This is a genomic window from uncultured Thiothrix sp., assembly GCF_937876535.1.
Lineage (GTDB): Bacteria > Pseudomonadota > Gammaproteobacteria > Thiotrichales > Thiotrichaceae > Thiolinea.
The window spans coordinates 57,672-114,025 of record NZ_CALFHZ010000019.1 but is presented as its reverse complement, the minus strand read 5'-3'; the positions used below and the strand labels follow the sequence as shown (position 1 = coordinate 114,025).

The following is a 56,354-nucleotide window of genomic DNA, read 5'->3' as shown; positions in this document are numbered from 1 at the left end:
CAAGTGTTACGAGTTATTAGGTACTGCGCAAACACCATCTGCGCAAATTTCACCCTGCGCATTAGCTGCACTTAAGGGCTGGTTGGCTACTTTTTCTGCGACCATTTGCTTTAAGGTTTCGCGGAAAGCTTCGCGCGGCAAAGCGCCCGGAATTGCGACTTTTTCCTCAAATACAATAAACGGCACGCCGCGAATTTTTAATTGTTGCGCCAAATATTCATCATCACGCACTTGTTTGGCGAATTGATCCGACTCTAAAATTTCCCAAACTGTTTTTTCAGCCAAACCAGCTTCAATCGCGAGTTTCGCAATCACCTGCACATCGCCAATCGCTTGGCCTTCAGTGAAATAAGCGTGCATAAAACGTTCATCCAGCGCGGTAGCTAAGCCTTGGGTTTGTGCGTATTGCAACAAACGGTGCATATTAAACGTATTGCCCGGTTTGGCTTGCTGCCATTGGAAATCAATTCCTTCTTCCGCCGCTGCTTGAGCGGTACGAATCTCGGCTTGGATCGCCTGCTCGACACTCATGCCATAGCGTTTGGCCAATAATTCTGGTAAGGATTCTTTATATTGTGCTGCACCCTCGGGCATTAATTCATAGCTATGCCAATGAATATCCAGCTCAATACCTTCCTGTGCTGCAATGTGTTCCAAACGCTTTTTGCCGATATAGCAATACGGGCAAATAATGTCCGACCAAATATCAATGCGTAAACTCATGTCATTTTCCTAGTAATAGTTTGCCTAGCTGTGGGCTAATACGCTATTTGGCGCTGGATAGCGTATATTCAAGCTGAGTCGAAAATTTTAAGGAGCTGTTATGGCACGCACGCCGTCCAACATGTTAGCACTGGGTACATCTGCGCCTGATTTCACTTTGCCCGAACCCGCGACCGGCAAAACCGTGGCACTCAAAGACTTTCAAGGCAAGCCGCTGCTAGTGGCCTTCATCTGCAACCATTGCCCTTATGTACTGCATATTCAAACCGTGTTTGCGCGCATGGCTGAGGAGTATCAAGCGAAAGGCATTGCAGTAGTTGGAATCAATGCGAATGATGTGACGAATTATCCCGATGACAGCCCTGAGAAAATGGTGCAACAAGTCAACGATGTACCTTATACCTTCCCCTATTTATTCGACGAATCCCAGCAAGTTGCGAAAGCCTATCAAGCCGCTTGTACACCTGACTTCTTCTTATTCGATGCGAATCACCAGCTTTATTATCGTGGTCAATTTGATGATGCCCGCCCACGTAGCGATGTGCCAGTGACAGGGAAAGATATGCGGGATGCGATGAATAGCTTATTAGCGGGAATGGCAGCACCGGAGAATCAAGTGGCTTCGTTGGGGTGTAATATTAAGTGGAAGGCGGGGAATGAGCCGTGGTATTTTGGGGGATAATACCCATTCACACAACACTCTTAGCAATGACTTGAATGGGTAAAAACATAGGCAGTGGTTCGGGTCTACTGCCTAATTCGCCGCTTAGGGCTTCTAAAGCTGTGAAACCTAATTGAGTATAAAAACTGATAGCTTGCGGCTTAGCATCTATCACCACCCCCACACATCCAGACTGCTCTCGTTGTTGTAAAGCTAATTCCAACATGGCTTTGAGTAGTTGTTTACCAATCCCTTGTCCTTGGAAGGCTTGGTCAACCGCTAAGCGGGCGATACGCAGAATAGGTAAAGGATATTCAGGCAAGCGTTTACGCAGAGTCGTGGCTAAATGTTCAGCCGTGATTTCTCCGCTACTAACGGTGATATAGCCTGCAATTTGTGTTTGGTATTCGGCGATATAGGTAGTTCCAATATAATGACGAAACTGATTTTGTCCTGCGAAACGTTGGAAGAAGCGATCTAATTCAATATCACCGCTGCTAAATTGACTGCGCTCATCCTGCGTTGTCAAACGCCGAATCGTGATCGTGAGTTTAGTCAATTAGTGAGCTGCCATTAAAGACTTTAATGCGAGAGTGGGTTCTTCATCGTGATCTAAGCGCTCTGCTAAATAGTTTAGGCTAGTTTCAGATAGCACCAAACGAGCAGGAATCACCAGATCTTCGGGCAGTTCGCGCAGTGCTTGCAAAAAATGTTGCAGCGCATTCTCAATGAGAAATGCTTTAGTGACGCCCTTGCGCCGAACATAGGACTCCATTTGGCTTTTAGTTTCTTCAGAAATATAAGCAGAAATTTGAGTAGGTGCGGTGTTCATATTCTCTCTCTACAAAATTGTAGAATCTATAAAAGAACTATAGTCCTGAGCGTAAGGCATTGCAAGACTAAGCTTTCAAGGCTGGTGTATTTAATAGGCTGAAATAATTTTCGTGAACCATGTTCAGTTCTTCTATAGAAAGGTTTAAAAGCAGCAAGTTCTACAAGGTTCAATACGTCTAATGCATTAGCAGATAGTTCTAAAAGTCAGGTTAAAACGAGATTCATTAACTTTTGCTCTTTTAGGTACAGAGTGTTGCCAAAAATGTTGTAATTCTCCTTTCATGATTAGCAATGTGCCGTGACTCAAAGGAATTAAAATTTTTTGTGACTTGTCATTTTTTCTGATAAGAAAATCTCTGGTAGCACCGAAATTAACGGATGCTATAGTTGGGTTTTTGCCCAGCTCTTCTTCGTCATCGGCGTGCCAATTGAGATAGTCCTCTCCATCTCTATACCAGTTCATTAAAACGCTATTGAATTCAGTACAGGCTACTTCTTCTACCTTTTCTTTAAAATAAAGTAATCCCTTATTCCACTCATTAGGCTCTGATTTTATACCCGAATAAGTATAGTTTCTTCCTTTATCTCCATACCACGAGGTGTATCTTGGCAATGGAATAGTTTTGCCATATAGTTTAATGACATCATGTTTCCATTTTATGTTTTTGAAGTTGATTTTTGAAAAATCTTCGTCAAGCATATTACGCCAATCTACTTTATATAAAGGGTTTGTATTAGTGTTTTCTAGAAAGTACTCTACGGCTCTATCACTTATTTTCTTACTAAAAAAGTTTTACTATAAAATAGCTCGCCATGAGGAATTGTTATAAAAAAACCATTTAATTTATCGTCCCATATTACCGAGTAACCTTCGTCCTTAGGTATCTCAAAAGGCGGGATGTGAAAGTTATTAGTAGCGAATAATTCCATCGTTAGACTTCCACTTCAATATTAAAACATATGGCGGGCATGCCATTACTACAGTTGAATCTTCTGATTTCTGACTTAATTTCTTTAAAGATATGAGCATTGCTTTTGCAATTAAAAGCGTTATACAGTCCCTCTAGTCTTGGTGCTCCCCCGTCAAAATTTCTATCATGGCTAACCGCCAAGAATAAATGTCTACCACTATTGCTTAGTATTTTTCTAAAAAGATCATAAATGTCAAATGTATCTATATCTAGGATATTGGAAAAAAGATGAATAGTTATCATGTCATCAAAAGTTACTAAGTGGTCATCTTGTAAATCATCAATTTTCAAATTTATGCAATCAATAAAGTAATTTTCGTCATAGCATTGCACGACCTCAAGAGTCCTTCTTAATGCTATACTTGAAGGCTCAATTAGTTTTATTTTATTAACTATTAAGCGATTTTTTTCTAAAAATTAATCAAGGAATAAGCTGCATCCTAGTCCTTGCCCACAAGCATAGTCAATTATTTGGATTTCGGTATCTGGCAAACTTACAGGAGATAAGGCATTTTTCCATTGACTTTTTATCATAGGGCCATAAGTATGTAAATATTGATTTAATTGATCTTGAGATTTTAAAATTGCTTTCTCCCAATTTAGTTGTTCTTTTATGCCATTCTCTTCTTTTGCATGCCCTCTAATCAAATCAAAATTGATATTGCGCTTATGTATTATCCCTTGTTTTATTTTGCTAATTAGCTTGTCGTTGATTAACCTATTTTCATTTTTTTCCAAAACAAGTTCATCGTTCATGTTATCTAGTTATTTTTATTTAATTGGGGATTTAAAAGCTAGCATGAATACTTTGGCTGTGAAGTTTGATCTGATATTTGGTATGGTCCCATCAGATAAGTGAATGGTTTTTAAGATTTTTAAGAAGGTATTTATTAAAAAATAGTCTCTCAGTGTTCCTAGATATTGATCTAACACCCAGTTTATGTAAAGGAGATTTATTTTTCGTTTTTATAGCTCAATACAACATCCCAAACATCCACAAAGGTATGCGCCGCCCCTCACCCACTACCACATCATCCAGTGCCGCATAACTTTGTGCTTGCCCCTTGAGCTGCTTGAGGCTTTTATTCGCACCGCCAATTTCAAAAATCCATTGCTCATCAACGCTAAAATCGCCTTGATCATGGTAATGCACTTGGTGTTGATAGTTGAGTTGCGAAACAAAAAAGCTTTCGCGTAAAGAGCCGCTATTGGGTGAGGCACAGAGCACTTGAAACAGATTAGCATTATCCAATAATAGTTTATCTGGCTTATTTACCGTGCGCATGCCAGAACCAGCCCGCACTATATGAATTAGATTACCGGCTTGCATCCGTTCTAAATACTTCGCTAAAGTCGCCCATGATGTACCAACCGCTGCACTCAATTTAGAAATATTCAATTCCACTGGATCAGTACTACAGATCATATACAGCAGCTTTTTTAATTTATCGAGCTTACTGGTTTCAATTGAATAAATGCCTGCTAAATCAGAGTCAATGGTTTGATTAATGACTTCTAATAACTTGCGCGGGTAATTATCCAAAGACTCACGATAAAAGGGATAAGCACCGTAGTTTAAATATTTTTTAAATTGCTCAATCGGGCGAACTTGACGCATTATCTGCTGCGCTAGATTAACATGCTGTTCTAATAGTTCTGTCAAACTGACAGAATCAAATACCTGCCCTGTTTCCATCTCCATAAACTCGCGTAAAGATAATACGGGCAGGTCATAAACCACCGCCCGCCGCGATAAATCGCCTAACTCATGTTCTAGGCGCAAAGCAGAGGAGCCTGAAAAAATAACTTTTAAGTCAAAAGTATCGCGAATAGCTTTAAGATGAGCTGCAAAGTTTTTGCTTTTGTGAATTTCATCGAATAACAGCAACTGCCCACCTTCTTGGTAAAAGGTCTGCGCCAATTCATACAAACTTAGATCTACTATCGCAGGATGATCGCAAGCAATATACAACACTTGTGCAGGTTCAAGCTTAGCAGCCCTAGCGTGTTGTAGTAACAGCGTAGTTTTACCGCAGCCCCGTGCCCCTTTGATGCCAATTAAAGCTTCATTGAAATCAATTTTTTGATGCAAGAAACGCTGATAACTTGGTTGCGGGCGAGCCAGAATGAAAGCTGAAGCTTGGCGTATAATGCTCGGGATCATAATCGGGTTTACTCTAAAAGCTATGAAGTAGAGTTTAGAGTAAATTGGTTATTGTTAGTATGTCTGTTTTATAGAAATCAGGATTTTCTTCTCATTTTAGGAACTGATACAGCTCATCAACGCTCACATCCAAACCCACAGACTCCAAACGCACAACCTGTCCTGTGGTAAAATACTCCAATTTCCATTGATTTCTTCGCCTATAAATTTCTAGGTAAGGTGAGTCTTGCGAGCACAATACATATTCTTGCAAGGCTGGAATCAGTCGGTAACCACTTAGCTTTTCAGACCGATCTTTTTGAACAGTACTGACTGATAAAACTTCGATAATTAAACAAGGCGCTTTATTGGCGTAAGCATCACTTTCTTCTTCGCAGCTCACTTGCACATCTGGATAGTAAAAGCGCGTATCGCCCAAAGTTTCGATAGCGACTTTCATATCGGATTGGAAGACTTGGCAACGGGTATTGCGCAAATGTATGTAAAGTTGGGCAAATAAAGCACCAGAAAGCAGGTTATGATTCCGACTTGCACCCGCCATCGAATAAATCTTTCCATTGTTATATTCGCAGCGCGTACCATCATCGGCACGATCATTTTCTAGGCGTAGATATTCCTCAGGGGAAACATAATTGGTTTGTGGTAACGCACCCATTGGAAAATATCCTTTTCTAACCAGCAACGTTTAAGGGATCCGCCGAATTTCTCCAGCAGTGGTTTGTTGAATTGCTTCATTCAGGGCGTCTTCTAAATACAGCAAATCTTGGAAACGATTACTCACTGACCGAATAGTAATTGTACCAAAGCTTCGGTTCTTAAAATTTTGTTGAAATTCTAAATTACCGTCAATCGCAATAAAAATATCAATCTGCAATTCTTCTAGTTTAGCTAATAGTTCTTTGTCTTTAGTTCCTGCCAAACCTAATTGAGGTACCGTTTTAACATCCGCTTTCTGAATAAGTTTAATTAAGCGTTTAGGCAAACACTCATCAATGACTATTTTCATGCTTAAGCTGCCATTTTCTCAAAGGCAACTTCAGCACCTTGTAAAACATGGCGTACTTGCTCAAACGAGACTGTTGGAAAGTCTTCTAAAAAATCCTTCACACTATCGCCCGCTAATAAGTAATCAAACAAGTTTCTAACAGGAACTCGTGTCTGACTAAAGACTAAGGTGCCGCCTAAAATCTCAGGGTTGCTGCTGACCATAGACATACTGGATTTCCTTATAAAGCTTGGTAGGTGTTAATGATTATATCAAAGATAGCGGTGTGCTTAGCGTGACTATTAGGGATTTTCCGACAAAGCTTATAGAATAGCTCCCCTATCTCCCACTCCCAACAACTAGACCTGCAATCTGGTTAAGGAACTAACATGAAAAAGCCGGAATTACTCGCGCCTGCGGGTACATTAAAGAATATGCGCTATGCCTTTGCTTATGGGGCGGATGCGGTGTATGCGGGGCAACCGCGTTACAGCCTACGTGTGCGCAATAATGATTTTCAGAACGATGTACTCGCCACAGGCATTCGCGAGGCGCATGTGTTGGGTAAACAGTTTTTCGTCGCTGCTAATACCATGCCGCACAACTCCAAGGTCAAAACTTTCCTACGCGATATTGAGCCAGTGATTCAAATGCAGCCCGATGCGCTGATTATGGCTGATCCCGGCTTGATTATGATGGTGCGCGAAACCTTCCCCGAGGCGGTGATTCACCTCTCGGTGCAGATGAATACTGTGAATTACGCGAGTGTGAAATTCTGGCAAAAATTGGGTGTGAAGCGGATTATTTTATCGCGTGAATTATCCTTGGATGAAGTCGCTGAAATCCGTCAAGAATGCCCCGACATGGAACTCGAAGTATTTGTGCACGGTGCTTTGTGCATTGCCTATTCCGGGCGCTGCTTATTGTCTGGCTATTTCAATCACCGTGATCCGAATCAAGGCACTTGTACTAATTCTTGCCGTTGGGAATACAAAACTTCTGAAGCAGCCGAAACACCGGATGGCACGATTGTGCCACGTGAGGCTGTGCTATCGATGGATGCCTTCAATAAAGTCGCAAGCACCGCTGATTGTGGCAATCAAGAGCGTCATCCCTTAGCGGATCGGGTGTATTTCTTGGAAGAGGCCAGCCGTCCAGGTGAGTTATTGCCGGTGATGGAAGACGAGCATGGCACTTATATTATGAATTCCAAAGACTTACGCGCGATTGAGCATGTGCAGCGCTTATGTGAAATCGGTGTAGATAGCCTGAAAATCGAAGGCCGCACCAAATCACATTATTACGCCGCCCGCACCGCGCAAGCCTATCGCCAAGCGATTGATGATGCCGCTGCTGGTAAGCCTTTCGACGATAAGTTATTAGGTATTTTGGAAAACTTGGCCAATCGCGGTTATACCGATGGTTTCTACGAACGTCATCATACCCACGAATACCAAAACTATATCTATGGTGCTTCCCAAACCCATAAGCAGCAATTTGTCGCAGAAATGACCAGCTACGATGCTGCAAATGGCTGGATGGATGTCGAGGTGAAAAACCGTTTTAGCGTGGGTGATCGTTTAGAGTTGATTGTACCGAATGGGCAGAATCAGGAGTTCACTCTGGAAGCGATGCGCAATAAACATGGCGAACCCATTGAAGTCGCACCCGGTAGTGGGCATTTTGTAAAGATTCCCGTGCCGAATTTACATACCGATAAAGTGTTGATTAGTCGGTTTATGTAACCTTGCTATGGGATAAGAGCTTAGCTCCTAGGCTCTTATCACCGCAACCCCTAAAGCCTCAAGCTTAGCCGCTAACTCCCACGAAACCTCGCGATTAACCATCACACTGCTCACCGCATGCATCGCACAAATGGTATAAGGTGAAACCTTATCCAATTTTTCCGACGACGCGAGCACAATAGTTTCTGCGGCTTGCTGGCTAATCGCACGTTTCATCGTAGCCTCTTCCAAATCACCTGTAGTTAAGCCATAACTTGCATGTACACCAGTGACGCCCATGAAATACAGATCAACTCGCAATTGGTGAATCGCCTCCAAAGCGCTTGCACCCACAGTAACAATAGAATGTTTGAATAATTTGCCACCGATCAAAATGACTTCAATATTTGGATAAGCGACTAAATCCAAAGCAATCGATGGACTATGGGTGACCACAGTTAAAGTCAAATCTTTTGGAAGCTGGCGTACCACTTGCTGAGTGGTCGTGCCGCCATCTAAAAAAATGGTTTGTCCTGCTTGAATCAAACTGACAGCCGCTTTAGCAATTTGTGCCTTTTCCTCACTGCCAATCTGTAAACGTGTATTGAAATCCCCCAGCGCAGGCGAAATGGGCAAAGCGCCACCATGCACACGTTGCACCAAGCCTTGCTTTGCTAATTCGCGCAAATCACGGCGGATCGTGTCTTCCGAAAGCGCCAATTCTTCCGCAATGGTTTTAGCAATCACTTGGCCTTGCTGTTGTAGCAAATCGAGTAAGTATTGGTGGCGTTGTTTAGTTAGCATATTTTTGCACGAATTTTCTTGAATTTATTAGTTTAACATGAAAATAATGTCTGAATATTCTTATTTAAGCTAGCAATGAGGAGCAAATATGAACAATCGTGTAAAAATCCACAGCATCGATGTACTGTCAGACAATTGGTATATCCTGCGTAAAGCGACCTTCGATTATTTACGCAATAATGGTGAATGGCAGACCCAAAGCCGTGAAGTTTATGATCGCGGTAATGGAGCGACGATTTTGCTGTATAACTTGGCGCAGCAAACCGTCGTGCTGACGCGGCAATTTCGCTTTCCTGCCTTTACCAATGGCTTGGAGAGTGGTTTATTGATTGAAACCGCTGCCGGTTTATTGGATAGCGCTAGCCCCGACGAGCGGATTCGTTTGGAGGCTGAGGAAGAAACCGGTTATCAAGTACAAACGATTCAGAAAGTGTTTGAAGCGTATATGAGCCCTGGCTCAGTCACGGAAAAACTGTATTTCTATGTCGCCGAATACACTGCCAACGATAAATTAAATGCAGGCGGTGGGCTAGCTAGCGAAGGGGAGGATATTGAGGTTTTAGAGTTACCATTTAAGCAAGCACTGGAAATGATAAAAACCGGTGAAATTCAGGATGCGAAAACCATCATGCTTTTACAATATGCTGCCTTAAATGTGTTCAAACATTAAGAGTTAGCAGCATTCACAAGACCATAAAGAACCATTACTATGAGGCAGACTGACTAAATTTAACAGACAGTGACACAAAAGTATTTTCTCAATAATTAAAAAAATTACTGGAGACTTTGCATGAGTAGTATGGATATTGTTGACTATCAAATCTTTGGGCAGGATTCTCAATATGTAGAAATCGAACTGGATCCAGGTGAGGCCGCAGTGGGCGAGGCAGGTGCGATGCTCTTTATGGAGCAAGATATTCTCATGGAGACTGTGTTTGGCGATGGCTCCGCTTCGAATCAAGCGAAAGGTTTCTTTGGTAAATTGATGAAGGCAGGTGGTCGTTTGGTCACAGGTGAGTCACTGTTTACCACTGTCTATATGCATCAGGGGCGCATGGGTAAACGCAAAGTCGCTTTTGCTGCGCCTTATCAAGGGCAAATCGTGCCGATGCATTTGAGTCAATTAGGTGGCGAGCTGATTTGTCAGCGTGATTCTTTTCTCTGTGCGGCCAAAGGTGTGTCTTTGAGCATTGCTTTCCAAAAGAAAATTGGTACGGGTCTATTCGGTGGCGAAGGTTTTATAATGCAACGCTTACAAGGGGATGGTTTAGCTTTTGTACATGCCGGTGGCACCTTAATTGAACGTAGTTTGCGCCCGGGTGAAAAAATCCGAGTTGATACCGGTTGTTTAGCCGCTTTGATGCCAACGGTCGATTATGACATTGAATATGTCGGTGGCTTAAAAACAGCTTTCTTTGGTGGTGAAGGTTTATTCTTCGCTTCACTCACTGGCCCCGGCAAGGTTTGGCTACAATCTTTGCCACTGTCTCGCTTAGCAAATCGGATTGTACGGGCGGCTCCAGGTGGGGTGGGTGAAACTTCGGTTTTAGGTGGTTTGGGTGGGGCAGTGATGGGGGGATTATTTGGGGATGATTAGTGCTAAATAGCGATACAGTGATTCGCGGACAGTTTTTTTCACCAACTAGCCCCATTCAAGGCGAGCCAATTACTGCCTATAGTGAATCTACGGATTTGGTGATTGCTGGGATTAAAAATAGTAGTGAGCTCTTACGGTTGCCTTTAATAGCTTTAAAGCCACGTTATGGTGGCTTTAATCGTGAGCAGGTCTATTTTGATTGGGAATCACCACAAGGTGAGGTGTGTTCAGTCTGCTTTAGTGCGAAGGATGCTGAGCTATTAATGGCTCAAGCTCCTGCTACTGTAGTTCAGTCTTATCAGCAAGTTCACCATGAGCAAACTAAGCGCAAGCGCCGATCCAATATCGGTTTAGGTATGCTGTTGTTCTATCTAGGATTGCCTTTCTTGTTGCTGCTTGTTTTGTTCTGGAAGTCCCATCAAATCGCAGCTTGGATAGCTGATTATGTATCGATTGAACAGGAACAGGCACTGGGTGAACTGGTGTTTGCAAGTGCTACCGATGGCATGAAGCTACGGCAAACCGGTTATGACTATGAAGTGCTCAAACGTATTGGTGAGCGTTTAACCCAAGGTTCGGCGTATCAATATCATTGGTATATTGCAGATACTGCTGAAGTGAATGCTTTTGCTGTGCCGGGTGGGTATGTGGTAGCCAATACAGGTTTGCTCAAAGCAGCTGATTCGGCTGAGGAGGTAGCAGGTGTACTGGCACATGAGGTGCAACATGTTGAGCAACGCCATACACTAGAGGACATTATTTACCGCTTAGGTTGGCAGACCTCGATTGCTTTGATAGTAGGTGATGTGTCTTCGCTATGGGTTACTCAAGCGGCGACCCAATTGAATAGTTTAAAGTTTAGCCGTGAGTTAGAGGCTGAAGCGGATTTGAAAGGTTTGGAGGCTCTACATAAAGCAGGCATTGCCCCACAAGGTTTAGTGAGTTTCTTTGAGAAATTAGCTAAGGACGAAGCAAACTTAGGCATTCCTGCTTTTTTATCTACACATCCAGCTTCCGATCAACGCAGCACTAATTTAAAGAATGCCATCAAACAGCAAGAGGGTTGGTCAACGATACCTTTACCATATGATTGGGAACAAGTTAAAGCTGCGCTTCCGGCTAAATAACTAACGCCTATTCAACAAATTGTTATAAAACCAGATAAGATCGAACTTCTTAGCTAAGCTAGTGAGAAAGTCTTTCTATCAACATGTCTAGGTATAAACCCATGCAGTTAGCCAAGCCGCCTAGAGTATTAGAGCTGTTGCAGTGGCAGTCTGAGCTGCAAGCGGTATGTGGTCATTTTCGCACCGTTACCGCAGCGCCCAGTATTCTTGGGCACGTAGAGGTAGTGCAAAAAGGACACGCTGATTTTGCGTTAGTGCAGCATAATGCCCAGCAAATCGTGCGCAATTATCGCGATATTGCTCAAGATGGACATGCCTATTATTTCCTGATTATCCACCTTACCGGACACGCAGAATTGCAGCAGGGTAAAGCGCGTGCGGTGCTGCGTGAACAGGGTGATATGACCCTGATCGACTCCTTGCAACCTAGTATTTTCAGTTATGACCCGCGTCTCAATACCAGTCAACTCTCTTTGCATTTGCCGCGTGAGCTATTACATCAACACAATCCGAAAGTGAGTTTTGATCCCGCGACTTTAATCAGTGCGAGTAGTGATTACGGGCAGTTGATTAATGCGCAGGTAAAAATGCTACTCAACACGCCTGAGCATAGCCCTGCCCAAGTACATTTATCCAACAGCTTATTGGAGTTACTCTGTGCTCAATTTGCTCGTGCCTCGCATGCTGATGAACTAGCTGCGAATCAAAAAGCTTTGCAGCAGTTGATGGCCTTGCTGCATGAACACGCTTTGGAGGATGGCTTTAATGTGGTGCGCTTGGCGGACTTATCTGGTTTATCCACTCGTACTATTCAACGTTTATTTGCTGAGGCCGGTTTGCAATGTGCGGAAATGATTCAACAAATTCGTCTGCAACGTTTTGCTAAACGCCTCGAAACGACTCAGCGTCAAGGTGGTAAGTTGCAAATTGCTGCATTGGCTTATGAGCATGGCTTTGGTGATGTATCAACACTCAATCGCTTGTTTAAAAAGCAATATGGTGTCTCGCCTAAACAATATACTAGCGCAGCAAATCCCTAAACTTTGGCGCTAACTGCATAGACTCTGGCGCAGCCTGCCAAGATTTTTCGCCTATGCTATGAAATGCTAGGCATGAATCATAATCAGGAGGAGTTTATGAGCGCGAGTTACACCAATACTTGTAATGGGCAAGCCGTTACATCTGCATCAACCTTTGAATCTTATAATCCTGCTACTGGCGAAGTTTTAGGTTTAGTTCCAAGTTCTACTCAAGAACAAGTTCAAGCAGCCGTCGCGGCCGCTAAAACAGCACAACCAGCCTGGGCTGCTTTAAGTGATGAAGCACGTAAAGGCTATTTAATGCAAATGGCGAAAGTGCTAGAAGACCATATTGATTATCTCTCTAGGCTGGTTACCCAAGAGCAGGGTAAACCTCTGGCAGGTCCTGGCTCAGTGTTTGAAATTCAAGGCTGTATTGGCTGGACGCAAGTACCTGCAAGTCTTGAATTGCCTGTTGAAATTGCCTTTGAGGATGATACCCGCCGCGATGAAATTCATCGCACCCCCATTGGGGTGGTAGCAGCGATTGCACCGTGGAATTGGCCGCTGCTAATTGCCACATGGCAAATTATGCCGTCCTTACGCACAGGTAATACGGTGGTGATTAAGCCTTCTGAATATACCTCAATCTGTACGTTGGAGATGGTGCGTTTACTGAATACTGTTTTACCAGCAGGTGTTCTCAATTCAGTATCGGGTGGGGGTGAAGTAGGGGGGTGGCTTACTGCTGCTCAAGGTGTGGACAAAATCATGTTTACAGGCTCGTCGTCCACTGGCTCGAAAATCATTCAAGCCTCCGCGAAAAACTATGCGCGCGTCACTTTAGAGTTAGGAGGTAATGATGCAGCGATTGTCTTGCCGGATGTTGATCCTGCCAAAATTGCGCAAGGTTTATTCTGGGGTTCATTCATTAATATGGGGCAAACCTGCGCCTGTATTAAGCGCCTCTATGTGCATGAAGCGGTACACGATGCGGTGGTGGATGAGTTGAATAAACTGGCCGCAGTTATGCCGATGGGTAATGGCTTGGAAGAGGGCATTGTCCTCGGGCCAGTGCAAAATCGAATGCAGTTTAGCAAGGTTGTAGATTTAGTGGAGGACGCTAAACAGCAAGGAGCGACTTTTGTACGTGGTGGCAATGCACTGCCAGGTGCAGGCAATTTCTTCCCGATTACTTTGGTCACTCATATTGATAATGCTGCACGTCTGGTACAAGAGGAGCAATTTGGCCCGGTATTGCCGATTGTGAAATACAACAATCTCGATGAAGCGATTCAAATGGCCAATGCAGTGGATGTCGGTTTAGGTGCGTCGGTGTGGTCAAGCAATCCTGATCAAGCCCGTGAAGTTGCCAATCGTATGCAAGCAGGCACAGTGTGGATTAATCAGCATGGCACTATTCATCCAATGGTTCCGTTTGGGGGAATTAAGCAGTCTGGTTTTGGGGTTGAGTTTGGCGTCGATGGCTTAAAAGCGGTTACGCAGCCGAAGATTATTAGTATTAATAAGGCTTTAGCTTAAACTAGAGTCACACACGAGGAGGAGAGACTATGAAAGCATTCAATGCTTTATCCTTGAGCATTGCCTTGGCGTTGGGCAGTGGCAATATTTGGGCGGAGTCAGCTAGTACGGAAACTAAAAAGGCTGAGCCTGCTATCGAGGCGGCTAAAACAGAGGCTGCTAAACCTGCTGAGACTACGGCGGTGCTTAGCCCGCAAGATGGGCTAACTGCAGATGAGTATAAGCAAATTACTACCCTGTTAAAGGCAAATGGTGGCGCAACCGATAAAAGCCTCTACCCCTTAATTGAATTGGTGGAACCAGCTAAAGCCGAAGTTTTAAAGTGGAAAGCAGACAAAACCCCAGTCACGCGCCGCGCTATGGCACAATTCACCACTGATAAAGGAATGCAAGAGGCCATTGTTGACCTAACGAATAAAAAGGTCGAAAGCACTAAACCCCTTGATAAAGAAACAATGGTGACCTTTACTGAGTTTATCTCGGCGATGGATGTCGTGCTGAAAAATGAGGACTTTACCAAAGCCCTCGCCAAGCGCAATGTGAAACCTGATGAGGCGTTTTGCTTACCGCTGACTGCCGGGAACTTTATGATCGAAGAGGACAAAGGCAAACGCTTAATGAAAGTGCCGTGCTATGTCAAACCGACTACTAGCTCTAACTTTTACGCTAAACCTATTGAAGGTTTATATGCCGTAGTCGATCTACGCGAAAGCAAAGTGATTCGGATTGAAGATGAGGCGGTGATACCAACACCTAAGGATGATTGGGGTTACACAGAAGATGAAATCGCCAAGCGTGCGCCTTTACGTCCTGAAACCAATCCGGCCGTATTGACGCAAACAGGTAAACCCAATTACAGCATTAATGGCAGCGAGATCAGTTGGGATATTTGGAAATTCCGTTATCGGATTGATAAACGGCCGGGCATGGTGGTGTCAGATATTAATGTGAATGATGATGGCAATTGGCGCTCCGTGTTGTATCAGGCACATCTATCTGAAGTCTTCGTACCGTACATGGATCCAAGTAAAGGCTGGTATTGGCGAACCTATATGGACAGCGGCGAATATGGCTTTGGGCTATTTTTGAGTCCACTCACGGCTGGAATTGATTGCCCGAAATATGCCACCTTTTTGCCGGCTTTAATTCATGATGATAATGGTAATCCACTTGAAATCCCGAATGCCGTTTGTGTATTCGAGCGTAATATTGGTGATCCTGCGTGGCGGCATTTTGAAGTGTTTGCCCAAAGCCCTGATAAGCCCGTGCCCGCCGAAGGCCGCCCAGATACGGAGTTAGTGGTGCGTACTGCTTCCGAGGTGGGTAACTATGACTATCTGATTGATTATCGCTTTAGGCAAAATGGTGATATTTATATTATGGTCGGAGCCTCCGGTTTAGATGCAGTGAAAGGGGTAGCATCCACTAATATGAATGATCCGACGGCTAAAGCGGATACGGCACACGGTATGTTGATTGCCCCGAATTTAGTGGCGGCGAATCATGACCACTTCTTCAATTTCCGCATGGATTTTGATATTGATGGGCAAGATAACACCTTCATGGTCATGGATTTAGTCAAAGAAGAGCCACCTGCCGATATTCCCCGCCGCTCTTTGTGGAATTTGACCCATAAAGCAGTCACTAATGAAATGGATGGGCGTTTTAAAATCAGTGCGCTCAAGCCACAAATGTTTCATGTGATGAATATGAATAAGCAAGGGCCACTGGGGCATAATCCGAGCTATATGATTCATCACGGCAATGTGGCTTATAGCCCCTTCGATTTTGAAAATGACCCACCTATGAAACGCAATGCTTATGTCGAATACAGCATTTGGAATACGTTGTATGACCCGACTCAGCGTTATGCGGGTGGGAAATATGCGTTTGCTAGTGACGGTTCGGATACTTTAGCCGAATGGGTGAAAGCGAATCGGAATATTGCGAATAAAGATGTGGTGACTTGGTTTACTGCAGGCTTTCATCACACCCCACGCATGGAAGATTGGCCAGTGATGACCACAGAATGGAAAACGGTGCATCTGATGCCCTATAACTTCTTTACTCATAATCCGGCGATGACTTTGCGAAAGCCGAAAGAGTAAATACGTATTTGGGCTAAGCCTTAAGCTAGTGCTTAGCCCTTCCTGTTGGTTTACTGACTAATCAGCGCTTTCGCCGCCGCAATCTGCAATTTAACCTGATTCGGTGCAGTCCCACCCAAATGATCCCGCGCTGCGACCGATCCTTCCAAGCTCAATACCTTAAATACATCCTCTTCAATCTGTGCAGAGAAACTTTGTAGTTCGGCTAAGGTCATTTCACTTAAATCCCGACCTGTTTGTACCCCTAAAGCAACCGCACTACCCACTACTTCATGTGCATCACGGAAAGGTAAGCCTTTACGCACCAAATAGTCGGCTAAATCGGTCGCAGTGGAGAATCCTTGCATCGCAGCACGACGCATTTTTTCAGGCTTGGTTTGTACATGCGGCATCATGTCACCGAAAGCGCGTAAGCAGCCGAGTACGGTATCAACTGTATCAAACAGTGGCTCTTTATCTTCTTGATTATCTTTATTGTAAGCGAGCGGTTGGCTCTTCATTAAAGTGAGTAAGCCCATTAAATGCCCAAACACCCGTCCACTTTTACCACGTACTAATTCGGGTACGTCTGGATTTTTCTTCTGCGGCATAATCGAAGAGCCAGTACAGAACCGGTCTGGCAAACGGATAAAATCAAATTGCGCGGAAGTCCATAAAATCAGCTCTTCTGAGAAGCGGGATAAGTGCATCAGGAGGAGGGCAGCCACTGAAGTAAATTCAATCGCAAAATCACGATCACTGACTGCATCTAACGAGTTACGGGCAGGGCGTTCAAAGCCTAATAGCTCAGCACTATAATTGCGATCAATCGGATAAGTCGTCCCCGCTAGCGCAGCAGCACCCAAGGGCATAATATTCACGCGCTTACGGCAATCGAGCAGGCGGGCATAGTCACGCTCGAGCATTTCAAACCATGCCAGCATGTGATGCCCGAAAGTAATCGGTTGGGCGACTTGTAGATGCGTAAAGCCGGGGAGGATGGTATCAGCTTCACGCTCAGCGACTGCAACTAGCCCCGTCTGTAAGCGGCGAATCTCATGGGCAATATGATCAATTTGATCACGTAGCCATAAACGAATGTCAGTAGCGACTTGATCATTACGTGAGCGTCCAGTGTGTAGACGTTTACCCGCAATGCCAATCCGATCAGTGAGGCGCGCTTCGATATTCATATGAATATCTTCAAGCGCGATTTGCCAGTCAAATTGACCTGCTTCAATTTCAGCTTCGATTTGGTCTAGACCCGTTAAGATGGCTTCTAAGTCAGTGCGAGACAAAATGCCGACTTTATTCAACATGCGTGCATGGGCACGTGAGCCAGCCAGATCGTGTTTGTATAAACGCTGATCAAATTGAATGGAAGCTGTGAATTCAGCGACGAAAGCATCAGTAGATTCAGTAAAGCGTCCGCCCCAAGCTTGGTTTTTGGTGGCTGGTAAATGAGTGGGTTTGCTGTGATTTTGAGCTGTCATGAGCGCGGTTTCGTTAAGTTTTAGTCAGTTAAGCGGAAAAACTTGAAGTTTATTCTTTCCTTATGGAAGAATCGAGAAAAGCCTTCAGCAATCAGCAAGCCGCTGAACTATAGTATGATGTGAAAGCTCGATCGTAAGCTGCGATCTGGGAAATTATAAAAATAACAATTAACTAAATCCTGTCGGATTTTCAGGCAAACCCACCCTTGGCGAGTTTGAAAAAAGACAAGAGCTAGAAGAAAAGAATGTCTTTATCAATGAGCAAAACGCTTGGTTATTTACCCAATATTTGTGGTCCTCAACCTCTACTAAGAATCGTAGCGGCGGCTCTATTTTTGGCAACTATTTTAGCTTTAGCGGCTGCAGACGATGTGAATGAGTTTTTGGTGAAATTGGGCTTGAATGCCTTATTCATCCTTTGGGTTGCTTTGGCCTCAGTCTTGGTTTTATGCCTGATTAATCGCTTTTACACACCCGCATCGAACAAGATGGCCACTGCTATTATTACGGGTGTGGTCTTGGTTTTTACTTTGTTTGCGTCAGTCATCGGCTTATTTCTGATTAAAAATAATAGCTTAGATGAATTAGGCGGCGGGGTGGCGCTGTATTTCTTAAAAAATATTGTGATTAGCGTTGTACTAAGTTTGGTGGTTCTGCGTTATCTGTATGTACAAGGCCAGTGGGAAGCTTCGGTAGAAGCCGATTCGCATGCGAAATATGAGGCTCTGCAATCCCGAATGCGTCCTCATTTCTTATTTAATAGTTTAAATACGGTAGCGCATTTAGTGCATAAAGACCCACAGCAAGCAGAGGATGCGATTCTAGATTTGGCCGACATCATGCGCACCACTTTGGATCGGCGTAATCGTATTAGTTTGCAAGAAGAGTTGGATGTGACGATGCGTTATCTGCGTATGGAAGGTTTGCGCCTAGGTAAACGTCGCTTGACGGTGGTCTGGGACATGGATCGCAATACTCTACCGTTTGACATGCAAATTCTGCCTTTAATCTTGCAACCCTTGGTCGAAAACGCCATTTATCATGGGATACAACCACGTAAAGAGGGCGGAACACTAGGAATTAGTTTATATGATGCGGGTAGTCACTTAGCAGTATCCGTGACCAACCCACTCTCGCCCAGTGGCGCAAGCTCGCATCAAAAGGGTAACCACATAGCCCAAGAAAATATGAAAAACCGACTTCATCTCGCGTATGGAGATCGCGCTAATCTGCAAATACAAAAAACACCCCAGCAGTACCGCGTCTCCTTTTCCATCCCCAAGGAGTAATAATAATGTCGATTAAGATTTTGGTTGTAGATGACGAAGAATATGCCCGCGAGAGAATCAAAGGCTTGATTGATCGTTACGCGGATTATGATGTTTGTGCTGAAGCCGAAAACGGGGCTGAGGCTGTTGTAATGGTGGAGCGTTTCCAACCGGATATTGTGCTAATGGATATCACCATGCCTGGCATGGATGGACTAGAGGCCGCAAGACATATTTCAGGAATGGACATGCCCCCCGCCGTCATATTTACCACAGCGTATGGTGAATATGCTTTAGAAGCCTTTTCAACAAAAGCAACAGGGTATCTTATGAAACCAATAAGACAAGAACAATTATTACAAAGTCTGGAACAAGCCCGCTCGCTTAACCGTGCTCAACGCTTAGAGATGTTGGAGCAACGCACCGGTGGTCAACGTTCATCCCGTAAGCATATCTGTGCACGTATGCGTGGCAATTTGGAGTTAATTCCAATTGAAGATGTTGTTTATTTCCAAGCGGATCAAAAATACGTCACTGTACGCCATAATGGTGGGGAAGTGATTATTGAAGAATCGCTTAAATCCTTAGAGACCGATCTAGCTGATCGTTTCATCCGTATTCATCGCAATGCTTTAGTTGCGAAAAGTCGTATCACTGGTTTAACCAAGTCTGATGTGGGTCGTACACAAATAACTCTAGATAAAGTACGTGACCAATTAGAAGTTAGCCGTCGTCATTTAGCTGAAGTTCGCCGCTTCGTTCGCGGTCGCTAAGCTCACTCTTTGGCAGTGCTGTTTGTACAGCACTGTCAGTTTGCCATCAGCTCGTTGCTTTTCAGCTATTCAGTTTAAAAATTCCAAATCTTAGCTACTAAATTCTTAGTCTTAACTGTTTTCATAGAAAAACTAGTTATTTTCAAGAGACTTAGCAACTTTTCTAGGAAGCAGCTTTAAGCATTGATTTTCTTAATTGTCGACAGTTGAACAATTGAAGGGCAGACAGTGCTCTAGAAGAAGCTTATAAAGAGTGCAAGTGAAAATACGGTGTAAGTCTAAATATTAGGGCAACTTCGCTGTTTCTTCAGAAAGAATATCGTCAATTTAACGCTAACTGCGCGAATTTCTTAGAAAAATCTAGTTAAAGTCACACTTCAGATTTTGTTCAGATAATTTAGTTTTAAGTTGCTGATAACCATTGCAGCTTTTGTAAATTAGTGGATAATGTCGACATAATTTTTGTAGGCAGCTTCGGTAAGCTACACCCATGGAGTGGTGGGCGTGTCACGGGTTTTGCGACCTAGAGTTGACCGTATATTAGTATGTATTTATACTCCCGCCGGGATTTGGAAATCAAGGGGATAGATTCCCCCCTCCAGAGATGCAGATGCGCAACATACTGACCATACAATTCGTCCTGATAGTAGTGTGTGCTGCTATTGCTTTCTACCTACAGGGCGAACGTGCTGTACTGCCTGCACTATATGGCGGCGCAATTGCTCTTGCTAATACATTTTTATTGTCTCGGCGCATGGGTAAAGTAGGAGGAGACGCCAACTTTGACCCAAAACGTAGCATGATGTTGCTATACCTAAGTGCGGTCGGACGCTTCGTTTTCGTTCTAGTTGCTTTAGTAATCGGCTTAGGTCTCTTAAAATTGACCCCGATTCCACTAATAGGTTCCTTTATTGTGACGCAACTAGGCTATGCCTTTGCACTGGGTCCTAACCGTAAGGCGGAGCAGTCATGAGGTTGGAAAAAAGTTTATTAACTTTGGTCGTGGGGTAAAAGTGTGAGCGAAAGTGCGCAAGCAGCCGATCCCGTCGCGTATATTCAGCACCATTTGACAAACTGGAGTACTAGCCAGCCAAAGTCTATTGCAGACTTTAATGTGCTACATCTAGATGTCATTATCTTCAGTGTGCTGCTCGGCGGGTTATTGATCTATATCGCTAAAAAAATTGGCGAAAATCTGAGTTTGGAAAATCCAGGTAAACTCCAAAGTGTTGCTGAAATGACAGTGGAGTTTGTGAACGACCAAATTAAAAACGTTTTCCCACACCCGGATAAATTGATTGGGCCTTTGGCTTTAACAGTATTCACGTGGGTCTTAGCGATGAATGCGATGGACTTGCTACCCGTTGATCTTTTACCTTCTTTATGGACAGGTATTTTAGGTATCTTTGGGGCTGATCCTCATCATGTCTATTTGAAAGTAGTACCGACCACGAATCTGGATACGACGTTAGGTTTAGCGTTATGTGTATTCGTCTTGATCCTTGCCTATAACTTCAAAAGCAAAGGGCCAATTGGCTACTTAAAATTATTCTTATTCCACCCATTTGGAAAATACTTTATCCCGGTCAATATCGTAATGACCACTATTGAAGAGCTAGCTAAGCCCTTAAGCCTTGGTCTACGGTTATTCGGTAACTTATTCGCGGGTGAGTTGGTATTCCTGTTAATCGCATTATTAACCTTAGGCGCAGGTTTCAGTTTTGGCTTGTTCATTTGGTTCCCAATGCAAGTTCTGTTGGATTTAGCTTGGTTGTTATTCCACTTATTAGTAATTACGTTGCAAGCATTCATTTTTATGGTGCTGACCATCGTTTACTTAGGGATGGCGGATGCTACAGCGGATGATCATTGATCGTCCTGCTTTTGGTGGTTTGTAGGTTTTTCGATTTTTAATTTAACTTTTGGTAATTTTTAGGAGACTGGAAAATGAATGCTGAACTGATTGCAATGATCTATGCATACACCGCAGTAGGTGTTGGCGTGATCCTCGCTGCGGCAGGTTTAGGCTCTGCGATTGGTTGGGGTTTGATTTGCGCGAAAACATTGGAAGGTATCGCACGTCAACCTGAACTACGCCCACAATTAATGACTAATATGTTCATTTTCGCTGGTCTGATGGAATCATTCCCGTTCATTATCTTAGCGTTCGCTATGTGGTTCTTGTTCGCAAACCCATTCGTTGGTGCTGCTGCTTCTGCTATCGGTGCTGCGTAAGCAAGTGATAGTGTGTTGAAACCTCGTGAAAGCGATGGTTTTTAATTTAAAAGCAGGAGATAGGTAACGTGAACATTACTCTAACATTGATTGCTCAGGTCTTGGCGTTCTCGATCATGATCTGGTTAGTCAATAAGTATATGTGGGGGCCTCTAAATGATGTCCTAGATAAGCGTCGCCAGAAAGTTGCTGAAGGTCTTGCCGCTGCTGAGAAAGGTCAGCAAGAGCAAGAAGCTGCTCGTCAGAAAATTGATGATGAGCTTAAGCAAGCGAAGGTGGAGGCTGCCGAAATTATTTCCCAAGCGCAAAAGCGTGCTGGCGAAATCGTTGATGAGTCTAAAAATGCCGCTGTTGAAGAAGCAAATCGTGTAAAAGCAGCTGCTCAAGCTGAAATCGAGCAAGAAGTATCTCGTGCTCGTGAAGGCTTACGTCAACAGGTTTCGTCACTGGCAGTTGCTGGTGCTGAGAAAATTCTAGGTAAAGAAATCAATGCTAAAGCCCATGCTAAAGCATTGGATGAGCTGACCGCGCAAATTTAAGGTGGTGAACCATGTCTGAATTGACAACCGCTGCCCGTCCTTATGCCAAAGCGGTATTTGAGATGGCGCAGGAAGCTGGTGCGTTGCCGCAGTGGTCGGCACAACTAGCCGCCATGTCTGCGGTAGTCGCGGCAGAAGGTTCAGCTTCCTTGCTGAGTCATCCTCGTATGACCAAAGAGCAAAAGGCTCAGGCCTTTGCAGATGTCGCAGGTTCTGCGATTGATGCTCAAGGCCAGAATTTGCTCAAGGTATTAGCAGATAACGATCGTTTCGTTCTGTTGCCTGAAATTGCTACTCTCTTTGAACAATTCAAAGCAGAAGCAGAAGGTGCAGTCGATGCGGAAATTATTTCTGCAATGGAAATGACTGATGACCAGCAGCAAGCTATTGCTGCGGCGCTCCAGAAACGCTTAGGACGTGAAGTTAAGTTGACGACCAAAATTGACCCATCTTTAATGGGCGGTGCGATTATTCGTGCTGGTGATTTGGTCATTGACGGCTCTATCCAAAGCAGGCTGAAAGATATGAAGGCGGCTTTGGCGCGCTAAGCCAAGCCGATAACTGAGGAATAGCACATGCAACTTAACCCAACTGAAATCAGTGAGCTGATTAAGAAGCGTATCAGCAGCTTCGAAGCGAGCGCTGAAGCACGTACTGAGGGTACTGTTGTCTCTGTAACAGACGGTATTGTGCGCCTGCATGGTTTAGGCGACGTAATGTCTGGTGAGATGATCGAGTTCTCTAATGGCTCCTTTGGTCTTGCGCTGAACTTAGAGCGTGATTCTGTCGGTGCGGTCGTCTTAGGTGACTATAAAGGCATCACCGAGGGCGATACTGTAAAATGTACTGGTCGTATTTTGGAAGTTCCAGTCGGACGTGGCCTATTAGGTCGTGTTGTTGACTCTCTGGGTAATCCAATTGACGGTAAAGGTCCTGTTGAACATGATGGTTTCTCACCTGTTGAGCAAATTGCTCCTGGTGTTATCGACCGTAAATCAGTTGACCAACCACTCCAAACAGGTATCAAAGCCTTAGACGCGATGGTTCCAGTTGGCCGTGGTCAGCGCGAATTGATCATCGGTGACCGTCAAACCGGTAAAACAGCAGTGGCGGTTGATACCATCATCAACCAAAAAGGCAAAGACGTAAAATGTATCTATGTCGCGATTGGCCAAAAGGCTTCTACTATCGCTAACGTAGTTCGTAAGTTAGAAGAGCACGGTGCGATGGAATATACCACCGTCGTAGCGGCGGCTGCATCTGACCCTGCGTCTATGCAATACCTTGCTCCTTACTCTGGTTGCTCAATGGGCGAATACTTCCGTGATCGTGGTGAAGATGCACTGATCGTATACGATGACTTAACCAAGCAAGCTTGGGCTTATCGTCAAGTATCACTGTTACTGCGTCGTCCACCAGGCCGTGAAGCTTATCCTGGTGACGTGTTCTATCTGCACTCACGCTTATTGGAACGTGCCTCTCGCGTTAACGCTGCTTACGTTGAAGAGTACACCAAAGGTGCGGTGGTTGGTAAAACAGGTTCTTTGACTGCATTACCAATCATCGAGACTCAAGCAGGTGACGTTTCTGCGTTTGTTCCGACTAACGTAATTTCGATCACTGACGGTCAAATCTTCTTAGAAACCGACCTTTTCAACTCTGGTATCCGCCCTGCGATTAATGCGGGTCTGTCGGTATCACGGGTGGGTGGTTCGGCACAAACTAAGATCATCAAAAAGCTCGGTGGTGGGGTGCGTCTTGACCTCGCTCAATATCGTGAATTGGCTGCGTTCTCGCAGTTCGCTTCTGATCTTGATGAAGGTACACGTAAGCAATTAGCACGTGGTCAACGTGTTACTGAACTGATGAAACAACCTCAGTTTGCTCCCTTGTCAGTAGCTGAAATGGCGTTTTCATTATTCGCAGCCAATGAAGGCTTCTTGGATGATGTTGATGCAAAGAAAGTTGTTGATTTTGAAGCAGCACTGTTGAGTTACCTGCGTTCTTCCCAGAAAGAGCTTCTGGACAAGATCAATGAAAAAGGTGACTACAACGATGAAATCGCGGGTGCGATGCGTAAGGCTCTTGAAACATTCAAGTCTACTAACACTTGGTAATGGGAGGTAAGTCCCATGGCAGGTGCTAAAGAGATACGCACACAGATCAAGAGTATTCAAAATACTCGGAAGATCACCAAAGCGATGGAAATGGTTGCTGCATCCAAAATGCGTCGTGCACAAGACCGCATGAATGCTAGCCGTCCGTATGCTCAAAAGATGCGTGCTGTAGTTGGGCACGTCGCGAATGGGCATTTGGAGTATAAGCATCCGTATACAATTGAACGTACAACAGTGAAACGAGTTGGCTATATCATCATCTCTACAGACCGTGGTTTGTGTGGTGGTTTAAATGTCAACCTGTTCAAGACTGCTCTGCAAGATATTGCCAAGTGGAAAGCACAAGGGGTCGAGGTTGAGATCGCTGTGTTTGGTAATAAAGCAGCGAATACGTTCCGTCGTTATGGTATTGCTGCCCAGAAAACTCATATGGGTGATGCTCCGAAAATCGCGGATATGGTAGGTACGATTAAGGTTATGCTCGATGCTTATGCCGACGGCAAGATTGATCGTCTGTTTATGGTGGAAAATGAATTCGTCAATAGTATGACGCAGCGACCACAGGTGACTCAGCTCATCCCAATCGCTCCGATTAAAGACGAAGGCTTAAACCACTATTGGGACTATATCTATGAGCCTGAGTCAAAAGGAGTCATTGACGCCTTGATGCAACGCTATATTGAATCCTTGGTTTATCAAGCTGTAGTTGAAAATGTGGGCTGTGAAATGGCCGCACGGATGGTGGCGATGAAGAGCGCCTCTGACAACGCAGGTAAGATGATCAATGATTTGAAATTGGTGTACAACAAAGCACGTCAAGCTGCGATTACGCAGGAGATTTCTGAGATTGTCGGTGGTGCAGCGGCTGTCTAATGCTGTTTACAGAATTATCATTTTTTAAGAGGTACTATCAATGAGTACTGGAAGTATCGTTGAAGTTATCGGCGCGGTCGTCGACGTGGAGTTTCCACGTAACGCTGTGCCAGCTGTTTACGATGCGTTGACAGTTGCCGATCAGGGCTTGACTCTGGAAGTCCAACAACAGTTGGGTGATGGCATTGTGCGCACGATCGCGATGGGTGCTTCTGATGGCATCAAGCGTGGTATGAAAGTTGAAAATACAGGTGCTCCTATCTCTGTACCAGTGGGTCACGGTACTTTAGGTCGCGTGATGGATGTTTTAGGTCGCCCGATTGATAAAATGGGTGATGTAACGCACGATCAAAAATGGCCAATCCACCGTGCGCCTCCAGCGTATGCAGATCAAGCAGGTGGTATTGATATCCTTGAAACCGGTATCAAAGTTATCGACTTGATCATGCCAATCGCGAAAGGTGGTAAAATCGGTCTGTTCGGTGGTGCGGGTGTTGGTAAAACCGTTACTCTGATGGAACTGATCAACAACATCGCTAAGCAACACTCTGGTTTGTCAGTATTCGCAGGGGTCGGTGAGCGTACTCGTGAAGGGAACGACTTCTACCACGAAATGACTGAAGGCGGCGTTATCGATAAAGTAGCGTTGGTCTATGGTCAGATGAATGAACCACCAGGCAACCGTCTACGTGTAGCCTTAACCGGTTTGACCATGGCGGAGTATTTCCGTGACGAAGGCCGTGACGTTCTGATGTTCGTTGATAACATCTATCGTTACACCTTAGCAGGTACTGAAGTATCAGCGCTGTTAGGTCGTATGCCTTCTGCGGTAGGTTATCAGCCAACACTGGCGGAAGAAATGGGCGTTCTGCAAGAACGTATTACTTCTACTAAGAATGGTTCGATCACTTCCTTCCAAGCGGTTTATGTGCCTGCGGACGACTTAACTGACCCGTCTCCAGCTACTACATTCGCTCACTTGGATGCGACACTCGTATTGTCTCGTAACATCGCTGAATTGGGTATTTATCCAGCGGTAGATCCTTTGGACTCTACTTCACGGATGTTAGACCCCTTAGTCGTTGGTAAAGAGCACTATGATACTGCGCGTGGTGTTCAAGGTATCCTGCAACGTTATAAAGAACTGAAAGACATCATCGCCATTCTGGGTATGGATGAATTGTCTGAAGATGATAAGAAAGTGGTTGGCCGCGCGCGTCGTATTCAACGTTTCTTGTCACAACCGTTCTTCGTGGCTGAAGTGTTTACAGGTTCTCCAGGTAAATACGTTACTCTGAAAGAAACCTTAGCAAGCTTCAAAGGTATCCTGAACGGTGAGTATGATCACTTACCAGAAAATGCCTTCTACATGGTTGGTGCGATTGAAGAAGCGGTCGAGAAGGCCAAAAAGCTCTAATAGGAGGGCGTGATGGCATCGACAATTCAATTAGAAGTGGTAACTGCTGAGCAAAAGCTTTTCTCTGGTTTAGTGGAGAAAGTAGTTGCTCCGGGTGCGATGGGTGACTTAGGGATTTATCCTAAGCACACTCAATTGATTTCGCGCCTACGTGCAGGGGAACTGAAGTACACAACTGCTGAAGGTACGACATCTTTGTTCGTTTCAGGTGGTGTATTAGAAGTTCAACCAACTTTAGTGACTGTACTGGCTGACACAGGTATGCGCGCGGAAGATTTGGATGAGAAAGCAGCGCAGGATGCTATGAAAGTGGCACATGATGCCCTTCAGGGCAAAGATCCTGCTGACCTTGATTACGAAGCGATTCAAGCTGAGTTAGAGGCTGCTAAAGCACAGATCGAAATGCTGCATCGGATTGGTAAAGCACGCGGTCATTAAGTGTCGGTTTAACCCGTTACAAGCAAAAGGCTCCCATGTGGAGCCTTTTACTTGATTTGTTAGCTAACTAGCTCAATACCTTTTCATAAACTGCCTTCACTCCTAACTCACAACCAATGGCTTCTAGTTGCAGAGTTTGCTCCAACTCGGTCGCTTCGGATAACAGCCATTGGCCTTGTGCATTGCGGGTATAACGTTCGATGCTGACACGATCTTGTGCCACAAGAATATATTCGCGCAAGGATTCCAAACGACGGTAATGCGCAAATTTCGCTCCTCTGTCATAACCTTCGGTAGTGGGTGACAAAACTTCAATAATCAAGATAGGATTGGTGAGCGTGTCGCTAGTCTCATCTTCAAACTGCATTGCACCACACACCACACTCAGGTCTGGATAGAAGTAAGCTTCATTGATACGAGTACGCACGCGCATATCCGCCACAAATGCTGAACAGGGTCGCTGGCGTAATTGAGCATGTAATAGACCGGCTAAATTGAATACCAATTGATTGTGTTCACGACTTGCCCCCGCCATTGAATAGATTTGTCCTTGAATATACTCATGGCGCTCAGAGCTGTGCCGTTCTTGCTGAAGGTATTCGCTGGGTGTAAATGAAGCGCGTTGTGCTAATGCCATGATGGAATCGTTGCGAAGTTGCGATAGTTTGCAGTATAGCACGAAAGCAGATGGGGTTTAGTTTAGCCACTTCTCGCATCACGATTCCCTCTTCAGTCACTGTCATTGCAAAGGTTCAAAGTGCAAAGGTAAAAGACTAATAAGTCCCGGAAATCCGAAAACCAATATCGTTGTCACGACCAGCCGGTAAGTTCCTGAAACGGATAGCCGAACGCGCGAACTGAGGATCGTTGAACCACGAGCCGCCACGCATCACACGTTTTTCACAATTGTTTTCTTGCCAAGCGCTAGCATCTTTAGGTGCTTTATCATAGCTAGCATGATAACAGTCCTGAGTCCATTCCCAGACATTCCCGTGCATATCTTTTAAACCATACCCATTTGAATCAAATTGACCTGTGGGTGCGGTATAAACATAACCATCATCACAATTTGCTAATGTCCACAACCAATTAGGATAATGTTTTTTCAAGACCTGATCTGCCAAGTTTGCTCTTTGGCAGGCTAATTGACCACTACCATCTTGCCCCCACGGATAAGCATTTTTTTGATTACCTCCGCGTGCGGCATATTCCCATTCGGCTTCACTCGGTAGCTGATAGTTTTTTCCCGTATCCACTTGATTCAACCACTGCACATAAGCTTGCGCATCCTCCCAACTCACGCAGACCACGGGATGATCGTCGGTTTGCTCAAAACCCACCTTTTGCCAATGATTACCCTTCACATAGTCCCAGTCACCTTTGCCCGTCTTATCTCCCCAACACGAACCTTGTTCTTCTGCCGTAGTTTTATAGCCAGTTGCATCCAAAAAAGCACGAAACTGCCCACGGGTGATTTCAGTACGACTCAAGGCAAAGTCACTCACTGTTACTGAATGCGGTGGCTTTTCATCATCCTGACAACCTCCTTCCACATCATCACGCCCATCTTTGCAACCCATAGTAAATGTGCCACCCTTGATCGGGAGCATTTCGGGCAAGGGAATAGTGGGTTTTGCAGGTTCACCGCTGGGTACTGTTGAGTCTGGCAGGGTAGGTACGACCACCTCGGGTTTTTTCCCTTGCATCACCCAAACCAACACCAAAGCACTTACTCCCACTCCACCCAAGAGCCATTTAGCCTTGCTCCCAGAACCACCATTATTTTTATTAAGTTCACGCGCTTCCCGCACCAATCGCTCTGTTTCAGCTTTAGCAGCAGCGGCTTGTTCACGTTTAAGCTGCTCCGCTTGTGCACGTTCAGCGGCTTCGGCTTGTTGACGGGCAAGGCGTTCGCGTTCGGCTTGTGCTTCGCGCTGGCGTTGTAGTTCAGCTTGACGTGCCTGTTCAGCGGCTGCGCGCCCAGCTTGTTGCTGCGCTAAACGGCGTTCCTCCGCTTCTTGTTGTAAGCGCGTTTGTTCAGCCTGTTGTTTAGCTGCCGCTTCGCGCTCGGCTTGCTCTTGAGCTAAACGCTGTTGCTCGGCTTGCTGCTTGGCAGCTTCGGCTTGTTTGGATGCTTGTAAGCGCTGATAAACCTTGAATGCAATCTCCGCAAACGCTACTTCTGACTCATGCGAGCCCAAGGCATATTGCGACAAAGGCCGATTATCTTTGGTTGCCCCCTGTATAGCCTCTAACCACGGTACGGCCTGCCATAAACAAGGCTTTACCATGACAGGTATGATTTGTAAGCCCTCCGCTTCGCGCCGCTGTAAGAACCGAGGAATCTCTTTGCGCTTAATAAACTCAGACGTTAAAAAATCACTACTCACCAATAACAGAGCCACACGCGCTTTTTCTAGTGCCGTTTCAATCGCAGGTAACCAATTACTACCCATTTCAATCTGCCGATCATCCCAAATGGCAAATTCACCGTGCAACTCCAATACCTTCAAATGACGCTCCAAGGCATCTTTCCAAGGCTCGTCTTTATGGCTGTAGCTAATAAAAATATCAGTCATGAGTGATAATTGGGGTAAAAAGACAGACAAATGGAATAATAACCAATTTCCTAAGGAAAGGCTGGATAAATGAGGGAAATAGCCCATCAGACGGCATACTCTTTGCTAAGAGTCTTTTTGTTTTTTTACCGAAAATTGCTTAGCATAGCTAGCATTCCATACAGGTAGCATGCACATGGCCGGTTATTACCACCCCATTGATGAAGATGATGATTACGTCAGTCGTAGCCACGATAAACGTGAAGCAGAAGCAGCCCAAGATCTTGGTGAAAAACTGATTGAGTTACGTCCTGAGCAGCTCAAGCAGCTCGATATACCAGAGCGTTTAGTGGATGCTGTCTTAGAGGCTAAGCGCTTAAATAATCACGGTGCTTTGCGTCGGCAGAAGCAATACATCGGCAAGTTGATGCGCCAGGTGGAGCTTGAGCCAATTCAAGCTAAATTTGCTGAGTGGGAATTCAGTAGTAAAGCACAGTTAGCAATTTTTCATCGCTTGGAGCGTTGGCGGGATCAATTACTGGTAGATGATTCAGTCTTAGAAGAGTTGCTTGAAGCTTATCCATCCCTAGATAGGCAACATATCCGTGGCTTAGTTCGCAATGCCCGTAAAGAGCAAGCAGCCAGCAAACCACCGAAAAGTAGTCGCGAGTTATTTCAGTATCTACGCAGCTTGGCGGAAGCGCAGTAGCTCTACCTACTGCTATGCCTAATCGTAACTTGGTAGTTTCTAACCTAGTCTCTTTGTATTAACCTGTAACAAGCAATTGCTTTTCTGTTGGGACAGGTGTATTTTTGTAAAAATTCAAAGCGCTTTGGATAATTTTGATGGATACTAAAGCGCCCAGTTAGCTAGTTTTTATGTGTTGTTGATCTCTTGGAGGAGATAGATCATGACTTTAATGCGCAATCCTATTAAGAAAGCCATTTTATTATCGGTAATGGCTGCTTCGATGACTTCAATTTCTGCGTATGCAGTTGAAGTTAATTTCGTTTCTGGTGCGGTCGGTAAAGACATTGAGGTCTTTAAAGAGCTTGTCAAACCTTGGGAAAAAGAAACAGGTAATACAGTCAAAGTTGTACCGATGCCATCATCCACCACCGATCAATTCGCTCAATATCGTTTGTGGTTATCTGCTGGCAATGCAGATGTTGATGTGTATCAAACCGATGTTATTTGGGCACCACAGTTAGCTGATAACTTCGTCGATTTGACTGAAGCTGCCAAGGATGTCATTAAAGACCATTTCCCTTCCATTGTTGAGTCTCAAACCGTTAACGGTAAATTGGTAGCGATGCCTTTATTTACCGACGCACCAGCTCTTTACTATCGCAAAGATTTGCTGGAAAAGCATAAGCTCAGTGTACCCAAAACTTGGGAAGAGTTAACCGAAACGGCTAAAAAAGTCCAAGATGCTGAGCGTGCTGAGGGCAGCAAAGATCTTTGGGGCTTTGTATGGCAAGGTAATGCCTATGAAGGTTTAACCTGTAATGCTTTAGAGTGGGTGAAGTCGTTCGGTGGCGGCCAAATCGTTGAGCCAGATGGTAAAATTTCTATTAATAATCCGAAGGCTGTTGCGGCTTTAGATTTGGCTAAATCATGGGTGAATAATATTTCTCCTCCTGGCGTGCTGTCTTATGGTGAAGAGGAAGCCCGTGGTGTTTGGCAAACTGGTAATGCAGTCTTCATGCGTAACTGGCCTTATGCTTATGGTTTAGGTGAAGCAGCTGATAGTAAGGTTAAAGGTAAATTTGATGTCACCACTCTGCCTATGGGCGGCGGTAATGACAAATCAGCGGCGACTTTAGGTGGTTGGAACTTAGCGGTTTCCAAATATGCTAAGAATAAAGATGCAGCGATTGCTTTAGTCAAATTCTTGGCCTCCAAAGAAACCCAAAAGCAAAATGCTTTGATTGGTTCTAAATTGCCAACCATTATGTCTTTATATGACGATGCGGATATCAAAGAAAAGCAACCCATTATTCCTCGTTGGAAAGATGTGTTCTTACAAGCGGTTCCGCGTCCCTCTGCGCCTACCAAAGTTAAATATAACGAAGTATCTTCTAAATTTTGGTCTGCAGTGCATGAGACCTTGTCTGGTAAAGGAACTGCCGCTGAAAACCTCGAAGTATTGGAAGCCGATTTAACCGAATTACAAGGCAAAGGTTGGTAAGGTCTCCTCCAAACCCTGAAAGCCACTAAGCTTCAGGAGTTACGTCGGAAGGGTAACGGCCTTGGTTGTTACCCTTTTTAATAAGCACCACCCTAGGAGATACCTCATGAACCCCTCTCATGTCGTTTCATCTTCAGGTAAAGCAGAATTACAAGCACAGCGCATTCGCGCGGCCATGCTGTTTTTAATACCCATGATTGCCGCCTTAGTTCTTGTTGCTGCTTACCCCTTATTTCGCTCCATTTATTTTAGTTTTACTGATACCTCTTTGAGTAACCTGTACGGTGGTCAATGGATCGGTTTTGATAATTATTTAAGCTGGCGCACTTTGCCCTCCGGCAAAACTATTTTTCGTGGAACTTTAGTCGATCCGGCTTGGTGGAATGCTGTTTGGAATACCGTGCGTTTCGCTTTTGTTTCAGTCACTTTAGAAGCCACTTTAGGCATGATCGTCGCGCTGGTGCTCAATGCTGAATTTAGAGGCCGCGGTTTAGTGCGTGCAGCCATCTTAATTCCTTGGGCTATTCCGACTATCGTTTCAGCCAAAATGTGGAGCTGGATGCTCAATGACCAGTTCGGCATTATCAATAATATCTTAATGAAATTAGGCATTATTTCGCAAAAGATTGCGTGGACTGCCAGTGTGGATACGGCGATGTTTGCGGTCTTGATTGTCGATATTTGGAAGACTACGCCCTTTATGGCTTTGTTGTGTTTAGCAGGGCTACAAATGGTGCCGAAAGATGTTTATGAGGCATCGAAGATTGATGGCATTCATCCCGTTAAAGTGTTCTTTAAGATTACCTTACCCTTGGTAAAACCTGCCTTGATGGTAGCGATTATCTTCCGGATGCTGGATGCCTTGCGTATTTTCGATTTGATCTACGTCTTAACTCCAAACTCCTCTACGACTAAAACGATGTCGATTATCAGTCGGGAAAATATGATTGAGTTTGATAAGTTTGCCTATGGTTCAGCGCAATCGACCTTGTTATTCACTTTCATTGCATTGTTTGTGATTCTCTATATCTGGCTGGGTAAGGTCGATTTAAGTGGAGATAACAAATGAAAATCCTACAGACTCTAGCGTTTTATTTGTTAGTTCTAGTGATCGTGGTGGTGTCAGTATTTCCGTTTTACTATGCGATTCTGACCAGCTTCAAAACAGGTACGTCCTTATTCGAGGTCGATTATTGGCCGACCTCTTTTAGCTTAAGTAACTACTATTCAGTGTTTCAACAGGGTGAGTTCTTACGCAATATTCTGAACTCAATCTTTGTTGCAACTATGACGGTAGCTTTAGCTTTACTGATGGCAGTAACTGCGTCTTATGCATTGGCGCGGGTACGCTTCCGTGGGCGTGGCTTATTGCTGATGACTATTTTAGCGGTATCCATGTTTCCACAGATTGCGGTTTTGTCTGGTTTGTTTGAGATGATTCGCTTTATCGGCATCTATAACACACCTTGGGCTTTGATCTTGTCCTATACCATTTTCACCTTGCCGTTCACCGTCTGGGTACTCACTACCTTTATGCGTGATTTGCCTGTTGAGATTGAAGAGGCAGCCATTGTCGATGGTGCAACGCCTTGGCAAATTATTACGAAAGTGTTCTTGCCGTTGATGTGGCCTGCTTTAGTCACGACAGGTTTATTGGCCTTCATTGGTGCATGGAATGAGTTTCTATTCGCTTTAACTTTCACCTCGTCCAATGAGACGCGCACTGTGCCGGTGGCAATCAGTTTGCTTTCAGGTGCAACTCAATATGAAACCCCTTGGGGCATTATTATGGCTGCGTCGGTATTGGTCACAGTGCCCATTATTATTCTGGTGTTGATTTTCCAACGTAAGATTGTGGCTGGTTTGACAGCTGGTGGCGTTAAAGGCTAAAGGAGTGTTGAGATGGCTCGTATTGAATTAAAAAATGTACGCAAGTCGTATGGCGCTATTGATGTCATCAAAGGTGTCAATCTGGATATTCGCAGTGGCGAATTTATGGTGTTTGTGGGTCCTTCTGGTTGCGGTAAATCGACTTTATTGCGCTTGATTTCTGGCTTAGAAGATATTACTTCAGGCGATATGCTATTTGATGGCGAACGTGTTAATCACCTAGCACCTTCCAAACGTGGCATTGCGATGGTGTTCCAGTCTTATGCGCTGTATCCACATATGAATGTCTATGACAATATGGCGTTTGGGATGAAGCTTGCGAATACTACACCAGATGATATTCGTGTACGTGTCGAGAAAGCCGCCAGAATGCTGCAAATTGCGCATTTATTGGATCGTTTACCTAAGCAATTATCGGGCGGTCAACGTCAGCGGGTGGCAATTGGACGCGCAATTGTACGTGATCCGCGGGTATTTTTGTTTGATGAACCTTTATCTAACTTGGATGCAGCCTTGCGGGTACAAACGCGCTTAGAGATCGCTAAGCTGCACCATGATATGAATAAAGCCACTATGATTTATGTGACCCATGATCAGGTCGAGGCAATGACTTTGGCGGATCGGATTTGCGTATTGCGTGATGGTTTAGTGGAGCAGGTGGGAACGCCCGCAGAATTATATGAAAGTCCTAATTCAGTCTTCGTTGCGGGGTTCATTGGCTCGCCAAAGATGAACTTCCTCACCGGCAAGTTGGCTGAGCAGTTCAATTGCACGACTTTGGGTATTCGTTCGGAGCATTTGAGTATCGATAACACCAATCCAGTCTGGCAAGGTGAAGTCGTGCACTATGAAAATCTAGGTTCGGATAACTATATTTTCGTAGATATTGGCAGCGAAGAACCAATGATTGTGCGCGAAGATGGCACAGTGACGATGGATATTGGCACTCGGGTCGGAATTCGTCCACAAGAGCATAATTTGCATCGCTTTGATGCCAACGGTAAGCCTATCAAGCGCTAAGCCTACCGTTTGGAGTAGCTGTTAGTTGCTAACAGCTACTTCACCTATCATGTTAAACAGCGCGACACCATTTCCTGCCAAATTCAATTCCCCATTCGCTAACTGTGCTGCTTCCACTAAGAATGCAGTCACATTCCCAGTAATTTTCACGGTTTGTGCGCTGGGTGATAAATTGAAAATACACAAGATCTGATCGCCTCGTTTAAAGGCTAGAATTGGCTCTTGGGTGTTGATGAATTGCGTAGCGCCCTGTTGTAAAGCTGTACTGGATTTACGCAAACGCAGCATCTGTTTATAAAAATTTAATACCGAATGTGGATTGTCCATTTGCTGTGCAGCACTGTGGGCAGCTTGCTCTGGCTTCACCGGCAACCACGGTTGTGCGCTACTAAAACCGGCATTAGGCTGAGTTGCATCCCAAGTCATTGGTGTGCGGCAACCGTCGCGACCTTTATTTTCCGGCCAGAAACGTAAACCTTGTGGGTCAGTCAGTTCGCTATATGCCAAATCGGTTTCGGTCTGTCCAAGCTCTTCCCCTTCATATATGCAGATCGAGCCTTGTAGTGATAGCAATAACGCCCCGGCTTGTTTAGCTAACGCTGCATTGCTTGCGCCGTATTGTTTCCAACGTGTGGCATGGCGCACGACATCGTGATTGGAAAATGCCCAGCATGGCCAACCATTGGGTGCACCTGTGTAAAATTCCTCAATTAAGCCACGGAAGTGAGTCGCACTAAAAGGATCTTCAAGCATGGCAAACGAGTAGCACATATGCAGACGTTTGCCTAAAGTATATTCACCCATCATGCGAATCGGATGATGATCTTCGCCCATTTCACCGACCGTCGTGCGTGCATCAAATTCATCGAGTAAAGCACGGATACGCTCGATAAAAGCTAAATTCTCCGGCTGATTCTTCGAGAAAATATGATATTGCATGGCATAGGGATTCCATGCCGGCTTTTCCTTACGCCGAAAGTCAGCAGGATCGTTCCGTAGTAATGCATCATGGAAATAGAAATTCACTGTATCTAAACGGAAGCCATCCACCCCACGCTCTAACCAGAAACGCATGGTCGAGAGTAACCAATCTTGTACCTCAGGATTGTGGAAATTGAAATCAGGCTGCTCAACCAAAAAGTTATGCAAATAATATTGATAACGCCGTGAATCCCACTGCCAAGCACTGCCACCAAAAACGGATAACCAATTATTGGGTGGTGAACCATCGTGTTGTGGATCAGCCCAGACATACCAATCAGCTTTTGGATTAGTGCGATTCTGACGGCTTTCTTTAAAGAAGGGATGTTCAGAACTAGAATGAGATATGACTTGGTCAATAATAACTTTTAAGCCCAACTCATGGGCACGCGCGATTAAGTTATCAAAATCGGCCAGCGTACCAAAGGTCGGATCAATATCTGTGTAATTGGATACGTCATAACCCATATCCAGCATGGGTGAGGTAAAAATCGGCGATAACCAAATGGCATCTACCCCTAAATCCGCGACATAGGGTAAGCGCTCGGTAATACCAGCTAAATCACCAATCCCATCGTGGTTGGAATCCTGAAACGAACGAGGATAAATCTGATAAGTAACAGCCCCACGCCACCATTCATTCATTACATACTCCTTGTTAGCTCACTTATTGTGGTACTTGCGGTTTCTAGTCTTTTTATAGTCACTTTAGTATAGCCAAAGCGCTTTGAATTTATTAGTGACAAACTGTACTAAAAGGTTAAATTTTTGTTAGCTAGTTTCTGCGAATCCGTGTTGAGCCACGGATAATGAGATCAACCTCCAGCAGTTGCTGCTGTTTAGCTGGTGCATTACCCCCTAGTTCAATTTCGTGATGCAGCATTTTGGTTATTTCATAGCCTGCTTTGCGAATGGAAGAACTAGTCGTGGTGAGTGGAGGATCAAATTTATCAGCTTGTAAATAGGGTAGATGATCATCATGGACAATAATCGCAACATTATAGCCTGGCTCTAAACCATGTTGGCGTAAAGCTCGCATCGCCCCTAAGGCAAAAATCATATTACTGATTAATAAGGCGCTTGGTCGAGGACGGTGCATCAATAATTGTGCCGCCGCATTAAAACCAGATTCTTCAGTGATCTCACCTTGTATACATAAACTCGGATCGTAAGTGATACCATATTGCTCAAGTGTAGATTTGTAGCCTAAATAACGATCATTAGCGTAATTTAAACTATGATCGCCATTGATGAAACCAATATGCTGATGACCCAATTCGATCAATAAGCGCGTGGCTCTAGCAAAAGAGCCTTGATTATCAATATCGCAATAAGAATAAGCTTGATCGCAGTGGGTACGCCCATGTACTACGAAAGGAAGATTAGAACCTACTAAGCTGGCTACTCGTGCATCATTGACTGCTGGGCTACTAATTAATAAACCATCGACGCGTCCGGACATTGCCAATTGTTCATACGCCTCGAGTTCTTGGCTGAAAGGGGTCGGGATGATCGTGATGTCCATATCCGCTTCCGCTAAAAACTGTGCCACCCCAGCTAAATACTCGCCAAATAAAGGCTCAACAAATAAATTCTTTTCAATCGGTAAGACAATCCCAATATGTTCAGTGCGTCCGGTTGCTAAGGATTTAGCGCTGGGATTAGGCCGGTAGTTCATTTCACGCGCCAGTTGCATCACACGTTGCCGAGTACGCTCACTCACTTCTGGGTAACCATTTAAAGCACGACTAACCGTTGTTTGTGATAAGCCAAGACGCTGTGATAGCTCTTTCAGACTCATAAGAGATTGGATCTTTACTAGGGCTGATAAAGCTTGATTCTAGCGAATAAGCAGGGGCTGGCATAGTAGGTTTACCTTAAGGTAAACATTTAATATTTCAAAGCGCTTTGAATTTGTGCTTTAATAAAATACGACTTCTTGCACATATGACAGACAACTCGGAGAGGGGTGCTCACCATGCAAACGCAGTATTTACAATTAGGTGGTGATAACGACTGGTGGAAAGGCGCAGTCATTTATCAAATTTACCCACGCTCTTATAAGGACACTAACGGTGATGGAGTCGGTGATCTGCCCGGCATCATCGAGAAATTGGATTATATTGCTGATTTAGGGGTGGATGCGATTTGGATTTCGCCCTTTTTCACCTCACCGATGAAGGATTTTGGCTACGATGTGTCCAATTATCGCGATGTCGATCCTTTATTTGGCAAACTAGACGACTTCAAACAGCTCTTAAGTAAGGCACATAGTTTAGGCGTGCGGGTGCTAATTGATTTAGTGTTATCCCACACGTCTGATCGCCATCCTTGGTTTATTGAAAGCCGTAGTAGCCGTACTAATGACAAAGCCGATTGGTATGTGTGGGCTGAGCCGAAAATTGATGGGACGCCGCCGACCAATTGGTTCTCGATTTTCGGTGGTTCGGCTTGGGAATGGGATACTCGGCGTCGTCAGTATTTCTTACACAACTTCCTCACTAGCCAACCAGACCTGAATTTCCATAATCCAGCAGTACAAGATGCCCTCTTGGATGTGGTGCGTTTCTGGTTAGATTTGGGCGTGGATGGTTTCCGCCTCGATACGGTGAATATGTATGTGCATGACCAACAGCTGCGCGATAATCCACCGATTGGCAATAAGCGGGTGAATGGGATTGATGAGTCTAATCCTTATGCCATGCAAGACCCAATGTACAACATCACTCGCCCAGAAAATCTGCAATTCTTAGAGCGATTCCGCCAAGTTTTGAATGAGTATCCAGCAGTCACTTCCGTGGGCGAATTGGGTGCAGTCACTGATATGTATACCCGCATCGCTGAATACACTGAGCAAGGTAAGCGCATCCATATGGCTTATAGCTTTGATTTCATGACTAAAGAATTCAATGCCGCCCATATCCGCCGAGTTGTGGAAAAGATGGAGGCGATGGGTGGCGGTTGGTCTTGCTGGGCTTTCTCAAATCATGATATTGCCCGTGCAGTGACTCGTTGGGGGGTAGGCCAGCAAACAGCCCCTTTATTAACGGCTTTATTGACTAGCTTGCGCGGTAGCTCTTGCTTCTATCAGGGCGAAGAGTTGGGCTTGCCTGAAGCAGAGCTGGCTTATGAGGATATCCAAGATCCGTTTGGCATTCGCTTCTGGCCTGAGTTTAAAGGGCGTGATGGTTGTCGTACCCCGATGCCTTGGAGTGGCAATGCAGCGAATGCAGGTTTTAGTGCGGCAGGTGTCAAACCTTGGCTCCCTATTCCTGAGCAGCATCAAGCTTTAGCTGCTGACCAACAGCAGCAAGCGGAGGCAGTTTTACAACGGATTAAAACCTTCTTGCATTGGCGACATCAACAAGCTGATCTAATCAGCGGTGATAATCGCTTCCTTGATGCACCTGAACCGATTCTGGTCTTAATGCGTGGGAATATTTGCTGTATTTTCAATTTAAGCAATAGCCCACAAAGCTTTAGTTTGCCTACTGATTTATCTCTAGAACTCTTAACAGGGCATGGGTTTTCCGGCAGCTTGAAGAATGGCACGGTGAGCTTGCCTGCTTATGAAGTGTGCTTTGCTAAGGTAGTTGCCTAAGCATTAGTGGATGTAGAGTAGAACGCTAGCGTCATTGCCAAGGCAAGGCGCTAGCACTTTCGGTTAGAGGCTAACTTGTGTGCCTAGTTCTACGACTTGATTGGGCTGTAAGCGAAAATACGTCGAGGCACTTTCTGACTGGCGCATCATCCACGCAAATACCGTGCAGCGCCAGCGTGATAAAATCCCCTCACAACTGACGACTGAAGTACGAGCCACAAAAAAAGTCACATCCTCTGGCAGTGTTAATTGATAGCGAGGCAGTTGTTGAAGGGCTTTGCTTAAATCAGGTTCTTCACGAAAACCAAAACGAGCTGCAATCGAGTAAATTCCGGGTGCTAAGCCCAAAACTTTTAAGCGCTCGTCTTCAGATACATAAGGTATTTCTTCATTGTCTACATGTAGAAAAATCAGCTGTTCGTGTAGCACCTTATAATGCTTCAGATTATAAAATAGGCGACTTGGTACTAAGCCTGCACTTGAGCTTAAGTAAATAGCCGTGCCTGGAATACGGGTAATCGTTGGATAAATCTCATTAATAAATTTACGTACCGTCATATTAATTTTGCGGCGTTGCTCAATGACTAAAGCGCTGCCTTTTTTCCAAGTGCTTAATAAAGTAAAGATCAATACCCCAATCACTAAAGGTATCCAGCCGCCTTGGGTAAACTTAGTTAAGTTGGCACTGAAAAACACAATCTCAAAACCTAGGCAAATAAGTACGGCTGCCATAATGAGCTTGCGTAAACGTTGGTTACTGCGAGTTAGCGCCACAATCAGCACTAAGAGACTAGTAATGACCATCGTTCCTGAGACAGCGATCCCATAAGCAGCGGCTAAATCACTGGAAGAGCCGAAATCCAAAACTAACCAAATAACCGCCGCCAACATGATCCAATTAATCGCTGCAATATAAATTTGTCCTTGTGCGGTATCAGAGGTGTGTTGAATGCGCATTCTTGGCAAATAACCTAAACGAATTGCCTGAAAAGTCAGGGAATACGCACCTGAAATAGTGGCTTGTGATGCAATCACCGTAGCCATCGTCGCCAAAATGACTAGAATGACTAAGAAGCTATCAGGCGCAAGTAAATAAAAGGGATTGGAAATAGCGCTAGGCTCGCGCAAAATCAAAGCACCTTGCCCCAAATAATTTAAGATCAACGCTGGACAAACCAAGCTATACCAAGCAATACGAATGGGTTTAGCGCCAAAATGTCCCATATCTGCATACAGCGCTTCGCCACCCGTTAAGGCTAGAAAAATAGCAGAGAGTAGGGCAAAGGCAGCTAAAGGATGCGCCCAGCTAAACTCCAAAGCATAGATTGGATTCAACGCTTGTAAGACAGAGGGCGTTTGTAAAATGCTGGCGATGCCTAAGATAGCTAAGGTACTAAACCAAACTAAGGTAATAGGGCCAAAGAGCCTACCTACTTTAGCGGTACCATAGCGTTGAATTAGAAATAAACTGAGTAAAATCCCGACGGTAAGCGGGAGTATCCAGTGTTCAAATTGCGGGGTAGCGACACTAATTCCTTCCACTGCGGATAGCACTGAAATCGCAGGTGTCAGCACCGAGTCACCGTAAAAGAGTGCAGCGGCGATAATCCCAAGCATTGCCACAGGTTTCGTCAGTTTGGGCCAAGTGCGGCGACTATGGCGTTGAGCAAGGGCTTGTAAGGCTAATACCCCGCCTTCACCTTTATTATCAAAGCGTAAAACGATCCAGACATATTTGAGAGAAATAATCAGCATGATTGCCCAAAAAAGGGCTGATAAACTCGCTAAAACATTTTCTTCAGTCGGCTGCAGGCCATGCGCAAAAGCTTCTCGAAAAGCATACAGTGGGCTAGTGCCAATATCACCATAGACAATGCCTAAGGCAGTCAGGGTCAAAATGCCCAAACTTTGTTTGGGCTGAGAGTGATTGCTCATAATGTAGGGAAGTCCTTACGAATGACTAAATTTGAAAGCGGTAACCGATGCCTGTTTCGGTTAGAAAGTGTTGAGGTTGGCTGGGGTCATCTTCTAGTTTTTGGCGCAAATGTCGCACATAGACACGCAGATAATGATTGCTCTCCACATAGGTGCTACCCCATAGCTCGCGTAGTAGATAGCGATGGGTGAGGACACGATCGGTATTCATCAACATTAAGCTCAATAGCTGAAACTCAATCGGGGTGAGATGGATAATTTCACCCGCCCGGGTGACACGACGTTGTTGTAAATCGACTTCAATTTGCCCAAAACGATAGCTGTGGGATTCTGGACTGACTTGAGGCTGGCTACGTCTTAAGAGGGCACGGACACGTGCTAATAATTCGCCGATCAAAAACGGCTTACTCAGATAATCGTCAGCTCCTAAGTCAAGAGCTTTGATTTTGTCTTGCTCAGCAATACGGGCTGATAAGACTAAAATCGGCAGTTTTGACCAAGTGCGCAGCTTACTAATCAAATTCAGGCCATCCCCATCGGGTAAACCTAAATCGAGCAAAAGTAAATCGAAGCGCTGCTGTTTGAGCAGCTTCAAAGCTTGTTGGCAATGACTAGCTTCCAGCACTTCGCAAGCTTCAGACTCTAAAGCAGTTCGTACAAAGCGCCGAATATTGGGTTCATCTTCAACAACAAGAATGTGAGGGTGATCAGGCATCATATTTCCATGACTCCTGCTGAGAGTTCGTCTGTTAGAATACTCGGTGGATTGCCTAAAGGCAGGTAGAAGCAGGTACAACTGCCGCCGGTAGGTAAGTTAATTGCTTTGATACTACCTTGATGTGCTTCTAAAATGGCGCGGCAAATACTTAAGCCTAAACCCACCCCTGGAATAGTCGACTCATGCTTGCCACGCTCAAATAATTCAAAGACTTGATCAAGCTTGCCTTCTGGGAAACCCTCTCCGGCATTGCAAATAGAAATTTCGGCTTGATCAGCCAACAATTGAGCACAAATCCTTAGTTCACTGTGAGGAGGCGAATATTTAGCCGCGTTTTCTAGCAGATTGCAGAACACCCGCTCCATTAGTAAAGCATCGAACTCTAGTAAGGGAAAATCATCGGGAATCTGGACACTAATTCGATGTTGATTCAAAGCAGTTTGTAGCAGTTTGATACTCGTACCAATCACTTCATCAATCGGTTGCCATTCTTTGCGGAATTGCAAGCCACCTGCTTGGAGGCGTGCCATTTCTAAGAGGTTATTCACCATATTATTAAGATGACTGGCTTGATCGCGTAAAGCAGTTAACGTGGATTGAGTGTCATTATCTAAATGTGAACTAGTTAAACTTAAAGACTCCGCTAAGCCAGATAGAGAAGTTAGTGGTGTACGAATATCATGGGATAAAGCTGAAAGAATCGAACTGCGTAAGCGCTCAGCGGCCATCTGGATTTGGTTTTCTTGAGCAAGCTTTTCTAAGCGATAAAGCTCTAAAGCTTGTTTTTCTCGAATGGCGGCATTGGCGGCTTCTTCTCTAAAACCAGACATAAAATGCGTAATTGTCAAGGCTACAATCAACATGACAATTAGAGTAATTAAGTATTGAACATGGGTAATTTCAAGAGACCAATGCGGAGGTACAAAGAAGAAGTTAAACGCTAGTACGCTAAAAAAAGCCGCCACAATCGCTGGTCGTCTGCCTAACTTTACCGAAACAAATACGACGGCTAATAAAAATAGCATGACAATATTAGTTAAATCCAAGTGCTTGGAGAGGGGAGTCGCAATAACAATTGTGAGCCCTACTGTGAGTAAGGCTAATAAATAGCGTTGCCAGCGCGGCCGGCTAATTAGATTATCCAAGCTTAGCCAGCTCAGAAGAGGTGAGTCCATGGGTACACTTCGCAGTAGGGTCTATTTGCGAATTCTGACAGGCTGGAAATAAAAATAATGTAGAAATTCAGGCTAAGGCTTTTCTGAAAATAACTCAAAAATCAGCTGCCTAAGCCAACGATTTGCAGGATCACGATGGTATTTGCTATGCCAAAATAAGTGAATCGCAATGGGCGGTAAAGACACCGGATGCGGTGATATTTCTAAGCTAAAGGCTTCTGCTAAACGCACAGCTAAGCGCTCTGGAACGGTTGCAATCAAATTAGTCCGCTGCAAAATATGCCCCACCGCGGTGAAATGAGGAACTTTCAGGCGAATCTTGCGTTGAATTCCTGTGCGCTCTAGTAAACTATCGACTTCTCCATGCCCAGTGTTTGCTGAAATCACCACTAAATGCTCAAGAGCAGAAAAGCTAGCTAAGGATAAGGGTGCTTGCGCTTGTGGATGGCCTTGACGATAAATACACACATAGCGCTGTTGAAACAGGCGTCGCTGGAAAAAGCCCGCTTGTAAATTGGGTAGTAAGCCAATCGCTAAATCGACAGTACCTGCTTCCATATTTTCACGCAGACTCATTGCGTTATTGCGTACTGTGCTAATCGAGACCCTAGGCGCTTGTTCCGCTAAAGCATCCATAAGTAATGGCATGAAATAGATTTCGCCAATATCGGTCATGGCTAAAGAGAACGTGCGTTGGCTGGTGATCGGATCAAAACTAGAACGCTGATTAAGAGCACTATGTAAGGTACTTAAAGCATAACTGACCGGTTCTGCTAGTTGTTGCGCGTAAGGAGTCGGTTCCATCCCACGTGACGTCCGCAAAAATAACTCATCGTCCAAAAGTAAGCGTAAACGTTTAAGTGCATTACTCACGGCTGGTTGGGTGAGTTCTAAATGTTCAGCAACTAAAGATACTTTGCGATCAATCAAGAGTTGATTGAACACGACTAATAAATTGAGATCGATCTTGCTTAAGTCCATAGCGTGCTCAGTTTAAGCCATAAACTTAATTCTCTAATATTCATAGCGGTGATAGTAGCTATTATTTTTGCTTTATAGACGTATAAAGCGCTTTAGCCGATGATGCAGAGATTCAAGAGGAGAGTTCTGTATGAGCGCTAGTGAGTCAATATTCCCACCAAATCCCCAATGGACTGAAGCTGGTACTAGCCAAGTGCCTTTCTGGGCTTATACCCGTGACGATTTGCATCAACGTGAATTAGAGCGCTTATTTTATAGTAAACACTGGTGCTATATCGGTTTGGAGGCAGAAATTCCTAATCCCGGTGATTTCCGCCGTTCTGTGGTCGGTGAGCGCTCAGTGATTATGGTGCGCGACATGGATGGCAATATCAATGTGGTGGAAAATGTCTGTGCGCATCGTGGCTTGCGTTTCTGTCGGGAGCGTCAAGGTAATCAGAAAGATTTCTTCTGCCCTTATCATCAATGGAATTACAGCTTAAAAGGTGATTTGCAGGGTGTACCATTTCGACGTGGTGTGAAGCAAGAGGGCAAAATCAATGGCGGTATGCCTAAGGATTTTAAATTAGAAGAGCATGGCCTGACTAAGCTTAAGGTAGCCACACGCGGTGGTGTCGTATTTGCTTCTTTCGATCACGGCATTGAGTCTTTCGAGGATTTTCTCGGCTCAACAATTCTGCATTATTTTGATCGCGTGTTTAATGGTCGCCAGCTCAAGGTCTTGGGCTATCGGCGTCAACGTATTCCTGGCAACTGGAAACTGATGCAGGAGAATATTAAAGATCCTTACCATCCGGGGTTGCTGCATACTTGGTTTTCTACCTTTGGCCTATGGCGAGCGGATAATAAATCTGAGCTAAAAATGGATGAGCAGTTCCGCCATGCAGCGATGATTTCAACTCGTGGAAAAGGTGGCAAGAATGAAGAGGTAGTTAGCGGCGTAGATAGTTTTAAAGAAACCATGCAGCTAAATGATGCGCGTTTATTGGATATTGTCCCTGAGCCTTGGTGGGAAGGGCCGACTGCAGTGATGACGACGATTTTCCCCAGTGTGATTATTCAGCAGCAGGTGAATAGTGTCTCCACTCGCCATATTCAACCGAATGGGCATGGCTCATTTGATTTCGTCTGGACGCATTTCGGTTTTGCCGATGATACTCCAGAAATGCATCAACGCCGGTTGATTCAAGCGAATCTATTTGGCCCTGCAGGTTTTGTTTCGGCAGATGATGGTGAAGTGATTGAATGGTCACAAGAAGGGTTTGAACAGTCGCCAACTAAGCATACTGTATTAGAAATGGGTGGGCATGAGATTGGCAATACCGAGCATATGGTCACAGAAACATTGATTCGCGGTATGTATGCCTATTGGCGCAAAGTGATGGAGGTTTAAAACATGGTTGATTTCCAAACCTATTATGCGGTGTTGAATCTCTATAGTGATTATGCGCGGGTCTGTGATTCAGCGGACTGGGATAAATGGCCAGAGTTTTTTGTGGAAGAGGGGATTTATCGCCTGCAACCCCGCGAAAACTTTGAGCAGAATTTACCTTTGTGCTTATTAGCCCTCGAAAGCAAAGCAATGATTCGTGATCGTGTTTATGGCGTGAAAGAAACTCTGTACTACGATCCCTACTATCAGCGCCATATTGTGGGTATTCCAAGTATTCTGAGTATTGAGCCGCACGAACAAGGCGAGCGAATCCGTGCAGAAGCCAATTATGTGGTGGTGCGTACTAAATTGGATGCGGAATCTACCGTATTTAATGCGGGCTATTATCGGGATGAAATTATACGCACTGCAGCGGGTCTCAAATTTCTTTCCCGTTTATGTATTTACGATAGTGAGATGATTCCCAACTCGATTATTTACCCGATTTAAGGACGATAAATGAATAACAACTGGATTGAAGCTTTAGCTTTAACAGCCATACCTGAAGGTGATGTAACTGCTATCAAAATTAATGGCAAAGAAATCGCTTTCTATGAAGTTGAAGGTGAAGTTTTTGCGACTGATAATATTTGCACACATGGACATGCACGCCTCAGTGATGGTTTCTTAGAAGGTAAAGAAATCGAATGTCCACTGCATCAAGGCCGCTTTGATGTGTGCACAGGCAAGGCTCTATGTGCACCTTTGCATGAGGATATTAAAACTTATCCAATTAAGATTGAGAATGGGAAAGTCTTTATTGAGTTTTCTTAAGTTGTTGAGTAGATAGGTTTTTTTAAAGTAGTTTTTGTGTATTCAGTTATAAACAACGCTACTTAAGTGAAACTAATTGAATGTGCAGATAACGTTTATGATTTTAAAAAAACAAGATATAGAGTGTTAATATGTAAATTTCCATATTGACACTTTTAATCGATGATTGCTTTTTAGTTATAAATTATAATTGTTCTTTATCCTCAATAAAAAAATAAAGGGCATATAATGAGTCTTAAGTTATTAATGACAACAACAGCAATTCTTTTAAGTTTAACCGGATGTGCAACAGTTACTCGAGGAAGTACTGAGGCGTTAGTTATTGAGTCTGAACCATCAGGTGCACAGGTTCAATTATCTAATGGTATGAAGGGAACTACCCCAACTAGCTTTAAGGTTAAACGTAAAAATGATCTCACTGTTACTGTTTCCAAGCCAGGTTATGAAACAGCCTCTATTAACGTAACTTCACAAATGGCAGGGTCTGGTGGAGCAGCAATGGCAGGTAATGTTTTAGTCGGTGGGATTATTGGCATGGCAGTTGATGCCAGCTCTGGGGCGACTAAGGAGTTGAAGCCAAATCCAGTCAAAATAACCCTAAATCCCTATTAGTTTCCTGTTGTTGTAAATGAATATAAACTCGATTCAATTTGAAAGGTATCGAGTTTATTAAAGAGTATTATTTGGCGTTTAGGCTTTAACTATCTGTTTAAATTAAGAAACTATTCTTATATAAAGCTTCTTAACTTATTTAAAAAAATTCTAAAAAGCAAAAAGCCTTGTAAACTATTCATTTACAAGGCTTTAAATTTGGTGCCGGCACTCGGAATCGAACTGAGGACCTACTGATTACAAGTCAGTTGCTCTACCAGCTGAGCTATACCGGCGTTGAAGTCGCGTATACTATGCGATCTTTTTTCCTGATGCAAGTATTTCATTCACGAATTTGATCGACGGGTGAATTTTCTACCCTGAAAGGCCGAAAGCATACCGCGCAGAATGTTTACTTCACTTTGGGTCGGGTTAATTCTGCCAAATAAACGGCGCAAGCGGCGCATCAGCAAACGTGGATTTTCAGGGTCAAGATAGTCCACTTCGATTAGAGTTGTTTCTAAATGCGTAAAAAAGCTTTCCATCGCTGCTGCAGTAGCAGGTTCTTCATCTAAGTCAGAGGTAGAAGAGAGAGCTTGTACGGTCTGGCTCTGGCGTACTGCCATCATGCATTCATAACAAATAATTTGAATGGCTGCGGCAATATTTAAAGAAAAGAAATCGAAGGCCATCGGGATATGTACTAAGGCTTGGCAATGCTCTAATTCTTCATTGGTCAAACCGGTACGCTCACGCCCAAATACCAGAGCAATTTTCTGTTGAGGTAAATGTTCAGCGACCCATGTTCCACAGGCACGCGCATCCATTTGTGGCCAGCGTAAACTCCGTTCTGAGCGCGCACTGGTACCAATCACATAGTGGCAATCTGCGAGTGCTTCTTGCAAGGTGCTGCATAGACGAGCATTCGCTAAAATATCATCAGCACCAGAGGCAAGGGCTTTCACCTCAGGGGAATTAAAGCGTGTGGGATTAACGAGGCGCAAATCGTGAATGCCCATGGTTTTCATCGCCCGCGCTGCTGAGCCAATATTCCCCGGATGGGAGGTTTGGATCATCACAATACAGAGCTGATCAAGTAACTCACTCATTATTACTTCTTCATCACACGGGCTTTTTCGCGATTCCAGTCACGTTCCTTTTCAGTAGAACGCTTATCATGCATTTGCTTACCTTTGCCCAGACCAATTTCAAGCTTGACGCGATTGTTCTTCCAGTACATAGCGGTTGGCACTACGGTATAGCCTTTACGATCAATATCTGATTGTAAGCGACTGATTTGATGCGCATGTAGCAGCAACTTACGGGTGCGCTTAGATTCAGGTATCACATGGGTAGATGCAGAAATTAAGGGGGTAATCAGGGCATTGAATAAATAGGCTTCGCCCTTATTAAATTGAATAAAGCCTTCTTTCAGTTGCACGCGTCCGTCGCGGATGCTTTTCACTTCCCAGCCTTGCAGAACTAAACCTGCCTCGTAAGTATCTTCAATGTAATACTCGAAGCGTGCGGTTTTATTCAGTGCAATAGTTTTATCACCGGGAGCAGATTTTTTCTTTTGCTTAGTCATTTGAATTACAATAGTGGCGAATCTGCCAGATGATAGCGCGTTCTAGCACGAATATGAACGTTTGCGAGTGTTTGGTTCTAAGCCCTAATGAAAGGAAGGTTGCATGGCGCATATTAGCCGAAGCGCTCTAGTCCCGTATTCAGCCGAACAGATGTTTGTGCTCGTGGATGCGATTCGTGATTATCCCCAATTTTTGCCTTGGTGTCGTAGTTCTGCTGAGTTAGATCGTAATGAGGATGAGGTCAAAGCTTCTATTGAAATTGCTAAGGGAGCACTCAATAAAAGTTTTACCACTTTAAATCGTATGCAGAAAAATAAAGTGATTGAGATGAGCTTAGTGGATGGACCTTTTAAGCACCTGCACGGCTTCTGGCGTTTTGATGAGTTGAAGCCTGGGGCATGTAAAGTCTCTTTGGATTTGGATTTTGAGTTCTCAAATAAATTGGTGAGTCTAGCGATTGGGCCGATCTTTAACCAAGTGGCGAATACTTTAGTGGATTCTTTCGTAGGGCGGGCAAAGCAAGTGTATGGCTAAGGTAGAGTTAATTCCGATTGAAGTGGTTTATCCGCTTGCACATGAGCAATTATTATTTAAAGCCACTGTTTCAGTAGGTGCTACGCTTAGAGAAGGCATTGTAGCTAGCGGTATTCTCAAGCATTATCCAGAATTAGTGATGGATGAAATTGATGTCGGTATTTTTGGCAAATTAGCCGCTTTGGATACGGTCTTGCGCGCCAAAGATCGGATTGAAATTTATCGGCCGTTACTTGCAGACCCTAAAGAAGTGCGCAAACAACGTGCAGCTGAAGGTAAAAAAATGAAAAAGGGTAGTGGTGAAGAATAGATACTAAGCCCCTTCAATGTTGGAAGGGGCTAGAGGAATTAGCTGACAGGTTTATCCTGCTTAATATCAGTAACTTGCCCAGCTTGATTAAAAAATACAGTAAGCCCACTCCGTTTGGCTTCTTGATTACCTTCTTTTAAATAAAATACATAGTCCCAGCGGTTTTGGCGGAAATCGTCTGTCAGTAACGGAGTGCCTAGAATGTCTTGGACTTGGGCTTGACTCATGCCAGGACGTAATTGGGAAAGTTCTTCTTGTGTAATTAAATTACCTTGTTGAATATTCATACGATACAGGCCACAACCTGAAAGTAAGAGTGCAACAAGAGTCAGTGTGATGAGACGTTTTTTCATGGTAGTGTTGGTCTTATACTAGAGAAAAGCGAATGTCATGATAGATCATTCAGCGTGGAGAGTGCAGAGTGGAAGGAAAAGATATTAAGCGCGCCGGTCTAAAAATCACTCAGCCTCGAGTGAAAATCCTCGAATTGTTGGAAAACTCAGCGGATCGCCATCTCAGTGCTGAAGATATCTATAAAAGTTTATTAGCGAATGGTGATGATATTGGCCTAGCCACTGTCTATCGCGTGTTAACCCAGTTCGAAACCGCCGGTTTAGTTACCCGTCATCATTTTGAAAGCGGACAGGCGGTATTTGAGTTGTCCTCAGAAGAGCATCATGATCATATGGTTTGCGTGCGTACCGGGCGGGTGGTTGAGTTTTGTGATGAGGTGATTGAGCAGCGCCAGCAAGAGATTGCACGCGAACATGGCTTTGAAATTACCGGACATTCTTTGATTTTATATGGGCGGTTTGTCGAAAAAACTTAAAAAATCATCGAAAACACACCAGTAGTTTTTGCATTTACCGCTTAGGCCGGTATAATCGCGCATTTACTGAAAATGTCATCCCAGTAATGGCATTCATTTGTATACCTTAAATTTTGAGATTAGTTGTCCATGCCAAGTGTAAGAGTAAGAGATTCAGAGCCATTTGAAATTGCAGTTCGCCGTTTTAAACGTACTTGTGAAAAAGCAGGTGTTGTTGCGGAAGTTCGCGCGCGTGAATTCTATGAAAAACCCACTGCTATCCGTAAACGTGAGCGTGCTGCTGCAGTTAAGCGTAATCTGAAGCGTATTTCTCGTGACTTAAATCGTCGCGTAAGACTCTACTAATCACTGCTCCTACTCTGGCGATCTGTAATGACTTTAAAAGAGCAACTCACTGAAGCAATGAAACAAGCCATGCGTGCTCAAGATAAGGCACGTTTAGGCGTTATTCGTTTGGTTTTGGCTGCAATTAAGCAACAAGAAGTTGATACGCGCCAAGAGCAAGACGATATTGCAGTACTAGCAGTGCTCGATAAAATGGTCAAGCAGCGGCGTGAATCGATTCGCCAATATACTGAAGCAGGGCGTTTAGAGTTAGCTGAGCAAGAGCAATTTGAAATCAATGTGATTCAAGAATACTTGCCGCAAGCTTTAAGTGATGACGAATTAGCTGCTTTAGTGGCTGAAGCGGTGGCTGCTACGGGTGCTGCTTCAGTGAAAGATATGGGTAAAGTCATGGCTTGGGTCAAACCTAAAGCTCAAGGACGTGCTGACATGGGCAAAGTCAGTAGTCTCATCAAAGCTAGCTTAGGCGGTTGATTTACTAATCTGCCGCTGGTGCTTTCTCACCTGCATTTCTGTGTTTGTTCAAGCCTACTAGATTAGGAGTGTCCCTATGAGTACTGCCAGCCCACTCAAGAATGACCGTTTTTTGCGTGCCTTACTGAAGCAGCCTGTGGATACCACTCCGATTTGGATTATGCGTCAAGCGGGGCGCTATTTGCCGGAGTATCGGGCAACGCGCAAGCGTGCTGGAAGTTTCATGGATTTATGCAAAAATCCAGACCTTGCTTGCGAAGTCACTCTCCAACCTTTAGAGCGCTTCGATTTAGATGCCGCCATTCTGTTTTCGGATATTTTAACTATCCCTGATGCGATGGGATTAGGCTTGTATTTCTCTGAGGGTGAAGGCCCGCGTTTTGAGCGCCCTGTACAGGATCGTGCAGCAATTAATGCCTTACCGATTCCTGATCCTGAAGATGAATTGCGCTATGTCATGGATGCGGTGCGCACCATTCGCCGTGATTTACAAGGTCGTGTGCCCCTAATTGGTTTTTCTGGTAGCCCTTGGACGCTAGCCACTTATATGGTGGAAGGTTCATCAAGTAAAGACTTTGCCAAAGTTAAGGGGATGCTGTATGGCGATCCGCGTACCTTACATTTACTCTTAGAAAAACTAGCTAAAAGTGTCACTCGCTATTTGAATGCACAAATTTCAGCGGGCGCACAAGCTGTAATGATTTTCGATACTTGGGGCGGCAGTTTAACGCCTAGTACATATCGTGAATTTTCCCTAGCTTACATGCAGCAAATCGTAGATAGCTTACAGCGCGAAGCGGAAGGTCGTTGTGTTCCCGTCATTATCTTCACTAAAGGTGGGGCGCAATGGTTAGAGCCAATGGCAGCAACCGGTTGTGATGCTTTAGGTCTAGACTGGACGATTAATATTGCAGAGGCAGCGCAGCGTGTGGGTGATAAAGTCGCCCTACAAGGGAATATGGATCCTTGCGTGCTTTACGCTTCACCTGAGGCGATTCGTGAGCAAGTTGCTAGCATTATTCGTGATTTTACAAATGCCACGGGTCATGTTTTTAATCTAGGTCATGGCATTCATCAGCATATTAATCCTGATCATGTCAAAGTCTTAGTCGATGCAGTTCACGAGTTTGGCAAAGCAGGTAAAGCTGCAGCTTAATTAAGGCATCGCAGCTAAAATTTCCTGTAAACGTTTAGTATCAGCGCGCTTAAGCCCTTTGCCGGTCATCGAGTTTAAAGCAGACATGCTCGCACGGCCGTCATCAGGAAAGATCATTAATTCCACTTCGACATTATCCACATACAAGCGTAAGAGTGGAAAATAATCCTGTTTTTTGCCTGCTTTAACCTTACGTTCTTGAATCTGGAACGGGATATTCTGCTCTTCTAAATGGAAAAGCACATCCTCCGCACGATTTGCAGATAAGTGCAAAGTCACCGCCGAAAGTGGGCCTGCAGTTCCATCTAAGGCAGAGCCAGTCAAGTACGGCTGAAAAGGCTGCAAAAACTCCATTGCCTCCAAAGCAATCTCACGATGTAACTTTAAATTGGCTTGATGTTCTGCTTGATCCAGTAATTGCACATAGTCTTGTAAAGCTTGTTCGATCTCTTCATTACTCGGCTGGTTTTTCGCCTGATTATCTGCACCTAAGCGTTGAGCTGCTTTTTGTTTAGCGACTCGATAATCACGGTAGCCTTCTTCATACAGTAGACGTGCAGTTTCGTCAGCAACTAGCTGACGCAGGTTTTTTTCAATATACATTTAGAAAATTTGTTCAGGAATTTCAACAGCTTCACGCTTACGGACCGGTGCTGGGCGTACTGCTTCTGCTGGTTGGCGAGTAGTAGGATGGGTGTCAGGTTCGTTAGCGGCACTAGTAAACTCAAATTTTTCAGTTTTAGCTTGTTCTGATTTTGGGGCTTCAACTTCTGGTTGTGAGACTAGCTTTTCCTCAATAATGTCCGTTTCAGTAGTAGCATCATCCGCTAGAAGGCCAGTCTTAGCATCGATTTTAACCAATTGCAGCTTTTCTAGCTTCTTAAATTTCTTTTCTGGCACGTTTTTTAAGATTTTCTGCATAAAGCTAATCCACATGGGTACTGCGACTTTACCTGAAGTTTCACCTTCACCTAATTCAGCCATATCATCAAAGCCGGCCCAAGCTACCGCTACATAATCAGGGGTAAAACCACAAAACCAAGAGTCACGCTCATCACTAGTTGTTCCGGTTTTACCAGCAATATCACTACGATGTAAGGCTTTGCTTACAGCGGCGGCAGTCCCAAATTGAGTGACACCTTGCATCATAGTGACAATCTGATATTGGGTGCGTGAATCCATAATGCGCGTAGCTGCGGGAGCAATTTTACCAGGCTCAGTTTCATAGTCAGAAACTTCAACTTCTTCCGTAGCAGTTTTAGTGGTGTCATCTGTTTCTTTTTTATCAGCTTTAGTCTTTTTATCTTTTTCTTCTGCAGTATTTAGTGTTTCAGCTAAAGGTTCAGTTGCTTTTTTGGGTTTTCTAATTGGGCACAGTTTAATATCATCGCCACAAACTTGGCGAGTCTCGGTAGTAGCATCAAATAAGACTTGTCCATTGCTGTCTTGAATTCGATTAATAAAATGCGCATCCACTTTAAAGCCGCCATTGGCAAAAGCAGAATAAGCAGTAGCCATTTGTACCGGTGTTGTAATCCCTGTGCCTAAAGCTAAAGTTAAATTTGGTGGTAAATTTTTTTGTGGGAAGCCAAAGCGAGTCGCATAATTAATCGTATAAGGAATACCAGTATCTCTTAATAAGCGAATGGAAACTAAATTTCGCGATTTAGCCAAAGCTTCACTTAAGGTAGTTGGACCAATATAAGAGCCACCAAAATTTTTAGGTTGCCAATTGCTACCAGGAATAGTAATAGGTGCATCATTCACTACGCTAGTTGGTGCAAAACCTCGTGATAGGGCAGCTGAATAAATGATGGGTTTGAAGCTAGAGCCGGGTTGGCGCATTGCTTGAGTCGCACGGTTAAATTTACTGTGATAAAAATCATATCCCCCCATCACAGCTCGAATGGCACCATTGTGTGGATCCATGAGTACTAAAGCTCCCCCTACAGTTGGAATCTGAGTTAATTGCCAATTAGCAGAGCTAGCTACAGTTGGGGTATCGTTGTCTGTTGTCTCTTCGCTTTCAGGCTTGGGGTTAGTTTTAACTTGTGGGCGTACCCGAATAATGTCGCCAGCTACTAGTACGTCAGAGACACGGCGTGGGGTAGAGCCACGACGATTAGCACTAATAAATTTACTGGCCCATTTTACATCATCGATTTGTAAAGTGATGATATTTTCATCCATTAATAAGATGGATGCTTCGTTTTTAGAGCTTTTTAAAACTAAACCCGCTTGTAAGTCACCCACCGTTTGATAAGTTGAAAGTTTATCCAGTAATTCATCTTGGCTGGTGTAATCTTCAAGATTGATATGATCTTCAGCACCGCGATAACCATGGCGGCGGTCATAATCTTCTAAAGTTTTACGCAAAGTATTAGTGGCATAGGTCTGTGCTTGTGAATCAAGGGTGGTATAAACATCATAACCTTGGGTATAGGCTTTATCTTGATATTTTTCGACAATAGCAGCGCGTACCATTTCAGCTAAATAGGGGGCGTAAGTTTCAATATCAGTTTTATGTACTGAGGCAGTATTAGGTTCTTTAACCGCTAGTTTAAATTCATCTGGGCTAATAAAACCCTGCTCAGCCATACGTTGTAAAATATAATTACGCCGTGTCATCGCTCGAGGTTCATTGACGATGGGATTATAGCGCGAAGGAGCTTTTGGTAAGCCCGCAATCATAGCCATTTCTGCAAGGCTTAAGTCTTTTAATTCTTTGCCATAATAAGTTTCAGCCGCTGCAGCAATCCCATAGGCGCGATTACCCAAAAAGATTTTATTTAAGTAAAGCTCTAAAATTTCTTCTTTCGTGAGGGTTTGCTCTAAACGGATGGCTAATAAAGTTTCTTTAAACTTACGCGCAAAGGTTTTGTCATTATCAAGAAAAGCATTACGAGCTAATTGCATGGTGATGGTACTAGCACCCTGAGATTTATGCCCAGTTGCCAATGCCACGTATAAGGCACGAAAGACCCCCTTAGGATCTATCCCCTGATGCTCATAATAACGTGCATCTTCAATGGCGATGAAGGCTTGGCGTAGGCGTTCGGGGATTTCATTAAAATTCACTGGACGACTACGTTTTTCGCCATATTCTGCAATTAAACGCTCGTCACGTGAGTAGATGCGCAGTGGAACTTGAATATCGATTTTGCGGATATCTTCACTGTTCGGTAACTGCGGTGAATAAATGAAATATAAACCCGCTAAAATGGCAAGCCCTACTGTACTAAGACTCAGTAGAGAACTGAGTAAAAAGGTAATGAAGTGAATGAAAAAACGCATAGTGCCCGTATTAACCTGAATCTATTTTTTTAGTAATTTTAAGCGATGTCAGACGGTAAAATTCTTAAGACTGGGACGAGGATTTTGCCAGTTATAAAGTGTTGAAGTCAGCTTTGTTATGGTGTGATTCGCTTTCCCCGTTCATCTGAAACCGACGCGCTACCAAGACAGTCAGAGTAGACTATTTTTAGATACAACGCTACCATGCTATGAAACTTGAATAATAAAAATAAATATAAATGTGAGTCGCCGTGTTTTCATTTTATAGCCGTAAACCCAACCTACTTGGTATCGATATCAGTTCCTCTGCGATCAAGCTAGTGGAAATGTCCAAAAAGGGCCGTGAATATCGAATCGAAAGTTATGCAGTCGCCCCTTTGCCAGACGGTGTATCCAATGAAAAGGACATCATCGAGCCTGAGCCAATTGGAGAAGCTATTCGTCGTGCTTTACGTGAAAGCCGTACTCGCCTAAAGCATTGTGCCCTAGCCATTCCTACCTCGATGGCGATCAATAAAATCATCACGCTTTCAGCATCAATCCCTACAGCTGAGATGGAAGCACAGATTGCCTTGGAGGCTGAT

At 44.3% G+C, this 56,354-nt stretch carries 60 protein-coding genes and 1 tRNA gene (1 of these 61 only partly in view); 36 read left to right on the top strand and 25 right to left on the bottom strand.

Features of this window, described 5'->3' with window-relative positions:
• Positions 1–6: 6 nt before the first annotated feature.
• Positions 7–723 (bottom strand): DsbA family oxidoreductase, encoded by a 717-nt coding sequence (locus Q0230_RS11110; protein ID WP_298610099.1) that lies wholly within the window; start codon positions 721–723, stop codon positions 7–9.
• Between the two features lie 100 nt (positions 724–823).
• Here Q0230_RS11110 and Q0230_RS11105 point away from each other — a divergent pair, with 100 nt between their 5' ends.
• On the top strand, positions 824–1,405 hold the full coding sequence (locus Q0230_RS11105; RefSeq protein WP_298610098.1) for a thioredoxin family protein: 582 nt from the start codon (positions 824–826) through the stop codon (positions 1,403–1,405).
• 7 nt (positions 1,406–1,412) lie between these two features.
• Here the strand turns inward: Q0230_RS11105 and Q0230_RS11100 are convergent, their stop codons facing one another.
• The 8 genes from Q0230_RS11100 to Q0230_RS11065 form a co-directional block, all read right to left on the bottom strand.
• Complete coding sequence (locus Q0230_RS11100) at positions 1,413–1,943, bottom strand: GNAT family N-acetyltransferase (protein WP_298610097.1); 531 nt, start codon at positions 1,941–1,943, stop codon at positions 1,413–1,415.
• Positions 1,944–2,216: a hypothetical protein gene (locus Q0230_RS11095; protein ID WP_298610096.1), complete on the bottom strand. Its 273-nt coding sequence runs from the start codon at positions 2,214–2,216 to the stop codon at positions 1,944–1,946.
• A 186-nt stretch (positions 2,217–2,402) separates the two neighbouring features.
• Positions 2,403–2,918, bottom strand: a complete 516-nt coding sequence (locus Q0230_RS11090; RefSeq protein WP_298610095.1) for an alpha-ketoglutarate-dependent dioxygenase AlkB — start codon at positions 2,916–2,918, stop codon at positions 2,403–2,405.
• Between the two features lie 688 nt (positions 2,919–3,606).
• A complete protein-coding gene (locus tag Q0230_RS11085) occupies positions 3,607–3,945 on the bottom strand; it encodes a hypothetical protein (RefSeq protein WP_298610094.1) in 339 nt (112 codons plus the stop codon).
• Between the two features lie 217 nt (positions 3,946–4,162).
• Entirely contained in the window at positions 4,163–5,353 is a 1,191-nt protein-coding gene (locus Q0230_RS11080; RefSeq protein WP_298610093.1) for an AAA family ATPase, read from the bottom strand.
• A 91-nt stretch (positions 5,354–5,444) separates the two neighbouring features.
• Complete coding sequence (locus tag Q0230_RS11075) at positions 5,445–6,008, bottom strand: Uma2 family endonuclease (protein WP_298610092.1); 564 nt, start codon at positions 6,006–6,008, stop codon at positions 5,445–5,447.
• Between the two features lie 30 nt (positions 6,009–6,038).
• Entirely contained in the window at positions 6,039–6,359 is a 321-nt protein-coding gene (locus tag Q0230_RS11070; RefSeq protein WP_298610091.1) for a DUF5615 family PIN-like protein, read from the bottom strand.
• A gap of 2 nt (positions 6,360–6,361) precedes the next feature.
• A complete protein-coding gene (locus tag Q0230_RS11065) occupies positions 6,362–6,568 on the bottom strand; it encodes a DUF433 domain-containing protein (protein ID WP_298610090.1) in 207 nt (68 codons plus the stop codon).
• Positions 6,569–6,727: 159 nt separating this feature from the next.
• On the opposite strand from Q0230_RS11065, the gene yegQ reads away from it, so the two are divergent.
• Positions 6,728–8,083: a tRNA 5-hydroxyuridine modification protein YegQ gene (yegQ, locus tag Q0230_RS11060; RefSeq protein WP_298610089.1), complete on the top strand. Its 1,356-nt coding sequence runs from the start codon at positions 6,728–6,730 to the stop codon at positions 8,081–8,083.
• A gap of 27 nt (positions 8,084–8,110) precedes the next feature.
• Here the strand turns inward: yegQ and Q0230_RS11055 are convergent, their stop codons facing one another.
• Complete coding sequence (locus Q0230_RS11055) at positions 8,111–8,866, bottom strand: DeoR/GlpR family DNA-binding transcription regulator (RefSeq protein ID WP_298610088.1); 756 nt, start codon at positions 8,864–8,866, stop codon at positions 8,111–8,113.
• Positions 8,867–8,954: 88 nt separating this feature from the next.
• On the opposite strand from Q0230_RS11055, the gene nudK reads away from it, so the two are divergent.
• The 6 genes from nudK (at position 8,955) to Q0230_RS11025 (ending at position 16,259) form a co-directional block, all read left to right on the top strand.
• Positions 8,955–9,536, top strand: coding sequence for a GDP-mannose pyrophosphatase NudK (gene nudK / locus Q0230_RS11050; RefSeq protein ID WP_298610087.1), 582 nt, complete (start codon positions 8,955–8,957; stop codon positions 9,534–9,536).
• A gap of 120 nt (positions 9,537–9,656) precedes the next feature.
• Positions 9,657–10,463 carry an AIM24 family protein gene (locus Q0230_RS11045; protein ID WP_298610086.1) on the top strand — a complete coding sequence of 269 codons (807 nt, stop codon included), beginning with the start codon at positions 9,657–9,659 and terminating at the stop codon, positions 10,461–10,463.
• Positions 10,463–11,590, top strand: a complete 1,128-nt coding sequence (locus Q0230_RS11040; RefSeq protein WP_298610085.1) for a M48 family metallopeptidase — start codon at positions 10,463–10,465, stop codon at positions 11,588–11,590. The genes Q0230_RS11045 and Q0230_RS11040 overlap by 1 nt, the downstream gene beginning before the upstream one ends.
• A gap of 101 nt (positions 11,591–11,691) precedes the next feature.
• The gene (locus tag Q0230_RS11035) at positions 11,692–12,630 is read left to right on the top strand and encodes a helix-turn-helix domain-containing protein (RefSeq protein ID WP_298610084.1); all 939 of its coding nucleotides are present in this window, start codon (positions 11,692–11,694) and stop codon (positions 12,628–12,630) included.
• 96 nt (positions 12,631–12,726) lie between these two features.
• Positions 12,727–14,151 carry an aldehyde dehydrogenase family protein gene (locus Q0230_RS11030; RefSeq protein ID WP_298610083.1) on the top strand — a complete coding sequence of 475 codons (1,425 nt, stop codon included), beginning with the start codon at positions 12,727–12,729 and terminating at the stop codon, positions 14,149–14,151.
• A 29-nt stretch (positions 14,152–14,180) separates the two neighbouring features.
• On the top strand, positions 14,181–16,259 hold the full coding sequence (locus Q0230_RS11025) for a hypothetical protein (protein ID WP_298610082.1): 2,079 nt from the start codon (positions 14,181–14,183) through the stop codon (positions 16,257–16,259).
• Between the two features lie 50 nt (positions 16,260–16,309).
• On the opposite strand, the gene argH is transcribed toward Q0230_RS11025, so the two are convergent.
• The gene (gene argH / locus Q0230_RS11020; RefSeq protein ID WP_298610081.1) at positions 16,310–17,731 is read right to left on the bottom strand and encodes an argininosuccinate lyase; all 1,422 of its coding nucleotides are present in this window, start codon (positions 17,729–17,731) and stop codon (positions 16,310–16,312) included.
• A 245-nt stretch (positions 17,732–17,976) separates the two neighbouring features.
• On the opposite strand from argH, the gene Q0230_RS11015 reads away from it, so the two are divergent.
• From Q0230_RS11015 to Q0230_RS10965, 11 genes are all read left to right on the top strand, one after another.
• Complete coding sequence (locus Q0230_RS11015; protein ID WP_298610080.1) at positions 17,977–19,020, top strand: sensor histidine kinase; 1,044 nt, start codon at positions 17,977–17,979, stop codon at positions 19,018–19,020.
• A 5-nt stretch (positions 19,021–19,025) separates the two neighbouring features.
• Complete coding sequence (locus tag Q0230_RS11010; protein WP_298610079.1) at positions 19,026–19,772, top strand: LytTR family DNA-binding domain-containing protein; 747 nt, start codon at positions 19,026–19,028, stop codon at positions 19,770–19,772.
• 604 nt (positions 19,773–20,376) lie between these two features.
• On the top strand, positions 20,377–20,745 hold the full coding sequence (locus tag Q0230_RS11005) for an ATP synthase subunit I (RefSeq protein ID WP_367274136.1): 369 nt from the start codon (positions 20,377–20,379) through the stop codon (positions 20,743–20,745).
• 42 nt (positions 20,746–20,787) lie between these two features.
• Positions 20,788–21,645 carry a F0F1 ATP synthase subunit A gene (atpB, locus tag Q0230_RS11000; RefSeq protein ID WP_298610077.1) on the top strand — a complete coding sequence of 286 codons (858 nt, stop codon included), beginning with the start codon at positions 20,788–20,790 and terminating at the stop codon, positions 21,643–21,645.
• 74 nt (positions 21,646–21,719) lie between these two features.
• Complete coding sequence (gene atpE / locus Q0230_RS10995; RefSeq protein ID WP_298610076.1) at positions 21,720–22,007, top strand: F0F1 ATP synthase subunit C; 288 nt, start codon at positions 21,720–21,722, stop codon at positions 22,005–22,007.
• A gap of 68 nt (positions 22,008–22,075) precedes the next feature.
• Positions 22,076–22,546, top strand: a complete 471-nt coding sequence (locus Q0230_RS10990) for a F0F1 ATP synthase subunit B (protein WP_298610074.1) — start codon at positions 22,076–22,078, stop codon at positions 22,544–22,546.
• An 11-nt stretch (positions 22,547–22,557) separates the two neighbouring features.
• Entirely contained in the window at positions 22,558–23,094 is a 537-nt protein-coding gene (locus Q0230_RS10985; RefSeq protein WP_298610073.1) for a F0F1 ATP synthase subunit delta, read from the top strand.
• A 27-nt stretch (positions 23,095–23,121) separates the two neighbouring features.
• Complete coding sequence (atpA, locus tag Q0230_RS10980; RefSeq protein WP_298610072.1) at positions 23,122–24,663, top strand: F0F1 ATP synthase subunit alpha; 1,542 nt, start codon at positions 23,122–23,124, stop codon at positions 24,661–24,663.
• Between the two features lie 15 nt (positions 24,664–24,678).
• Positions 24,679–25,536, top strand: a complete 858-nt coding sequence (gene atpG / locus Q0230_RS10975; RefSeq protein ID WP_298610071.1) for a F0F1 ATP synthase subunit gamma — start codon at positions 24,679–24,681, stop codon at positions 25,534–25,536.
• A 40-nt stretch (positions 25,537–25,576) separates the two neighbouring features.
• On the top strand, positions 25,577–26,953 hold the full coding sequence (atpD, locus tag Q0230_RS10970; protein ID WP_298610070.1) for a F0F1 ATP synthase subunit beta: 1,377 nt from the start codon (positions 25,577–25,579) through the stop codon (positions 26,951–26,953).
• Positions 26,954–26,965: 12 nt separating this feature from the next.
• Positions 26,966–27,391 carry a F0F1 ATP synthase subunit epsilon gene (locus tag Q0230_RS10965; RefSeq protein WP_298610069.1) on the top strand — a complete coding sequence of 142 codons (426 nt, stop codon included), beginning with the start codon at positions 26,966–26,968 and terminating at the stop codon, positions 27,389–27,391.
• A 67-nt stretch (positions 27,392–27,458) separates the two neighbouring features.
• Here Q0230_RS10965 and Q0230_RS10960 read toward each other — a convergent pair whose 3' ends face one another.
• On the bottom strand, positions 27,459–28,028 hold the full coding sequence (locus Q0230_RS10960; RefSeq protein WP_298610068.1) for a Uma2 family endonuclease: 570 nt from the start codon (positions 28,026–28,028) through the stop codon (positions 27,459–27,461).
• 136 nt (positions 28,029–28,164) lie between these two features.
• The gene (locus tag Q0230_RS10955) at positions 28,165–30,057 is read right to left on the bottom strand and encodes an SUMF1/EgtB/PvdO family nonheme iron enzyme (RefSeq protein WP_298610067.1); all 1,893 of its coding nucleotides are present in this window, start codon (positions 30,055–30,057) and stop codon (positions 28,165–28,167) included.
• A gap of 88 nt (positions 30,058–30,145) precedes the next feature.
• On the opposite strand from Q0230_RS10955, the gene yjgA reads away from it, so the two are divergent.
• The 5 genes from yjgA to Q0230_RS10930 all read left to right on the top strand — a co-directional run bounded on the left by yjgA (position 30,146) and on the right by Q0230_RS10930 (position 35,051).
• On the top strand, positions 30,146–30,658 hold the full coding sequence (gene yjgA, locus Q0230_RS10950; protein ID WP_298610066.1) for a ribosome biogenesis factor YjgA: 513 nt from the start codon (positions 30,146–30,148) through the stop codon (positions 30,656–30,658).
• A 202-nt stretch (positions 30,659–30,860) separates the two neighbouring features.
• A complete protein-coding gene (locus Q0230_RS10945; protein WP_298610065.1) occupies positions 30,861–32,141 on the top strand; it encodes an ABC transporter substrate-binding protein in 1,281 nt (426 codons plus the stop codon).
• Between the two features lie 106 nt (positions 32,142–32,247).
• Complete coding sequence (locus tag Q0230_RS10940) at positions 32,248–33,210, top strand: carbohydrate ABC transporter permease (protein WP_298610064.1); 963 nt, start codon at positions 32,248–32,250, stop codon at positions 33,208–33,210.
• Complete coding sequence (locus Q0230_RS10935) at positions 33,207–34,031, top strand: carbohydrate ABC transporter permease (protein ID WP_298610063.1); 825 nt, start codon at positions 33,207–33,209, stop codon at positions 34,029–34,031. The genes Q0230_RS10940 and Q0230_RS10935 overlap by 4 nt, the downstream gene beginning before the upstream one ends.
• 12 nt (positions 34,032–34,043) lie before the next feature.
• Positions 34,044–35,051, top strand: coding sequence for an ABC transporter ATP-binding protein (locus Q0230_RS10930; RefSeq protein WP_298610062.1), 1,008 nt, complete (start codon positions 34,044–34,046; stop codon positions 35,049–35,051).
• Positions 35,052–35,072: 21 nt separating this feature from the next.
• On the opposite strand, the gene Q0230_RS10925 is transcribed toward Q0230_RS10930, so the two are convergent.
• Positions 35,073–36,677 carry an alpha-amylase family glycosyl hydrolase gene (locus Q0230_RS10925; RefSeq protein ID WP_298610061.1) on the bottom strand — a complete coding sequence of 535 codons (1,605 nt, stop codon included), beginning with the start codon at positions 36,675–36,677 and terminating at the stop codon, positions 35,073–35,075.
• Positions 36,678–36,807: 130 nt separating this feature from the next.
• Complete coding sequence (locus Q0230_RS10920; protein ID WP_298610060.1) at positions 36,808–37,833, bottom strand: LacI family DNA-binding transcriptional regulator; 1,026 nt, start codon at positions 37,831–37,833, stop codon at positions 36,808–36,810.
• Positions 37,834–38,010: 177 nt separating this feature from the next.
• Here Q0230_RS10920 and Q0230_RS10915 point away from each other — a divergent pair, with 177 nt between their 5' ends.
• Complete coding sequence (locus tag Q0230_RS10915; protein ID WP_298610059.1) at positions 38,011–39,633, top strand: alpha-amylase family glycosyl hydrolase; 1,623 nt, start codon at positions 38,011–38,013, stop codon at positions 39,631–39,633.
• 63 nt (positions 39,634–39,696) lie between these two features.
• Here Q0230_RS10915 and Q0230_RS10910 read toward each other — a convergent pair whose 3' ends face one another.
• The 4 genes from Q0230_RS10910 to Q0230_RS10895 all read right to left on the bottom strand — a co-directional run bounded on the left by Q0230_RS10910 (position 39,697) and on the right by Q0230_RS10895 (position 44,442).
• A complete protein-coding gene (locus Q0230_RS10910; protein ID WP_298610058.1) occupies positions 39,697–41,568 on the bottom strand; it encodes a potassium transporter Kup in 1,872 nt (623 codons plus the stop codon).
• A 25-nt stretch (positions 41,569–41,593) separates the two neighbouring features.
• Positions 41,594–42,286 (bottom strand): response regulator, encoded by a 693-nt coding sequence (locus Q0230_RS10905; RefSeq protein ID WP_298610057.1) that lies wholly within the window; start codon positions 42,284–42,286, stop codon positions 41,594–41,596.
• Positions 42,283–43,461, bottom strand: a complete 1,179-nt coding sequence (locus Q0230_RS10900; protein ID WP_298610056.1) for a DUF4118 domain-containing protein — start codon at positions 43,459–43,461, stop codon at positions 42,283–42,285. The genes Q0230_RS10905 and Q0230_RS10900 overlap by 4 nt, the downstream gene beginning before the upstream one ends.
• Before the next feature lie 72 nt (positions 43,462–43,533).
• Positions 43,534–44,442 carry a LysR substrate-binding domain-containing protein gene (locus tag Q0230_RS10895; protein WP_298610055.1) on the bottom strand — a complete coding sequence of 303 codons (909 nt, stop codon included), beginning with the start codon at positions 44,440–44,442 and terminating at the stop codon, positions 43,534–43,536.
• Positions 44,443–44,572: 130 nt separating this feature from the next.
• Between Q0230_RS10895 and Q0230_RS10890 the strand changes: the two genes are divergently transcribed.
• From Q0230_RS10890 to Q0230_RS10875, 4 genes are all read left to right on the top strand, one after another.
• Complete coding sequence (locus Q0230_RS10890; protein ID WP_298610054.1) at positions 44,573–45,835, top strand: aromatic ring-hydroxylating dioxygenase subunit alpha; 1,263 nt, start codon at positions 44,573–44,575, stop codon at positions 45,833–45,835.
• A gap of 3 nt (positions 45,836–45,838) precedes the next feature.
• Positions 45,839–46,324 carry an aromatic-ring-hydroxylating dioxygenase subunit beta gene (locus Q0230_RS10885; protein WP_298610053.1) on the top strand — a complete coding sequence of 162 codons (486 nt, stop codon included), beginning with the start codon at positions 45,839–45,841 and terminating at the stop codon, positions 46,322–46,324.
• 9 nt (positions 46,325–46,333) lie between these two features.
• Positions 46,334–46,648 carry a non-heme iron oxygenase ferredoxin subunit gene (locus Q0230_RS10880; RefSeq protein WP_298610052.1) on the top strand — a complete coding sequence of 105 codons (315 nt, stop codon included), beginning with the start codon at positions 46,334–46,336 and terminating at the stop codon, positions 46,646–46,648.
• Positions 46,649–46,876: 228 nt separating this feature from the next.
• Entirely contained in the window at positions 46,877–47,260 is a 384-nt protein-coding gene (locus tag Q0230_RS10875) for a PEGA domain-containing protein (RefSeq protein ID WP_298610051.1), read from the top strand.
• A gap of 199 nt (positions 47,261–47,459) precedes the next feature.
• Here Q0230_RS10875 and Q0230_RS10870 read toward each other — a convergent pair.
• The 3 genes from Q0230_RS10870 to smpB all read right to left on the bottom strand — a co-directional run bounded on the left by Q0230_RS10870 (position 47,460) and on the right by smpB (position 48,827).
• Positions 47,460–47,535 (bottom strand) — tRNA-Thr (locus tag Q0230_RS10870).
• Positions 47,536–47,586: 51 nt separating this feature from the next.
• Positions 47,587–48,348 (bottom strand): RNA methyltransferase, encoded by a 762-nt coding sequence (locus tag Q0230_RS10865; protein WP_298610050.1) that lies wholly within the window; start codon positions 48,346–48,348, stop codon positions 47,587–47,589.
• 2 nt (positions 48,349–48,350) lie between these two features.
• Positions 48,351–48,827, bottom strand: a complete 477-nt coding sequence (smpB, locus tag Q0230_RS10860) for an SsrA-binding protein SmpB (protein ID WP_298610048.1) — start codon at positions 48,825–48,827, stop codon at positions 48,351–48,353.
• Positions 48,828–48,930: 103 nt separating this feature from the next.
• Here smpB and Q0230_RS10855 point away from each other — a divergent pair, with 103 nt between their 5' ends.
• Both Q0230_RS10855 and Q0230_RS10850 read left to right on the top strand, forming a co-directional pair.
• On the top strand, positions 48,931–49,362 hold the full coding sequence (locus Q0230_RS10855; RefSeq protein ID WP_298610047.1) for a type II toxin-antitoxin system RatA family toxin: 432 nt from the start codon (positions 48,931–48,933) through the stop codon (positions 49,360–49,362).
• A complete protein-coding gene (locus tag Q0230_RS10850; protein ID WP_298610046.1) occupies positions 49,355–49,672 on the top strand; it encodes an RnfH family protein in 318 nt (105 codons plus the stop codon). The genes Q0230_RS10855 and Q0230_RS10850 overlap by 8 nt, the downstream gene beginning before the upstream one ends.
• A gap of 38 nt (positions 49,673–49,710) precedes the next feature.
• Here Q0230_RS10850 and Q0230_RS10845 read toward each other — a convergent pair whose 3' ends face one another.
• Positions 49,711–50,025: an outer membrane protein assembly factor BamE gene (locus tag Q0230_RS10845; RefSeq protein ID WP_298610045.1), complete on the bottom strand. Its 315-nt coding sequence runs from the start codon at positions 50,023–50,025 to the stop codon at positions 49,711–49,713.
• 68 nt (positions 50,026–50,093) lie between these two features.
• Here Q0230_RS10845 and fur point away from each other — a divergent pair, with 68 nt between their 5' ends.
• The 4 genes from fur (at position 50,094) to hemE (ending at position 52,476) form a co-directional block, all read left to right on the top strand.
• Entirely contained in the window at positions 50,094–50,501 is a 408-nt protein-coding gene (gene fur / locus Q0230_RS10840) for a ferric iron uptake transcriptional regulator (protein ID WP_298610044.1), read from the top strand.
• A gap of 129 nt (positions 50,502–50,630) precedes the next feature.
• A complete protein-coding gene (gene rpsU, locus Q0230_RS10835) occupies positions 50,631–50,846 on the top strand; it encodes a 30S ribosomal protein S21 (protein WP_298610043.1) in 216 nt (71 codons plus the stop codon).
• Positions 50,847–50,873: 27 nt separating this feature from the next.
• A complete protein-coding gene (locus Q0230_RS10830) occupies positions 50,874–51,320 on the top strand; it encodes a GatB/YqeY domain-containing protein (RefSeq protein WP_298610042.1) in 447 nt (148 codons plus the stop codon).
• Positions 51,321–51,396: 76 nt separating this feature from the next.
• Positions 51,397–52,476 (top strand): uroporphyrinogen decarboxylase, encoded by a 1,080-nt coding sequence (gene hemE / locus Q0230_RS10825; protein ID WP_298610041.1) that lies wholly within the window; start codon positions 51,397–51,399, stop codon positions 52,474–52,476.
• Here hemE and Q0230_RS10820 read toward each other — a convergent pair whose 3' ends face one another.
• Together Q0230_RS10820 and Q0230_RS10815 are read right to left on the bottom strand one after the other, a co-directional pair.
• Positions 52,477–53,079 carry a hypothetical protein gene (locus tag Q0230_RS10820; protein WP_298610040.1) on the bottom strand — a complete coding sequence of 201 codons (603 nt, stop codon included), beginning with the start codon at positions 53,077–53,079 and terminating at the stop codon, positions 52,477–52,479.
• Positions 53,080–55,770, bottom strand: a complete 2,691-nt coding sequence (locus Q0230_RS10815) for a penicillin-binding protein 1A (protein ID WP_298610039.1) — start codon at positions 55,768–55,770, stop codon at positions 53,080–53,082. It lies immediately after the preceding gene.
• 251 nt (positions 55,771–56,021) lie between these two features.
• Here Q0230_RS10815 and pilM point away from each other — a divergent pair, with 251 nt between their 5' ends.
• Positions 56,022–56,354, top strand: the 5' portion of a protein-coding gene (pilM, locus tag Q0230_RS10810) for a type IV pilus assembly protein PilM (RefSeq protein ID WP_298610038.1). Its footprint extends 720 nt past the window's final position; only the first 333 of its 1,053 coding nucleotides appear in the window; the start codon lies at positions 56,022–56,024; its stop codon lies off the right edge, out of view.

What these genes read in the sequence shown, in the direction of transcription:
- Q0230_RS10830 (WP_298610042.1), top strand. Translation starts at nt 50,874, where the DNA reads ATGACTTTAAAAGAGCAACTCACTGAAGCAATGAAACAAGCCATGCGT.
- yegQ (WP_298610089.1), top strand. Translation starts at nt 6,728, where the DNA reads ATGAAAAAGCCGGAATTACTCGCGCCTGCGGGTACATTAAAGAATATG.
- Q0230_RS11065 (WP_298610090.1), bottom strand. Translation starts at nt 6,568, where the DNA reads ATGTCTATGGTCAGCAGCAACCCTGAGATTTTAGGCGGCACCTTAGTC.
- Q0230_RS10920 (WP_298610060.1), bottom strand. Translation starts at nt 37,833, where the DNA reads ATGAGTCTGAAAGAGCTATCACAGCGTCTTGGCTTATCACAAACAACG.
- Q0230_RS10930 (WP_298610062.1), top strand. Translation starts at nt 34,044, where the DNA reads ATGGCTCGTATTGAATTAAAAAATGTACGCAAGTCGTATGGCGCTATT.
- Q0230_RS11070 (WP_298610091.1), bottom strand. Translation starts at nt 6,359, where the DNA reads ATGAAAATAGTCATTGATGAGTGTTTGCCTAAACGCTTAATTAAACTT.
- smpB (WP_298610048.1), bottom strand. Translation starts at nt 48,827, where the DNA reads ATGACTAAGCAAAAGAAAAAATCTGCTCCCGGTGATAAAACTATTGCA.
- Q0230_RS11005 (WP_367274136.1), top strand. Translation starts at nt 20,377, where the DNA reads ATGCAGATGCGCAACATACTGACCATACAATTCGTCCTGATAGTAGTG.
- Q0230_RS11015 (WP_298610080.1), top strand. Translation starts at nt 17,977, where the DNA reads ATGTCTTTATCAATGAGCAAAACGCTTGGTTATTTACCCAATATTTGT.
- Q0230_RS10925 (WP_298610061.1), bottom strand. Translation starts at nt 36,677, where the DNA reads ATGAATGAATGGTGGCGTGGGGCTGTTACTTATCAGATTTATCCTCGT.
- Q0230_RS11030 (WP_298610083.1), top strand. Translation starts at nt 12,727, where the DNA reads ATGAGCGCGAGTTACACCAATACTTGTAATGGGCAAGCCGTTACATCT.
- Q0230_RS10935 (WP_298610063.1), top strand. Translation starts at nt 33,207, where the DNA reads ATGAAAATCCTACAGACTCTAGCGTTTTATTTGTTAGTTCTAGTGATC.
- Q0230_RS10955 (WP_298610067.1), bottom strand. Translation starts at nt 30,057, where the DNA reads ATGGGCTATTTCCCTCATTTATCCAGCCTTTCCTTAGGAAATTGGTTA.
- atpG (WP_298610071.1), top strand. Translation starts at nt 24,679, where the DNA reads ATGGCAGGTGCTAAAGAGATACGCACACAGATCAAGAGTATTCAAAAT.
- Q0230_RS11035 (WP_298610084.1), top strand. Translation starts at nt 11,692, where the DNA reads ATGCAGTTAGCCAAGCCGCCTAGAGTATTAGAGCTGTTGCAGTGGCAG.
- Q0230_RS10910 (WP_298610058.1), bottom strand. Translation starts at nt 41,568, where the DNA reads ATGAGCAATCACTCTCAGCCCAAACAAAGTTTGGGCATTTTGACCCTG.
- Q0230_RS10940 (WP_298610064.1), top strand. Translation starts at nt 32,248, where the DNA reads ATGAACCCCTCTCATGTCGTTTCATCTTCAGGTAAAGCAGAATTACAA.
- Q0230_RS11105 (WP_298610098.1), top strand. Translation starts at nt 824, where the DNA reads ATGGCACGCACGCCGTCCAACATGTTAGCACTGGGTACATCTGCGCCT.
- Q0230_RS10875 (WP_298610051.1), top strand. Translation starts at nt 46,877, where the DNA reads ATGAGTCTTAAGTTATTAATGACAACAACAGCAATTCTTTTAAGTTTA.
- Q0230_RS10985 (WP_298610073.1), top strand. Translation starts at nt 22,558, where the DNA reads ATGTCTGAATTGACAACCGCTGCCCGTCCTTATGCCAAAGCGGTATTT.
- Q0230_RS11080 (WP_298610093.1), bottom strand. Translation starts at nt 5,353, where the DNA reads ATGATCCCGAGCATTATACGCCAAGCTTCAGCTTTCATTCTGGCTCGC.
- Q0230_RS11010 (WP_298610079.1), top strand. Translation starts at nt 19,026, where the DNA reads ATGTCGATTAAGATTTTGGTTGTAGATGACGAAGAATATGCCCGCGAG.
- Q0230_RS10965 (WP_298610069.1), top strand. Translation starts at nt 26,966, where the DNA reads ATGGCATCGACAATTCAATTAGAAGTGGTAACTGCTGAGCAAAAGCTT.
- Q0230_RS10945 (WP_298610065.1), top strand. Translation starts at nt 30,861, where the DNA reads ATGACTTTAATGCGCAATCCTATTAAGAAAGCCATTTTATTATCGGTA.
- Q0230_RS10890 (WP_298610054.1), top strand. Translation starts at nt 44,573, where the DNA reads ATGAGCGCTAGTGAGTCAATATTCCCACCAAATCCCCAATGGACTGAA.
- Q0230_RS11110 (WP_298610099.1), bottom strand. Translation starts at nt 723, where the DNA reads ATGAGTTTACGCATTGATATTTGGTCGGACATTATTTGCCCGTATTGC.
- Q0230_RS10885 (WP_298610053.1), top strand. Translation starts at nt 45,839, where the DNA reads ATGGTTGATTTCCAAACCTATTATGCGGTGTTGAATCTCTATAGTGAT.
- Q0230_RS10820 (WP_298610040.1), bottom strand. Translation starts at nt 53,079, where the DNA reads ATGTATATTGAAAAAAACCTGCGTCAGCTAGTTGCTGACGAAACTGCA.
- Q0230_RS10905 (WP_298610057.1), bottom strand. Translation starts at nt 42,286, where the DNA reads ATGATGCCTGATCACCCTCACATTCTTGTTGTTGAAGATGAACCCAAT.
- Q0230_RS10895 (WP_298610055.1), bottom strand. Translation starts at nt 44,442, where the DNA reads ATGGACTTAAGCAAGATCGATCTCAATTTATTAGTCGTGTTCAATCAA.
- Q0230_RS10880 (WP_298610052.1), top strand. Translation starts at nt 46,334, where the DNA reads ATGAATAACAACTGGATTGAAGCTTTAGCTTTAACAGCCATACCTGAA.
- Q0230_RS10850 (WP_298610046.1), top strand. Translation starts at nt 49,355, where the DNA reads ATGGCTAAGGTAGAGTTAATTCCGATTGAAGTGGTTTATCCGCTTGCA.
- argH (WP_298610081.1), bottom strand. Translation starts at nt 17,731, where the DNA reads ATGACAGCTCAAAATCACAGCAAACCCACTCATTTACCAGCCACCAAA.
- atpD (WP_298610070.1), top strand. Translation starts at nt 25,577, where the DNA reads ATGAGTACTGGAAGTATCGTTGAAGTTATCGGCGCGGTCGTCGACGTG.
- Q0230_RS10960 (WP_298610068.1), bottom strand. Translation starts at nt 28,028, where the DNA reads ATGGCATTAGCACAACGCGCTTCATTTACACCCAGCGAATACCTTCAG.
- atpE (WP_298610076.1), top strand. Translation starts at nt 21,720, where the DNA reads ATGAATGCTGAACTGATTGCAATGATCTATGCATACACCGCAGTAGGT.
- Q0230_RS10845 (WP_298610045.1), bottom strand. Translation starts at nt 50,025, where the DNA reads ATGAAAAAACGTCTCATCACACTGACTCTTGTTGCACTCTTACTTTCA.
- Q0230_RS11075 (WP_298610092.1), bottom strand. Translation starts at nt 6,008, where the DNA reads ATGGGTGCGTTACCACAAACCAATTATGTTTCCCCTGAGGAATATCTA.
- Q0230_RS10900 (WP_298610056.1), bottom strand. Translation starts at nt 43,461, where the DNA reads ATGGACTCACCTCTTCTGAGCTGGCTAAGCTTGGATAATCTAATTAGC.
- Q0230_RS10855 (WP_298610047.1), top strand. Translation starts at nt 48,931, where the DNA reads ATGGCGCATATTAGCCGAAGCGCTCTAGTCCCGTATTCAGCCGAACAG.
- hemE (WP_298610041.1), top strand. Translation starts at nt 51,397, where the DNA reads ATGAGTACTGCCAGCCCACTCAAGAATGACCGTTTTTTGCGTGCCTTA.
- Q0230_RS11045 (WP_298610086.1), top strand. Translation starts at nt 9,657, where the DNA reads ATGAGTAGTATGGATATTGTTGACTATCAAATCTTTGGGCAGGATTCT.
- rpsU (WP_298610043.1), top strand. Translation starts at nt 50,631, where the DNA reads ATGCCAAGTGTAAGAGTAAGAGATTCAGAGCCATTTGAAATTGCAGTT.
- Q0230_RS11025 (WP_298610082.1), top strand. Translation starts at nt 14,181, where the DNA reads ATGAAAGCATTCAATGCTTTATCCTTGAGCATTGCCTTGGCGTTGGGC.
- Q0230_RS10865 (WP_298610050.1), bottom strand. Translation starts at nt 48,348, where the DNA reads ATGAGTGAGTTACTTGATCAGCTCTGTATTGTGATGATCCAAACCTCC.
- Q0230_RS11095 (WP_298610096.1), bottom strand. Translation starts at nt 2,216, where the DNA reads ATGAACACCGCACCTACTCAAATTTCTGCTTATATTTCTGAAGAAACT.
- atpA (WP_298610072.1), top strand. Translation starts at nt 23,122, where the DNA reads ATGCAACTTAACCCAACTGAAATCAGTGAGCTGATTAAGAAGCGTATC.
- yjgA (WP_298610066.1), top strand. Translation starts at nt 30,146, where the DNA reads ATGGCCGGTTATTACCACCCCATTGATGAAGATGATGATTACGTCAGT.
- Q0230_RS10915 (WP_298610059.1), top strand. Translation starts at nt 38,011, where the DNA reads ATGCAAACGCAGTATTTACAATTAGGTGGTGATAACGACTGGTGGAAA.
- Q0230_RS11085 (WP_298610094.1), bottom strand. Translation starts at nt 3,945, where the DNA reads ATGAACGATGAACTTGTTTTGGAAAAAAATGAAAATAGGTTAATCAAC.
- nudK (WP_298610087.1), top strand. Translation starts at nt 8,955, where the DNA reads ATGAACAATCGTGTAAAAATCCACAGCATCGATGTACTGTCAGACAAT.
- Q0230_RS11055 (WP_298610088.1), bottom strand. Translation starts at nt 8,866, where the DNA reads ATGCTAACTAAACAACGCCACCAATACTTACTCGATTTGCTACAACAG.
- Q0230_RS10815 (WP_298610039.1), bottom strand. Translation starts at nt 55,770, where the DNA reads ATGCGTTTTTTCATTCACTTCATTACCTTTTTACTCAGTTCTCTACTG.
- Q0230_RS11090 (WP_298610095.1), bottom strand. Translation starts at nt 2,918, where the DNA reads ATGCTTGACGAAGATTTTTCAAAAATCAACTTCAAAAACATAAAATGG.